Genomic DNA, 57,671 nt, shown 5'->3' on the forward strand with positions numbered 1-57,671 from the left:
CGATGGCGCCGTTGTCCCAGGCCTTGCCCTGTGCGGCCACCATTTCCCTCACAAACTGGTCGTAGGGCTGGTTTTTGCGCAGGCTGTCTTTGACGAAGTTTGCGTAGGCCGCCCCTGTGATGCCACCGGTCTGATTGCCATTGGAGGTGACCCGCAGCACGTCCGCCCAATAATTGAAGAAGTGCTGCACATAGGCCTCCGAAGCGAGCAGCTTGTCGATCAGCTTGGCACGCTTGTCGGCCTCCTTGGAATTAAGGAACTCCTCAGTCTCACGCGTGGTGGGAATACGGCCGATGATGTCCAGGTAAATGCGGCGAACAAAGGTGTTGTCGTCCGTCTGTGGGTTGCCCTGAAGTTTGCTGGCCGCCCAGTCTTTGGCCAGAAGCGCATCAATCTGCTTGGCAGCGGCAGTGGTGGTTATTTTGCCCTCTGCCAGTGCAGAAGATTGCAAAACCAACGCGAGTAGGGGGAAGGCGTAGAGTTTCTTCATGTTCGAATAAACGCGCCAAAAAAAGCTACTTTTTCACAATCTCGGCACAATGACTCAGATTCCTTTCTGACATGGCACGATTTAAGCCCTTTTCTGCCTCGGGGTAAAAAACGTAAAAATTGGACTCTGTGAAGTCAGACCTCTCCCCTTCCGCTCCTTGGATCATGAAGCAGGCGCTGCCTCGCTCCATTCTCTCGCAACCACGGGAGGAAGACCCTGGCTAGGCGGCGTCATCACGTCTCTTCAGCGTGATCTGAGCTATCCCTTTCCGCAGGGTGCCAACGTTGAAGTTCACCATCAGCCCGGACTTGAAATGTCCCAGCTTGACCTTGGACTCCAGTTCCTGCTCCTCCAGCTTTGAGATCTCTTTTTGTGCACGGACCAGCAGCAGAAGGGACTCCCCCACCACGAAGTCCAGACGAGTGGCGGTCTGGATGGTGCGTCCGTGGTAGGAAAACTCGAGCGGCACATGGCGTCTGAAATCAAATTCCAGCTCCCGCAGTTCAACGGCCAGACATTCTTCATAGGCATCACGAGTCAGCCCCGGACCGAGGGCGCGATGGACGTTCATGCAGGCGCCAATGACCAGATGAGGCAGATCCGCAGCGTTCATGGCGCAGTGGGCTGCAGCGTGTCTTCCCCCAGAATGCCGTAAATCTCCGCCGTGGTGCTCTGGTGATGTGTGGTGAGCCAGCGGTCCATTGCGGCGGCCAGACGCGCCTTGACCTCTGGGTAGCGCAGCTTCACATCGTGCTCGCAATGCGGATCTTCACGCAGGTCAAACAGACGCTCGATCGAGTGCTTCACACCGGGCGTGCGGACGTATTTGAAGCGCTCCGTGCGCACGCAGTGCTCCTTGGTCTGCAGCACCGCGTCTTGAAATTTGTCCTTGAGCACAAAGTGGAAGTCAAAGTCGGGATCAATGAACGTGGTTTCATCCATGGGCGGGATGAAGAGCGGCTCCTCCCCGGGAATCGTGCGGCGGAAGAAGAGGTAGCTTGTCTCTCCGAAGTAGGCCAGATCCACACTCTTTTTCTCCCCGCGAATGAGCGGGGCAAGGCTGGTGCCTTCAAAGCGCGGCTGCGCCGGCGCACCGATGAGATCCAGCAGAGTGGGGGCGAAATCGAGCGTGCGTGAAAGCTGCGGATGGCGCTGCGGCTTGCTCAAGCCGGGCACATGCAGGATGGCAGGAACATGATTGGCCTGGTCCCCGCCGTTGAAAGTGGTGCCATGCCCGAAGGTGCAGTTTGGTTCGAAGAGATCATCTCCATGGTCGCCGGTGATGAGAATGATCGTGTCATCCATCAGCCCCTGTTTCTCCAGCTCCGCCACCACGCGGCCGACGGAATCATCAAACATGCGCACGCAGCCGTCATAAAGCGCGGTGATCTGCTCCACTTCATGGCGCGGCATCTTGCTCCACTTTTCATTGATGTCCGTGCCGCCGATGAACTGGTCCACATTCAGCGCCAGCTCGTGCTTGTGCTGTCCGTCATACTTGGGGTCAGTCCACAGCTTGGCGTAGTGGGTGGGCGTCTTGTATGGCAGATGCGTGCAGGAATAGTAGCCGAAAAGCAGAAACGGCTTCCTGTCCGCCGCACGCTGCTTGAGGCGGTCGATCACCTGGTCTGTGACCACCTCAGGAGTCATGTAGTTGGCAAAGGACTTGAGCTTCGGAAAGAGCATGTGCCCCACACGGTTGTCAAAAAACAGCGGCAGGATCTGGTGATGCAGAAACACGACCTCGCTCATGTACACACGGAAGTTGTCGAAATCCGAGACGATGACGTTTTGAAACCCCATCGGCAGTTCATTGAATCCGCACGCGCACCAGTCCCCGATCACTGAGGTGTCATAGCCCAGGCGCTGCAGTTCCGTGCCGAGCGCAGGCGCTTCCTGATTGGCCTGGTTCACCATCGCCCGGCTGGGAAACATGTGCCGCACGCCATGGGTGTGCGGGTACTGCGAGGAATACATGCTCGTGAGCGACTCCAACGTCGAGGCGATCGGCGTGAGGCAGCGCTCAAAATTCACCCCTTTTGCCGCGATGCGGTCGATGTTGGGGGATGTCTGCCGGTGATACCCGTTGCAGGAGAGGTGGTCTGCACGCAGGGAATCCGACCCCAGGATGACGATGTTCTTCGGCCGCTTCCGGCCACCAGCCAGTTCGTCCACATCCGGTGCACGATTCACCCCGTAGCCGCTCACCGCCAGCAGCACCAGCATCGTCACCGCGCCCACGCTGAAGAGCAGCGGCCGTGCCGCGTGAGCAAACCATCGGCGCAGTTCAAACAGATAAAAGCCGGCTGCTGCAACGACAGCCGTCAGCGGAAACACCTGCGTGATCACGGCATGCACCACATCCTGCACTCCGGTGCCACAAACCCTGCCCAGCGCATCATACCAGCCCAGCAGGTAGCTGTAGTCTCCGAAGTAGGGCTTCTCCAGCATGAGCTTGAAAATGAAAAAGCCGTAAAGCAGCCCCGCAAACAGCAGCGTGCGCCATACCACGCCCCAGCGGGCAAAGCTGCGAACCTTGCCCCACAGGCGCACCAGCGGATAGATCAGCACCACATAACCCGCCGCCACCAGCAGGTACCCCTTCAGCACCACCAGATTGCTCCACACCAGGTACCACCAGTGGTGCTGGATGGCCACCGCGGAGAACCGATTGTTAAAGCCCTCGGAACTGCCTGCAAAGCTCAGCAACGCGCTGAGATACCACGCCAGCAGCGTGCCAAAAACGGTCAGCGCGACTATCTTAAGTATGTGGCGGCGTTTCAGAGCGGGTGTTGGCATGAAGTTTGGAGATTAGAGCATACGCTGCATCCGCCGTTACTCCAACCACTTATCTCAATCCCTCCTTCCCCTTGGTCCATCCATCTAACCTGGACGTTCCGCCTTTACGGCGGCAGTTTTTCTGGTGCGGGCAGCTTCCCGGGCAAGATGTCCACCCGCGCACCCACCTTCACCCACCGGCAGAGTTCAATGATATCGGCCGAAGCCATGCGGATGCAGCCATAGGAGGATGCCGTCAGCAGCTTGGACTCCTCCGGAGTGCCGTGGATGTAGATCGCACGCTCCAGAGCATTTTGATTGCGGCGCTCCATGCCGCGAAGGCGCAGCACACGCGTCACAATGGGGTCCCGCCCCGGGGCGTTCACCGGCACAATCTCTCCCGTTGGCAGCCGGGATTTCAGCTTCGCGCCGGCAGGAAGCCCCTGCCCTGCGATCTCCGCAATTTCCAACCTGCCCAGGGGAGTCTTGTGTGTGCCGCGCTTGTCTCCAGTCCCAAATCGAGAAGTGCTCACGTGATACTGCCGGCGGGGTTGGCCGCCATCAAACGTCACCATCAACTGCTGCGCCACGCTGACCACCAGCCGCTGCGTGACCGGGGCGGCTGCTGGCTGAGGCGCGGTAGCCGCCGTTTTGCTGCCATGTCCGCACGCAGTCAGGTCCACCGCCAGCCATGCCAAGGAAAGGACTGCCGCCAATTTTTTCATCCACACTGCCATAAGACACTCTGTGTATACGGCAGTGAGCCCTCGCGCGCTGACAAATTCAGCCGGTCGTCCCCCAGCTTATTGCGCTCCTGGCAGCCGCAGGCCCGTCTTCCGCTCATGAGGGTAATAATGCTCACTGTGAGACCGCCTGTGCCCCAGCGGATCCACTGCCCGCCAGAAATCGTCCATGTTCGTCCGCGACTCAGCGCCGCAGCCCGGCATCAGCAGGCAGGTTCCCAGCGAAAATATCCATTGGCGCATCATGCTCATTTTCATCCACTCTGAGGGTGGGCCACGCGGAGATCAAGCCCTGGCTTCCTCAAGAAGCATCACAATGAAACGCCCCTCTTCCACGGCAAAAAGTCGTCCTGCCCAAGCGCCACCGCCTTGGGCACATACTCTCCGCTCGCTGTCGCAATGACCATCTCAAGCATTTCCTCCCCCATTTGCTCAACGCTCTTTTCGCCGGTGATGATCGGCCCGGTGTCGAAGTCGATGATGTCGGGCATGCGCTTCGCGAGGTCGCTGTTGGTGGAGATTTTCAGCGTGGGGCACACCGGATTGCCGGTAGGGGTGCCGAGGCCGGTGGTGAAGAGCATCATGTTGCAGCCGCCACCCGCCAGGGCGGTGGTGCTTTCCACGTCATTGCCAGGCGTGCAGTAGAGCGTAAGGCCGCCGTGCTGGCGGATGGGTTCTGCGTAGTCGAGGACATCGACGATGGGGCTGGTGCCGCCCTTCTTCGCGGCGCCGGCGGATTTGATGCCGTCGGTCACAAGGCCGTCGCGGATGTTGCCCGGGCTGGGGTTGGCGTCGAAACCGGAGCCGCAGGCCTGAGCGGCGCCTTCATAGGCGCGCATGAGGCCGACGAATTTGTCCGCCAGAGCAGCGGTGACGCAGCGGTCGCTCAGGCTCTGCTCCACTCCGCAGAGTTCGGGAAACTCACTGAGCACGGGCGCACCGCCAAGCGCGGCAAGAAGATCCGCGGTGTGGCCGATCGCGGGATTCGCAGAAATGCCGGAGAAGCCATCGCTGCCGCCGCATTCCACGGCCATGATGAGATTGCTCAGCGCGCAGGGCTCGCGGGTCTGCTCGTTGGCGGCGGCCAGGTGGAGGAATGTATCGCGGATGGCACAGGCCATCATGTCACGCTCGGATTTGCTCTTCTGCTGCTCGTAGACAAGGAGGGGTTTCTCCAGTTTGGGATAGAGCGCGGCCATCTCGCTCTCCAGCAAACTGACCTGGGCATGCTGGCAGCCGAGGCTGAGAATGGTGGCTCCTGCGACGTTGGAGCTGTGGATGTAACCGGCCAGCAAGCGGCAAAGCGCCTGGGCATCCTGCCGGGTGCCGCCACAGCCGAGTCCGTGCTCCAGGAACTTCACGCCATCGATGTTTTTAAACACGCGCGCGGCCGTGGCGGAGGTTTCCGCCTCCAGCAGGGTGGCTTCGATCTCTGCCTTGGACGCGCCAGCACGGTGGAGTTCGACCAGGCGCTGGGCGAAGCGCTCATACGGCGAGGTTTTGCCATAGCCAAGGCTGCGGGTCAGCGCCTCGCGCATGAAGGCCAGATTGCGGTTCTCACAGAAAACGAGGGGGATGACGAGCCAGTAGTTGGCCGTGCCTGCGGGCCCCTGCGCACGTTTGAATCCTTGGAAAGTGCGGCTTTGCCATTTGGAAACATCCGGTGGTGTCCAGGTGTACTCCCGCTGCTTGCCGCTGAAGGCGGAGGTGGCGTGGACGATGTTGTGCGTGTGAATCAGCGCGCCCTCGGCAATAGGCTGTGTGGCCCGGCCCACGGTGACGCCATACATCGTTACGAGGTCTCCTACAGCAAATGTATGCGCGGCAAATTTCTGCTTGGCCGGGATTTTTTCCCGCAGGGTCCAGGAATGACCGTTCAAGGAAAGAGCGGTGCCTGCTGGGAGGTCTGCCAGGGCGACGATGGCGTCGTCAGCAGGATGTACTTGGAGGATGGAGGCCATGGGTGGGCAGGGATAAAGCGGACACGAAGGAAAGGAAGGCGGAATTTTGAACTTTGCTCTTTCCTTCAGACCGGGTTAGATCGGAAATATGCTCGAAATCAACAATCTCTCCCACGTCGTTCCCGGAAAAGGCAAGGAACCTCTGCGCGTGCTGGAACAAGTCAGCTTCATGGCGCCCGGTGGTCATGTGCTGGCGGTGATCGGGCCGTCCGGCAGTGGCAAGACCACACTGCTGCGCATCCTCGCCGGCCTCACCGAGCCGGAGGCAGGCACGATCACTCTGGGCAAGCGGGACCTCATCAAACAGCCGCTGTATGCCAATCAGCTCGGCTGGGTGCCTGCGGGAGACGACAATTTAATCGAGCACCTCACCGTGCGCGAAAACCTCATCAGCGCCGCCATGCTGCGCGGTGCCGGGCGCACTCGGGATGAAGTGCTCTCCCGCGTCTCCCACGTGCTGGTGACCGTGGGTTTGGAAAACATTGCCACAGAACGCACCTCCGCCCTGGCGCTGCCGCAGCGCCGCCGCTTGAAACTGGGACTCGCTCTCGTGGCAGATCCCGTGGTCGTTTTGTGCGACGATTTTACCGTCGGCCTCGATGTCCGAAGCGAACGCGAATTCGAGGCTCTGCTCAAAATGGTGTCCACAGACAGGCCGGACCGCATCGTGATCCACGCCACTGACTCCCTGGCCAATCTGGGAGCCTATGACACCGTGGTGGTCATGCATGAAGGCTACGTGACCTTCCACGGTCCCGCCCGCGCCGTGCCTCACTACTTCACCGTGCCGACTTATGATGAAGTCTATGCCCGGCTGGCCAAACGCCCCGCACAGCGCTGGGGGGACTCATGGATGAAGCACCGGGACGCCTACTACGCCGCCTTCAAGCTCGGCGGTGGCTCTGCGGAAAAACTTTCCGCCGCGGAAGAAGACCCTGGCGATGAAGACCGCACCATCATCATGAAGCAAAAAGGCGGCGATGAAGAGGAGGACAAACCGGTGGTGGACACTGAAGTGCGCCCCATCATCCCTCTTCCGGGCGCTTTCAGCCAGGCGCAGCACCTGGTAAAGCGTCGCTGGTCCCTGCTGCGCCGCACTCCGCGCGAATGGATCGTGCATGCCTCGCTGCTTGTGGGCGGCCCTGGGGTGACCGCGCTCCTGCTGCTGCCCAATTTGAAAACGCTGAAGGAAACGAAAACCGCCAGCGTCGCCGCTGATGTCCTCTGGCCGGCGTCCTACACCGTCTCGATGATCGTGCTGATCCAGATCCTGCTGGTGATGTTCATGGCACTGCGCCTCGGCGCACGAGAGATCGCCGCATGGCGCGCTGTGTATGAGCGCGAGCGCATCGGTGGTGTAAGCCCGTCCGCATGGTTGATCGGCACGCTGCTGTTCATGCTGCCCATCATTTTGGTGCAGAGCATTTCCATGGAGATGTTCCTCGACATCGTCTCCGGCGGCCTGCCCGGCTCCGGAGTGGCCAAGCTGCTGCTGCCCGCCCTCTCGGGCGCCGCCTTTGCCTCGCTTTGCCTGGGCATCTCTGCAAATTCCTGCAGCAAGGAGCGCGCCCACAGCCTCTCTCTCACCCTTCTCTGCGCCAATATCCTGCTCTGTGGCGCCCTGCTTGGATTTCCAAAACTCCTTGGGCAGGTCGTCCATCCATTCATCACCGCATACTACGGCTGGTCCGGCATCATTGACTCGATGGAAAAGACCGCCTTCTTCACTCCTATTGACAAACTGGTGAAGACTTGGTTTGCCGCGCCGGACCTGGCCATGATCATGCTCGGAGTGCATTTCCTCGTCGGCGTGGTGATGGCCTTTGTGGGGCTGCGCAGACGGGCATAGAATTGCGGACGCTTCGTGCGTTCAAGATGCCTTCATCTTTCTCTCTCATGCTCAATTTCGTCCGCTTCAAGCACGCCCGCTTCTCCGCCCGTTTTCCAGACACCTTCCGCTACTCACGCTCGCACTATTGGATGGCACCCGTGGAAGGTGAAACCAACCTGTGGCGTGTTGGCTTCACCAAATTCGCCACCCGCATGCTCGGCGAACTCGTTGACTGCGAATGGAAGCCCGGAGACGGCGCCAAGGTGACCCCCGGGGACAACATCGGCTGGGTGGAAGGCTTCAAGGCAGCGTCTGATGTTTACTGCGTGATGAACGGCGCCTTTGCCGGCGGCAATCCCGAACTCAAAGTCGATGCCTGCATTGTGCGCAGCGATCCCTATGAACAGGGCTGGCTCTATGCCGTCCGCGGCGAACCCGAACCGGAAAGCATGGACGTCCACGGCTACATCGAACTCCTCAGCGGAACGATCCAGCGCATGGCCGAGGAAGGCCATGGAGAAGAAGGGGCGTCCGAAGAGTAGGCGAATCGGGCAAGGAGTTGCGTGCCCCTCCGCTCTCTTGCCTCGGCGCGCCAGATTTGGAAATCGAGAGACTCGATGGGGGAATGATGTTCATCCGACACGGGTGCGTGCGCCGTGCGCACACCAAGACGGCACTCTGGATACCTTGACAAATCCTTAATCTCTTCCTTGATCTTTGGCTCATGAAAATCCGTCACTTTTTATGCATCGCAGCCATCTTGCTGACAGTGATTGCTCTGGGCTGGCTTGTTTCATCGGAAGCGATTTCCAAAAGGCACACCACAACCTCACTCCACGCTGAAAAGGTTCCGGCCCGTCAAAAGTCCCAACATGCCTCATCGGTGCCGGAAACTTCCCCGGCACTGCCAGTCCAGCCCTTTCCTGCAGACCGTAAGGAGTCCAATGATATGGTGGAGCGGACACTGGCCAACGGTCAGGTGCTGCAGGAGCGTGTGTTTCCAGGCAGCGTTCCTGGGCGCTGGTCTCGGGAGCGCCTGCTGCGCTCCAGCGTGCAGGAGAGGCTGCTGCACGTCAAAGAGCAGTGGGACAACGACGCCGCCACCGGTCGATGGCTGAACCGTGGCAGGGAGATTTTTCTGGCTGACCAGCTCATCATTAAAGCCAGATCGGGAGCAAACGTGTCTCACCTGACCTCCATGCTTGCCGAGAAGGGCATTTCGATTTTGCAGCCTATCTCCTCCGAACTCTTCACCGTACGTCTGCCGGCGAGTGATTTGGACGCGTTGCAGAAGGGCATCAACACCCTGACCGAAATGCCTGCCCTGGTGGAAACAGCCGAACCCGACGGCGTGGGATTTGGGTCAGGCGTTCCTAATGACCCCAGTTTTTCCACCCAGTGGGGCCATCACAACACCGGCCAGTCTGGCGGAACGGTGGACGCCGACGTGGATGCCCCGGAGTTCTGGGACATTCTCGAGGGCACTCCGGGCCTGGTCATCGCCGTGCTGGACTCAGGGCTTAACATGACCCACCCCGACCTCCTTAATCTGGCCTGGACGAATCCAGGAGAAATCGCCGGCGACGGCCAGGACAATGATTCCAGCGGGCGGATCGACGACGTCACCGGCTGGGATTTCGTGAACAGCGACAACGATCCGACGGATGACCACGGGCACGGCTCCAACGTCTCCGGCATCATCGCTGCAAACCGCAACAACTCGGTCGGAATTGCGGGCATGATCAGCGGCGTCAAAATCGTCGTGTGCAAGATTCTTAATTCGAGCAACAGCGGCCTGACCTCCAATTTGATCGCCGCCACCACGTACGCCCGGCAGCGCGGAGTTCCCGTGATGAACATGTCGCTGCAAAACTACCCGTTTAGCTCGACCTTGAGCACGGAGTTCACCGCATGCCAGACGGCCGGCATCCTGCTGAGCATCTGCGCAGGCAATCAAGGCGTGAACAATGACACCACGCCCAACTATCCAAGCGGTTACACCCACGCGAACATCATTGCCGTGGGCAACCATGACCGGACAGACGCCCGCTGGTCCGGCACCTCCAATCCGTCCAACTATGGCGCCGTCAGCGTGGATCTTTTCGCGCCTGGACGCGAGATCAATGGTCCCATTCTCGGCACGTCCTACTCGCTCTACACCGGCACGTCGCAGGCCACGCCGTATGTCACCGCCCTTGCCACGGCGGTCAAATACCTGAACCCCTCCTGGAATGCCCCTGAAATCAAAAACTGCATTCTCTCGTCCGTCGTCACAGTTCCGGCGTACAACGGGATTTGTACCACGGGAGGACGGTTGAATGCCGTAACAACCATCTCTTACGCAGTGCGGCAGCTGCCCTTGGCGGACGCGGACCGCGACGGCTTTTCCAATTTAATCGAATATGCCGCAGGCACGCGAATGGACTCCGCGGCCGTTCGTCCGCAGATTTCGGTGACATCGGCGGGAGGCTATTTCAAAGCGGGGATCGCCTTCACCCAGCGGCCGGATGTTTCCTTTGAGATTCAGCGGTCCACGGACCTCAGTTCCTGGCTGACAAGCGGCATCTCCAGCTTCAGTACAAGCACCATCATATCTGGCGGCGTCCCAGCAGATGGCTCACTCGGAACCTTTCTCCGAGTGAGAGCGGTGCCCTCTCCGTGAACGCAGGCTCATCTACTTCCCAAGGAGGAAGGCCAGGAGGTCGGCCATCTGCTCTTTATTGATCGCAGCTTCAAGTCCCACCGGCATCAGGGTATGGTCCAGGGACTTCATCTCCTTGATGGCGCTGCGCTGGATTGTCTCCTTCGCTCCGCCCATCATGGCGAGCACGACAGCATCTCCGGTTTCGCTTTGGACCAGCCCGGAAAGAGTGCGGCCGTCTTTCGTCTCGATCGTATAGGCGCTCCATCGGGCTTCAAACATGCGGTTGGGATCAAGAATGTCGGAGAGCAGGCCTTCCGGAGGCTTCACCTTCACGTCGGAAAGCGGCGGGCCGACATCGACGCCAAGGCTGCCGTGCTTGTGGCAGGTGACGCAGATGGTAGCGAAGACCTGCTGACCTTTCTTGGCATTCCCCTTCATCGTGGTGGCCACCATGTAGTCCTGCACGACCTTCGCGCGGTCGCTGCTGGCCTCGCCAAAGAGTTTCTTGGCAAGCGCAGGCATCTCGCCCGTGCCGCGCTGATAGCGCCAGCGCGTCTCCACATCCACCCAAGCGGTTGGAAACTCACCCTTCTCCATGCGCTTGAAAAGCTCCAGCGCGCTGGCCGCATTGCCGGTAAGGATAGGCACGAGGTCGCGCTTCAACGCAGGACCTGCTTTGGGCAGCAGTTCATAGATAAACGGCGCTGTGGTGGCCACGGGATATTTTCTCAGCAGCGCCAGCGCAGAGAGTGCCAGCTCCGGAGGCTGGCTGGTGGTGAGCAGAGACTTGATGACAGGCTGCACGGCATCCCATTTGCGGCTGGCCAGCAAAGGCATCACTGAAAGGCGCTGCTCCAGCGGAGCCTTCGCGTCGGCGATGATTTCATCGATCTCCGACTGCAGCGTGGCGATTTCTTTGGCGGCGTCTTCATGGCCTTTCGGCAGCTTCGCCAGGCCTTGCAGCAAGGCGGGCTTCCACCACAGCAGTTTGCCCGGCTCTTTCTTCAGCAACGAGAGCAGAGCATCCACATCCTGCGCATCAGCATCGGCCACAGCCCCCAGGGTGAAGCTGCGGATGGTCGCGACACGCGTCTCAGAGAAGGTTTGGAAATAGTCGTCCCCGAGAGCACTGAAGTGATCGCCAAGAGACATGAGAATGCGCCCCATCTGTTGGCTCGCCGATGAAGCGACCATCTTCGCCATCCATGGATCTTCCGGATACTTCGCGATGAGAGCAGTGAGTTCCTTGGCACTGGTGATGTCCTGCGCTTTGAGGAAGGCCACGCGCTCGGCATGCTCCGCCGGCACCTCGCCCCAGCCCACCTCGGGAATGGCGTGATATTTTCCTGGAGTCTTAGTGACGAGCTTCTTCGTCCCCTTGGGCACCACCCGCCAGATACGTCCTTCATTTTCGCCCTGCCGCATGTCATGCGTCTTCACGAACTCCTCGGGAAAGAAACGAGCGTGGTCGATCCAGCGGCGGTAGATATCGCAGACGTAGATCGCGCCATCGGGCCCCGTGGTAAAGTTCACCGGGCGGCTCCATTCGTCGCTGCTCCGGAAGAATTCGGTGCGGTCGCCAACACGGGTGGCTTTAAGTGAAGCGCCATTGGGGGCGATCTTGTAGCGGGTGACGAGCTGCCCCGTGGGATCGGGCACGAAGACATTGTTCTTCAGTTCGGGCATGAGATCGCCACGATAGACACCCAGGCCGGAACAAGCGGTGTTTGTGCCGGCGTGAGCGTCTGCGGTGGTATGGGTGATCTGCAGCGGGAAGACGCGCGTGTCCGCACCAAAGGGGGCGATATCCTCGTAATTCTGCGTGATGCCGGCGTGCGGATTGCGCAGCATGGCCTCGTGCGGCATGACGGTAAACATGAGCGGATTGCGGTTGGAGCAGTAGAAGTGGTGCCCCCAGTCATCAAAGGCGCCGCCATACTGCCCCTTGCCGCCCGTGGGCGTGATCTTGTCCGTCTTTGGGTCCCATTTGAAATTGCTGCCCGGGATGTTCACCACATCCGTGGGTTTGTCCGCAGGGTAGATTTCACGCGCATCGAGACCGTTGTTGAAATGCACGCATCCGTCGAGGCCCCAGCGCGGGGCGCTCACCTGGAGCTGGGCATGCTTCGGATTAAATCCTTTGATGAGGGACTTGATCTCGTCCGCCTTGCCATCGCCATCCGTGTCTTTCAGAAAGAGAATCTGCGAGCGCGTGGTGGCGATGAGGCCGCCATTGTAAGGCAGCAGCCCCTGCACGTTGTCCATGTGATCGGCAAAGGTCACTGCCTTGTCCATGCGGCCGTCGCCGTCTTCATCCGTGAGCAGTTGAATGCGGGAGAGCCAGGGATCGCCGGCCACCGGAGGGCCGAGCGGATAGTCGCGCATGTCCGCCACATACATGCGGCCCTTGGAGTCCCAGGTGCATTCCACAGGATCGAGCACGAGAGGCTCTGCCGCGACGAGCTGGACTTCATAGTTCCCATCCAGCTGGATTCGCTTCAATGATTCTTCCGGGGGAAGCGCTTTGTCCTGCCCATCACGCACGGCACCGATATCGCTTCCGCCGCTCGCCTGAATGGCGCTCCACTTCTCCTTGAAGTCACCGAGGGGATACAATTCATAGCGGCGCACCAGCATTTCCGCGCCTTCGGTCTGCAGGAGAATTTTTCCTTCGGCAGGTTTGCAGTCGAAAGCTTCGTTCACCATCGCTCCGTTCACGAAATACTGCAGCGTATCGCCTTTAGCGATGACTTCGAGCCGGTTCCACTCGCCGGAAGGAGACTCCACATCTTCGCGGCCGCGGAAGCCGACTTTGTCCGCCCAGTCCACATCACGGTGCTTCCAGTTGATGCGGCCTTTGGTCACAGTCTGGCGTGGCTCTCCCTTTTTCCAGATCTTCTCTTTGTCGCGGTCCAGGGTGTATTCGGAGGAGAGCGAGGTGGTCAGTTCCGTGCCATCGGCCAGCTTGGGCGAAAGCACGAGAATGTCTCCCACACCACCCTCGATGATCTGAGCTTCGATGCTCGCCATCCACGTATCTGCATAGGCGCCATGCGGGCCGTAGGCATGAAGGAGGATGCCGTTGTCCTTGGCGGCTTTCTCACGCTTGCCCCAGGTCTTGGTGCCCCATTTGAATTCCAGCACCAGATGGTAGTCCCGGAAGTTTTCCTTCGTGGCCACATAGCCGTAACCGCGGCCGCTGATGTGGAAGGTGCCGTCCTTGTCAAAGGTCCAGATGTCCTTCGGGTCATCATGAAAATCCGCCTTGGGATTGACGTGATACTCAACGTTGCCGGACTTGATCACGTCCAGCAGGTTGATCTTCGCTTTGACGGGTTCGGCCGCCGGAAGCAGGCCGGCGGAGCAGATCGAGAGCACGGACAGTAGAGACAGGATGCGCATAAAAGGGATACGGCGAAAGTGAGCCAACCATTACGGCACCGCCGAGCTCGATGCAGACACGAATGAGCCCAAACGTGGTGCTTTTGTGACGCACCTATCTCCGCCCTCCCCTCAGGAGAGCTTGTTGCGGAAATCCGCATACCCAAACCGCCGCACCACACGGTACTCCTTCGTCGCCGGATCGTAGATGGCGATGTCCGGGTGCGGCACACCGTTAAACGTGGTCGTCTTCACCATGGTGTAGTGCGCCATGTCGGCAAACACCAGCCGTTGTCCCACACGCAGCGGCTCAGGGAAGGAGAAGCCCTGAAGCACATCGCCCGCGAGGCACGAGGTGCCGCCCATCTTGTACTCATACGGATGCTCGCCCGGCAGGCCGGCTCCGAAGATGTAGGGACGGTACGGCATCTCCAGCGTGTCCGGCATGTGCGCCGTGGCGGAGATGTCCAGGATGGCCGTGGGCACCGGAGCCTCGATGATGTCCTGCACCTCAGCGATAAGGTAGCCCGTGTTCAGGCCAGCAGCCTCGCCGGGTTCAATGTACACATCCTTGCCCCATTTCTCACGGAAAGTGCGAAGCACGCGGATGAGGCGTTCCACATCATAATCCTTGCGTGTGATGTGGTGTCCTCCACCCATGTTCACCCACTGCACCTGCTTGAGCAGTTTGGGGAAACGACGCTCCACAGCCGCCACGGTGCGCTCCAGCACATCGCTGTCCTGCTCACACAATGCATGGAAATGCAGCCCCTCGATACCCGTGAGATCTTCGTCATCGAGCAAATCGGAGCGAATGCCCAGACGGCAGCCCGGCGAGCAGGGATCATACAAAGACACCTCCACCTCCGAATGCTCCGGATTCACGCGAATGCCCGGGCTCGGCGCATGCCCCGTGGCGGCCTTCGCCGCATCCAGCATGGGCTTGAACTTCCGAAACTGCGCCAGCGAGTTAAAGCTCAGATGATGCGAGATCGGGATGATCTGCTCCATCTCATGCGCCTTGAAGGCCGGAGAGTACACATGCACCTCCTTGCCAAATTCCTGCGCCAGCAGCGCCTCATTCAGCCCGCTCGCGCAGCAGCCGCTGAGGTACTCCTTCATGATCGGAAACACACTGAACATCGAAAAACCCTTCAGCGCGAGCAGCACGCGCGCGCCGGACTCTTTCTGCACGTGCGCCAGCTTTTCCATGTTCCTCCGCAGCAGCGCCACATCCACCACATAGGCAGGCGTCTCGATGGCGTTGATGTCGAACGCCGGAAACGGCTGCTCGTAAACGTGAGGAGGAGTGAAGTCAGTGGATGCCATGTAGGACGGAAAAAAGAGGTCAAAAACTCAGCGCTGCACCTTGGCATCTCCGCCCTCAGCCAGCTTCTGCACTTCAGGGAAAGTCGCCATGCTCGTGTCTCCCGGCGTCGTCATCGCCAACGCCCCATGCGCCGCGCCGTAGTCCACGGCTTTCTGCGCATCGTTTTCCACCAGGAGGCCATGAATCAGGCCGGCCACAAAGCTGTCGCCAGCGCCGATGCGGTCCATGATGTCAAAGCGCGGGTAGTTGCGGCTGCGGTGGTAGGCACCCTTGTGCCAGCACAGCGCGCCCCAGTCATTGACATTGGCGGTATGCACACGGCGCAGCGTCGCGGCAATGGTGTGCAGATTCGGGTACTCCGCCGCCAGCTTTTCCATCATCGGCCGCAGCTTGGCGTCCTCCGCGGCAAAGATGTCGTTCGGGTCCGTGGGAGTGGAGGAGGAGACGGGCGGGTCATCACTTAGCACACCGATCATCACATTCACATACGGCGCCAGTTGGCGGTTCAGCGCCTGAGATCCCGCAAAGCCTCCGCGCTCCTGCCACAGCGAGGGCCGGTAGTTCAGGTCATAGCTCACCGTCACTCCATGCTTCTTCGCCGCCTCGCAGGCCTGGATGGTGACCTCCGCAGTCGATTCCGAGAGCCCCGCAAAGATGCCGCCCGTATGCAGCCATTTGCAGCCCAGCGTGCCGAAGAGGTGATCGAAATCAAAATCCCCCGGCTTGATTTGCGAGGCCGCGCTGTGGCCGCGGTCCACGCTGCCCTTCGCACCGCGCACGCCAAAGCCGCGCTCCGTGAAGTTGATGGGATTGCGCACGCGCTTGCCCATGCCGTCATACGGCACCCACTTGATGAGGGAGCTGTCCACCCCGCCCTGCAGAATGAGGTCCTCAATGAGACGGCCGATTTCATTGTCGGCAAACGCCGTGAGAATGCCCGCCTTCAGCCCAAAGCAGCGCCGCGCACCGCGTGCCACATTGTACTCCCCGCCGCCCTCCCAGGCGGTGAACTGGCGGGAGGTGCGCACGCGTCCCTCACCGGGATCAAGGCGCAGGAGGACTTCACCGAGGGACAGCAGATCGTAGGCAGGTTGGGCGGGCATGGGGCCGTAGATATGAAGCGCAGCGGGGCAGTGGCAAACAACTCCTTGGTGGAAAATGAAGCTCGCCAGATGCGGCGGCCCCTTTCATGGTGGCGCACGCACCACCATGAGCCTCCGCATCCTGACCACCCTCGCTCTCCTCTCTGCCTACCTCCACGCCGCAGACACCTACTTCCCGCCACCAGACAGCGCAGGCGGCTGGCGCGAGGCCAAAACGGAAAAGGAATGCCGCGACCTCGCCGGCATGGACCTCAGCAAGATCGAGCCCGCCTACATCCTCTCCGAGCGCGCCACCGCCCACGGCGGCCTCCTCGTCGTGCACAAGGGCTACCTCGTCTTCGAAAAGTACTTCGGCCGCGCCAGCCGCAACTGCAATCCCGACATGGCCTCCACCGGCAAGGCCTTCTGCAGCATCGCCTGCGGCATCATGCTGCATGAGTTCAAAGACAAGATCCCCCAGGGCCTCGACACCAAGGTCTTCACCGAGCAGTTCCTGCCCGAGGCCTTTCCGCTGAATGATCCGCGCAAGGCGGACATCACCCTCGGCCAGCTCCTCTGCATGACCGGCGGCTACTGGGGCGAAGGCCAGACACCCAGCGGCTATGTGAAGGGCGATCCCAAAACCCGCCCGCTCAAGCCCGTCCCCGGCCAGAACATCAAGGACCTCGACAAGTCCTCGCTCAATGTCCCGCTGTGGATCGAGCCCGGTGGAGGCTACTCCTACTCCTCCCCTTCCCCGCACATCGCCAGCATCGTGCTGCGCCACGTCACCGGCATGGAGCTGAAGGACTACATCGACGCCCGTCTCGCCAAGCCCCAGGGCTGGGGTGCCTGGGACTACTGCCTGCACCGCGGCGACTACGTGATGCCCCACGCCAACGGCGCCGGCAGCACCGCCCTGCATGCCACCGATGCCCTGCGCATGGGCTACTGCCTTGTCCACGGCGGCAAGTGGAAGGACCAGCAGATCGTCCCGCCCGACTACATCAAAAAATGCCAGACCTGGAGCCCCTACAATCCGCACACGCCCTTCTCCCTCCAGTTTGAGCACAACGAAGACGGCCACGTGGCCGGCGTGCCCAAGGACGCCTTCTGGAAATCCGGTGCAGGCGGCTTCTGCCTCTACATCATCCCCTCCCTCGATCTCGTCATCTACAAGCTCGGCGGCAAAGACGGCCAGTACGATCCCAAGCTCACCCTGATCCCCCAGCCCGAGCAAAACCACGACCGCGACACCTGGCAGCCAAACCTCGGCAATGGCTTCGACGAACCCGGCGGCGTCGCCTCCCTCAGCCGCGTGCTGTCCACCGTCTGCTCGGCCGTGCGCTTGGAATAACCCAGCGCGGCGTGGTCCGCACTCTCCGAGTGCGGTTCCGGCCACAACCCCCAAGCCGCACATTCCATGCGCGGACCACTTTGCCTTCGCCGAAGGCAGGTCCCCATAGTGGTCCGTACAGCCCCCCTGTGCGGCTCGTGCCGCCCATCGTCTCCTTTTTCACCCAAACCTCCCGCGCGTGCACACTCCAGCGTGCATCCCGGAAATGAGCACAGGGTTTCTGCGCAGTCCTATCATAGCCCGCAGCTCAGTGCCCTCCCAAGCCGCACTCGGAGAGTGCGGACCACTTCACCCTCGGCACTCGGCACTACATCATTGACAGAACGCCCCCGCCAAGCCTGTTCTCTCCCACCCATGAAGCCCCGCCTGCTCCTCGCGCTCCTGCTGACTTTCGCCACCTGCTCGCTCTCGCTCGCCGCTGACAAGCCCTCCAAGCCCAAGGCACCCGAGGCCCCCGCCACGCCCTCACCCTGGGGCGATTTCGTGGAAACAGACTTCCCTTTCTTCAGCAGCGTCCTCGATGCCCGCGAAGCCGGTGAAGGCTTTCCCAAGGACAACCTGACGCCCCGCGGCATCATCCTCAATCTCGGCCACAATCTCTGGGCCTGCTTTGACACCGACCTCCTACGCATCGCATGCATCTGGGAAGGCGAAGCCGGCAAGCCTCCGGTCACGCCCGAGGCGCTCGCTCCGGGTTCGTACCATGTGGCAGGACAGAAGACAAAGGACGGGCAAGATTTCCTGCCGAAGCCAGTGGGCAAGGTGTGGCTGGCCAATGGCATCTATCCCGGCTGGCAAGTCGGCGAGAAGCCGAGCTTCACAGATCCACGCGAAGCAACGCCGAGTCCGGAGGAAGTGGGGCGCGGGCCGGTCCAGTCTGGTGCCGGCACACATTTCGATGCTCTGGACTACGGAAAGCAGTCGCCCCTCGAAGGTGTGAAGCTGAACTATACCATTGATGGAGTCGGAATTACCGAGTCGTTCATGACTGGCGGCGAAACGGAGTTGTCTTGGTTAAGATCATTTGAAGTGTCTCCTCATTCCAAGCCATTGGTTTTTCTACTGGGTTACGGCCAAAACAGTCACCAAAGACTGACGGCGTCCGGGCTTCAAAACACTGTCACGCTGGAGAAGACGGAGATTATTCGTGACAAAAACGGCTGTCTATACCTGTCAGTACCAGCCTCATCGACCAAGACAAGTTTCCAAGTGGCGACTTCTGTAAAGCTCCCACGCAAGTCTAGTCTTCCGACTCCCTTGGGCGGCCCCGGCATGAAGCCAGTCCTCACCACCTCCGCCACCCTCTCCACCAAGCCCGACGCCTACGTCATCGACGAAATCCCCCTGCCTCTCGACAATCCCTGGAAGCGCAACGTCCGCCTCGCGGACCTCGCTTTCTTCAATGACCAGGGCGATGCCGCAGGCGTCACCTTCGATGGCGATGTCTGGCTCATCTCCGGCCTGAAGGGCGATCTGGAAAAGGTCACCTGGAAGCGCTTTGCCAGCGGCCTGCATGAGCCGATGAACATCGTCGTGCGTGGCAGCGACATCCTCGTCTTTGACCGCAACGGCATCTGGAAGCTGGTGGACACCAACAACGACAAGGAGTGCGACCGCTATGAGATGTTCTGCAATCTCTTCGCGCAAACCGCCGAGACGCGTGAGTTCCCCAACTCCATGAAGCTCGGCCCCAAGGGCGAGCTCTACATCTCCAAAGGCGGCCAGGAAGGCACCACCTATGGCAAGCACAACGGCACCGTCATCAAGGTGGCGCCCGATGGCAAATCGATCGAGGTCATCGGCTACGGCCTGCGCCAGCCCTTCATCGGCGTGAATCCGAAAACCGGCCTCGTCACCGCCAGCGACCAGCAGGGCAACTACGTCCCCTCCACCCCGCTGCACATCATCTCTGACCATCACTTCTACGGCCACCTGCCCACCATCGCGCCGAAGGAGAAGTATCCCGAGACCATCACCGAGCCCCTCACCTGGCTGCCGCATCCGGTCAATCCCAGCGGCGTCACCCAGACCTGGCTCATCGGCGCCAAGATGGGCCCCGTTAACGACGAGCTCATCCACATCGGTTACAACCGCCCCGAGCTCTTCCGCGTGCTCATGAACTCCCACTTTGAAAAGCCGCAAGCCGCCGTGGTCAGCTTCAGCCGCAACTTCGACTTCCCCACGCTCAATGCCGTCGTCAATCCCGCCGACGGCCAGCTCTACGTGGTCGGCTTCCAGGTCTGGGGCACCGTCGTCAAAAAAATCAGCGGTCTCGCCCGCCTGCGCTACACCGACAAGCCCCGCGTCCTCATCAAAGAAATCACCCCGACAGACAAAGGCCTGCTCCTTCGCTTCAATGTCAAGCTGGACCCCGCACTGGCCACCAACCCCGACAGCTTCAACGGCGAGCGCTGGAACTACAAACGCACCTTCGACTACGGCTCGCCCCATTTGAAGCTCGACGGCAGCAGCGGCCAGGAATGGATGACACCCAGCAGCGCTTACCTCAGCAAGGATGGCATGACTGTGCTCGTGAGCTTCCCCGAGATGAAAGCCGGCGTGCACCAGATGCGCATCGGCTGGGGCCTGAAAAGCGCCGACGGCCTCAAGGCTGAAAACACCGCCTACTTCACTCCCTGGGAGCTCATGACCTTCGATGCCAAAAAAGAAGGCTTCGACGAAAACCTCAAGGTGGACCTTACACCGCGCAAAGCCGCCGCCGTGGCCACCACCAAAGCCACCGCCGAAGAAGGCGAGCGCCTCTACCAGATGTTCGGCTGCATGGCCTGCCACAGCATCGATGGCACCCTCGTCGGCAAAGTCGGCCCCAGTTGGAAAGGTCTGTACGGCAGCGAGCGCGAAATCGCCAAAGGCGAGAAAGGCAAATTCAATGCGGACGAGGCCTACCTGCGCGAGTCCATCACCAATCCGAGCGCCAAAGTGGTGAAGGGCTTTGAGAAATTCGACACCGGCATGCCGATCTACTCCGGCATCCTCAACGACTCCCAGATCGAGAGCCTGATCTTGTACATCAAGAGCTTGAAGTAATACCACGCACCGTTGAAAACAGGTCTATAGGTAACCCCACGAACGTCAAACAGGCGGCGCATGCCGGATCGTAGGATGGGTGTGGCGACAGCCCGCCCGTCTGCGAGCGTGCCGCAAGCACTGTGGCGTGCGAACATCCTCGCAGTCTGCCGGTTTGGCGAATGGATCGTTGAAGCTCGGAAGCGCTCTCGACGCCAAACACAGCCGGAGCGCCTGATCACAACAACAGACCCGTTTTCAAGGGCTCGTGGCATGAGCCACTTAGTGCGAGCGTCCTGTTTGCTCCCCCCTCTCACTTCGGCCGCTTCATCTCAAACATGTCCCGCGTGCGGCAGTACCAGTTCGGACTCTGCATGCGGCCAATCGGATGATAGTTCCCCGGCTTCACCAGCCACGTCTCAGGGTCCAGAATGCCATCGCGCACATGCACGCGCAGCACTTCACCGATGATCAGCCGATTGTCGCCGATCTCGATGATGCTGTGGCTGCGACACTCAAAGCTGGCAGGCGCTTCCGCAATCCGCGGCGGCTTCACCACACTGCTCGTCACCGCCGTGAGTCCGGCATGCAGCAGTTCGTTTTCGCCCGGCGGCAGCGTGGCAGCGCAGAGGTTCATCCTTTCGGCCAGCGCTTCATCCACCAGGTTCACCACAAACTCATGAGTCAGGCGAATGTTACGCGCCGTGTCCTTCGGCACACCGGGCGCACGATCTCCCGGACAAAGTCCGACAATCGGCGGTGAATCTCCGAGCACATTGAAAAAGCTGAATGGCGCCGCATTCACACGCCCTTCAGGATCAACAGTGGTTGTCAATGCAATCGGACGCGGCGTCACGAGTCCGGCGAGAATCATGTAGGCGTCTTCACGCAGCGGGCCAGTGAGGTCGAGTTCCATAGAAAAAATCAGTCCGCAGTGCCGCCCTGCTCCGCACGATACGCCTGCGCCAGCAGCGTCACCGGCTGTGTCACGTCCTGGCAGGGATGATCACCACAGGCACGCAGCCCGTTCGCAATCTGCAAATGACAGCCCGGATTGCTCGTCGCCACGACCGGCGTCTTCGTCTGCCGCAGGTTCGCCACTTTGCGATCCAGCAGCTTCTTGCTCTGCTCCGGCTGCGTGATGTTGTAGATGCCCGCACTGCCGCAGCACCAGTTTGACTCCGGCAGCTCCTTGAACTTAAGCCCCGGGATGCTGGCCAAGATCTGACGCGGTTGCGACACAACCTTCTGGCCGTGACACAGATGGCAGCTTTCGTGGTACGTCACCTCCTCCACGCCAGCACCCGCCATGGGTTTGCGGAAGCGGATCTGCACCAGCCATTCGTGAATGTCCTTCACCTTCCGGTCCCACATCTCCGCCTTGGCTGCGTAGAATGGATCATCATGCAGCAGATGCCCGTAAGTCTTCAAATGCGAGCCGCAGCCACCGGCGTTGGTGATGATGGCATCCAGTGCCTCAAGATCAAAGCTGTCGATCTGCCGCCGCGCCAGTTCACGCGCCAGTTCCAGTTCCCCATTGTGCGCATGCAGAGACCCGCAGCAACTCTGTGAACGCGGCGTGATGACCTCACAGCCATTCGCCAGCAGCACATCCACGGTATCGCGATTAATGTTTGAGAAGGCGAGATCCTGAATGCAACCCGTGAGCAAACCAACACGGTAGCCCCTGCTCGCCGTCGGCGACTCTTCCGGCAAAATCAGATCATCCGAAAACTCCGCCGCGATCTGCGGCGTCTGCGGTTCCAACGCCGCCAGAGAGCGCGGCATGAGGCCGAAGAAACGCACCTTGCGCATCAGCTTCTCAAGCCCGGTGCTTTGATACACACGCAACACCCGCCCCACCAGCCGCAGCAACCAGGGATGCATAAAGATGACGTTCAGCGAGAGCCAGCGCCAGAAGCCACGCTGCATGCCATCATTCACCTGTGCCTGCTCCACTTCAGCACGTGCTGTTTCAAACAGCTCCGCATAGTTCACGCCTGCCGGACAGGCGGTCTGGCAGGCCAGACAGCCAAGGCAGTAGTACATCTCGTCTGAGAGCGCCTTGGAGACTTCCAGCTCACCATCCGCCACCGCCCGCATGAGCGAGATGCGGCCACGCGGGCTGTTGCGCTCCAGCTTGGTCTCCACGTAGGTCGGACAAGTGGGCAGGCACATGCCGCAGTGCATGCACTGCTGCAGCACGGAGTAGTCGAGGGATTGAAGAAGATTGGCAGATGACATGATCAGTTCCTCGCGTCAAAAATCTTCCCCGGATTCAGCAGTCCCTGCGGATCCAGCGCTTTCTTGATGCTGCGCATCAGTTCGTAGCTGCCCTCGCCAAGCTGGCGCTTCAAGAACGCCTTTTTCGCCAGCCCCACGCCATGCTCTCCAGTGACGGTGCCGCCAAGGCGGATGGTCTCATCCACAATCTCCTCCAGCGCCACCTCAATGCGGTGCATCTCCTCATGATCGCGTTCATTCGTCAAAAACGTCGGATGCAGATTGCCATCACCCAAATGGCCAAAGGTGCCGATCTGCAGCTTGTGCTTTTTTGCCACGTTGTCGATGAAAGCCACCATCGCCGCGAGTTCGCTGCGCGGCACGGTCACGTCTTCGAGAATCGTGGTCGGGCGCACCCGGGCCAGCGCGGAGAAGGCATTGCGACGTGCTGCAGCCAGCTTGGCGCCTTCGGCTTCATCCGCTGCGGCGCGCACATCGCGCGCGCCATTGGCCTTCGCCAGCGCCATCATCTGCGCGGCTTCTTCCTCGACCACCACGGGGTGCCCGTCCGTCTCCATCAGCACCAGCGCCTCCACATCGGTCGGCAGGCCGATCTTCGCGTAATCCTCCACGCACTGCACCGTCACACGGTCCAGGAACTCCAGCGTGCAGGGAATGATCTTCGCAGCGATGATCGCGGAGATCGTTTTCGCCGCAGCGTCCATCGAATCATACAGCGCCAGCATCGTCTTGCGTGCCTTGGGCCGCGGCAGCACCTTCAGGATGACCTCCGTGATGATGCCCAGCGTGCCTTCGCTGCCGATGAAAAGGTCCTTCATCGAATAGCCGGCCACGTCTTTGACGCACTTGTTGCCGAGGAAGGTCAGCGTGCCGTCAGGCAGCACCACCTCGAAGCCCATCACATAGTCACGCGTGACGCCATACTTCAGCCCGCGAAGCCCGCCTGAGTTTTCCGCCACATTGCCACCGATGGTGGAGATCTTCATGGAGCCAGGATCCGGCGGATAAAACAAGCCCACTTTGGCGCAGGCATCGTCGATTTCCTTCGTGATGACGCCGCTCTGCGCACGCAGCGTGAGGTTTTTCTCATCCACCTCCACGAGCTTGTCCATCTTCACCAGGCAGATCACCAGGCAGCCATCCAGCGGCACGCTGCCGCCGCTCAGGCCGGTGCCGGAACCGCGGGTCACCACGGGGATGTTGTTCATGCGTGCAAGCTTCACACATTCAGACACCTCCTCGGCCGTCAGAGGAAAAACGACCGCGCCGGGACGCTGTTTGAGGGCGGCCGTCCCATCGAAACTGTACGGCACAATGTCCTCCGCTGCGGTAAGCACCCTATCAGGCGATAAGATTTGGTTCAGGGACTGAATAAGACTGGCTTCAATTTTGTTCACAGAGGGCATTCTGGCGAGTTCGTGCTAGAGCGTCAACGCAGGCTGTGGTTCATTATCATCTCATGAAATTCAATCAGCTCATTCGTTTCACCCCCATTTACCAAAGCCGCGTCTGGGGCGGCCGTCGTATGGAGTCGCTGCTGGGGGCCACACTGCCGGATGCCACCACCCCTTTTGGTGAAGCCTGGGCCGTGTCTGACCGCCCCGAGGCGCAGAGCGTGACCGCAGACGGCCTATCCCTGCATGATCTGTGGACGAATCACCGCGAAGAGGTCTTTGGCAAGGCTCTCGCCTCATCCACCAGCCCCACCTTCCCGCTGCTGATGAAGATTCTCGATGCCTGCGATGATCTCTCCATCCAGGTGCATCCGCCGGCGAGCATGGCCGAGGAGCTGAAAGGCGAGCCCAAAACCGAAATGTGGTTCATCGCCCACGCCGATCCGGGGGCAAAAATCTATGCCGGTTTGAAGGAAGGCAAGACGGAGGCGGATTTCGAAGCCGCACTGCAGAACGGCACCGTGGCGGATGTGGTCCACGTCATCGAAGCACGCACCGGCGACTGCCTTTTCATTCCCAGCGGCCGTGTGCATGCCATCGGCGCAGGCCTCTTAATCTATGAGATCCAGCAGAACAGCGACACCACCTACCGCGTCTTTGACTGGAACCGCGTGGGTCTGGATGGCAAACCGCGCGCGCTGCATGTGCAGGAGTCCATGCAGAGCATCGACTTTACCGACTTCACTCCAGGCGTGCAGAAGATCGAAAGCAACGGCACCCTGGTGAAATGCGACTACTTTGACGTCAGGCTGCTCAGTGGCTCAAAGCAGGCAGGCGTTCCGGGCGAGAGCCTCACGATCGCAGTCGTCAGCGGCAAGATCACCCTCGGCGGCACCACCCTCAAAGCAGGCGACTTCGCCCTTGTGCCCGCTTGCCTGGGCTCTGCAGCACGGCTCGTAAAGCCAGCCGACGCCACCTGCCAGTGGCTGGAGGTCCGCGTGCCTGCCTTGAAACCCGCAGGCGCTTCCGCCTCCGCCCGGCCTCTGGCTACTGCTGTACTGCAGGCGCAGCTGCTTTGACCTCTGTCGCGGGGGCTTGCGCCTTTTGGACTTCCGTTGCCGTTGCCTCCGGCTTTTTGACTTCAGTCTCAGGCTTCTTCACTTCGGTCGGCACAGCAGGCTTCTTCACCTCGGGCGTAGTCGTCTCCGGTTTCGGCGCAGGCTTGTCCACCTTCTTCACCTCAGGATCTTTCGGCGTGTTCGGAATGGCGATGTACTTGGCCTTCTCCGGGTCCATTCGCTGAAGCTCACCCTGTGGGGCGACCGGCAGTTTTTTCTCCGGAACCACGGGCTTTGGACTCGTCTCAGCCGCTTTGGACACGACGGGCGGTGCCTCTGTTTTCGGTTCTTCTTTACCACAGGCGACGAGCAGCAGGACGATGAGGCAGAGGGATTTTTTCATACGCAGCGAATGGACACCGAACGCGCGTGCGCATCAAGCCCCTCAACTGCGCTGATTGCGCTGACGACGGGGTCGGACTTGGCGCAGCTTTCGCGGTCCAGCCGGATGATGCTGGTACGGCGCTGAAACATGTCCGCCGTGATGCCAGGGAAAGATTTGCCAGATCCCCCCGTGGGCAGCGTGTGGCTCGGGCCCGCGAGGAAATCGCCCACGGCCACCGGGGAGTGATTGCCCAGGAAGATGGCACCCGCCGTGCGGATCAGCGGCAGAATGGCCTCCTCACGGGTGGTGATCAGTGTTAGATGCTCCGGCGCAAAATCATTGGCCAGCCGCGCCCCCTCCTCCAGGCTCGGCACCTGCATGAGGAAGACGCCCTTTTCCAGCACCGGCGCAAGCTGCGCCTGACGGCTGAGCGTGGCGGACTGTTCTTTGACCTGTGCCACCACGGCATCCAGCAGCGCTGCGTCATCAGTAACGAATCCCGCCATGCTGTCCTTCCCGTGCTCCGCCTGCGCCAAAATATCGGCGGCGATGTAGGCCGGATTCCCCGACTTGTCGGCGAGAATCAGCACCTCGCTCGGCCCGGGCAGCAGATCAATCGACACCACGCCAAAGCTCTGGCGCTTCGCTTCCACCACGTAGCTGTTGCCAGGGCCAAAAATCTTCACCACCGGACGGATCGTCTCCGTTCCAAAAGCCAGCGCCGCAATCGCCTGCGATCCGCCGATTTTATACACCTCCGTCGCACCCGCCAGCTTCAGCGCCGCCAGCAGCCCCGGATTGACCGTGCCATCTCGACCGCACGGAGTACATACAACGATCTCCGGCACCCCCGCCGCAGCCGCGATGGCCACGGTCATGATGGAGGTGGACACGAGTGGCGCGGTGCCTCCCGGCACATAGCAGCCCACGCGCTCGAAAGGATGATACACCTCCCCGACCTCAGCTCCCTGCTCATTTTTAAAACTCCACCCCTGCCTCATGCTGCGCTGCGCAAAGGCCGTCACATTCCGGTGAGAAGCCTCCAGGGCGCTCTTAAAGGTGGCATCGGCAGCCTCCCACGCGGCATCCAGCTCCGCCTGCGGCACGCGCATCTGCGCCGCGGTGATTTTGGCCCCGTCAAATTTCTCCGTGAGCTCCAGCACTGCCGCATCCCCACGCTCACGCACGGCTTTGATCACGCCCGCCACGACCTCGCGGACGGCATCACTGGCCTCGGCACGGCGGTTCAGGGCGGCAGATGCGGCAGCGTAGTCGGAGTCAGTGGGGCGGATGATCTTCATTGAATGGGTTTACGTGGCAAGAGAGGCGGCGGAGTCAAGGGATGGTCCATGAATCCAGCACTGCCGCTGCGACGAGTTCCTGCACGCCCGGATGCCTTCACTCCCCGTCACCATCGCCATCGAATTCACTCTCACTCTCAGATCCCCAGCCATCCTCCGGGATTGCTGGCTCATTGCTGCGACTGGACCGCGAACTCCCATTTCGCCTCTCATAGAAATACGAGGCCACAGCGATGGCCGCCATAGTCGCAATGATGGCGGCAAGATACGTCATCGGTCACTCCCGCATTACGGCACTACTTCGCCTGAGCCAGTGTACACCCACTTCGCCACGCGGCCGTTTTTGATGCGGGCCTGGGCTTCGGTTTCAAATTTTCCGAACATCGTCTGGGTCTCGTACTTCACGTTCACGGTCCAGTATTCAGTGCCGTCGATCTTTTCCTGCGCAGGATCTCCCCAGGACTTGATGTTGTCCGGCTTGATTTCAGTGACTTCGCCGGCCTTCATGCTGGCCAGCAGCATGGGGTAGGTGCCATCGGCATCCTTCACGGGCTTGTCATTGCTGCTGCCTCCACCGCCACCACCTGCACCGGCCGGGGAGTTTTTCTGGCGCTCGGCCGCAGCCAGACGGTATTCATGCGCTTTGCGCGCGTTTTCCGTCTGCACGACCTTGACCTGCTCATAGGCAGCAGAAAAGACCTCCTTGAAGTCAGTGTCGTCCATCGCGACCTGTCCACGCATCGGCGAGCCCGCCGAGGCACCCACCACCAGATTCGGCCCTTCCTGGCCCATGACGAAGACTTTGGCCCCTGACTTGAAGGTGGAAGCCGCAGTCGCCTTGCCCATCTGCATTTTGATCTCGAGGTCCTTCTTGATGGTCACCTGCTTCGGGGTGTTGAAGAAGCCCTTCGGCACTACCGCCCAGTTCTGGGTAAGTTCGTCCACAGGGGGGAAAACCGGAGCCACAAAGGCGTTAGGGTCCACCGGCGGGGGCTCTGGAACCTTGGGCATCTCAGGTTTCGGCTCCTCGGGCTTCATTTCCGGCTTGGGCTCGGGCTTTGGCTCCGCCATCACCACAACGGGCTCTTTTTTCGGTGCCGGTTTCGGCTTCGGCGGCGGGGCGACCACCACCTCCGGCTTCGGTTCCTCCACCTTCGGCACATGCTTGGTAAACTTCATGGCATCGGCGAGTGGCGGGTACACATACTCGTAGGAGATGTAACCGACGGCGAGAGCCAGGACGATGACGATGAGGGGTTTCATGGTGGGGGAGTCTAAAAGAGAGGGCGGCGATAATCAACCACCCTCATTCACCATTCTAAAACGCCCCAGCCGGGGATTTCTTGGGCTTGATCTACCCCTTCTCACGCGGCTTTGGTAGCCCCATGCCTGAAGACGTGATCCGCGTGCGTGGCGCACGGCAGCACAACCTCCAAAACATCGACGTGGACATCCCGCGCCACCGCCTCGTCGTACTCACCGGCGTCAGCGGCAGCGGCAAGTCCTCCCTCGCCTTCGACACCCTTTTTGCCGAGGGCCAGCGCCGCTACGTGCAGAGCCTTTCCGCCTACGCCCGGCAGTTCCTCGGCCAGATGGAAAAGCCGGACGTCGATTTCATCGAAGGCCTCTCCCCGGCGGTGGCAATTGAACAGGTTCATTCGAACCCCAACCCGCGCAGCACCATTGCCACCGTCACGGAAATTTACGACTACCTCCGCGTCCTCTACGCCGTGGCTGGTCAGCCCTACGACCCCGGCACCGGCGAAAAACTCCACCGCAGCACCCCGCCCGAGATTGCAGACAAGGTCCTCGCTCTCGGCGAAGGCACCCGCGTCGTCGTCCTCTCCCCCCAGCCCCCCGCCAGCGCGGCCGACACCCGCACCCTCTTTGAAAAACTCAAGCGCCAGGGCTTCGTCCGCGTCCGCCTGAACGGCACCGTCGTGGAACTCGAAGACTCCCCTGCCCTCGACGATGCGGAAACGCAAACCGTGCAGATCGTCATCGACCGCCTCGTCGTCCGCCCGGACTCTCGCCAGCGCCTCATGGAGGCCATCGAAAGCTCCCTGCACTGGAACGACCGCGAGGTTCAGTTCCTCGTCAATCTCGACGGCAGCGAGGAGGTCCTCAGCTACACCACCGCCTTTGCCAATCCGCGCACCGGCTACACCATCGAACGCCTCACCCCGCAGCACTTCTCCTTTAATACTCATCTCGGCGCCTGCCCCGCCTGCGAAGGCACTGGCACCACCCCCACGCCAGACGCCACCCTGCTCGTCCCGGACGAAACCAAGTCCCTCAACGACGGCGCCATCAAGGCCTGGTGGGCACGCCACCCGAAGGTGAAGATGATCTTCAATCAAAGCGTCGAGGCCCTGGCCAAACATTTTGGCGCAGCGATGGACGCCCCGTTTCAGGACCTCCCGCAGGACTTCAAGCACGCCCTCTTCCACGGCACCGGCAGCGAAGCCATCAGCACCGGCTGGCAAAAAGCCGGCAACAAACGCAGCCTCGCCAAGCCCTTCGAAGGCCTTCTCCCCGAAATCGCCCGCCTCTACCAGAGCGCCGAGAGCGACGCCCTCCGCGCCGCCCTCTCCCGCCTCATGAACCCCCAGCCCTGCGCCGTCTGCGCAGGCATGCGGCTCAAGCCCGAATCACTCGCCGTAAAACTCAGTTCCAACTTTAAACTTCAAACTTTAAACTTGGAACTTGGCTCAGATTTAAACATCCACGCCTTCACCGCCCTCCAAGTCCGCGACGCCCTGCATTGGATCCGCGAACTCGAAGTCACTGAGCAGCAAAAAGTCTATGTCGGCGAACTCCAGCGCGAGATCGGCAAACGCATCGAATTCCTCGAGCAAGTCGGCCTCGGCTACCTCGCTTTGAACCGCGAGAGCGGCACCCTCTCCGGTGGCGAAATGCAGCGCATCCGCCTCGCTTCACAAATCGGTGCCGGATTGGCAGGCGTGCTCTACGTGCTGGACGAGCCCAGCATCGGCCTCCACCCCCGCGACAACGAGCGCCTCATCCAGACCCTCCTCCGCCTGCGCGATTTGGGCAATACCGTCCTCGTCGTCGAGCACGACGAAGCCACCATGCGTGCCGCCGATCACATCATCGAGCTCGGCCCCGGCGCAGGCACCCACGGCGGAAAAATCACCGCCCAAGGCAGCCCCGCCCAAATCGCCGCAAACCCAAACTCCATCACCGGCGGCTACCTGAGCGGCAAGACCAGCATCGAAGCCAAAGCCCTTCCGCAAACACTGCTCACCGAGAACCGCGAACCGACCACCGGCCACTCCTTGACCATCCACGGCGCCACCGAGCACAACCTGCGCAACGTCACCGCCGCCTTCCCCCTCGGTGCCTTCACCTGCGTTACCGGCCCCTCCGGCAGCGGCAAATCCACGCTCGTCGATGACATCCTCATGCGTGCCCTGCGCCGCCATTTTTACGATGCCAAGGAAATCCCCGGCGCTCACGAAAAAATCACCGGCCTTGAGCACCTCGACAAAGTCGTCGTCATCGATCAATCCCCCATCGGCCGCAGCCCGCGCTCCAATCCCGCCACCTACACCGGCGCATTTGGTCCCATCCGCGATCTCTTCGCCCAGCTCCCGCTCGCCCGCATGCGCGGCTACGACTCCGGCCGATTCAGCTTCAACACCCCCGGTGGCCGCTGCGAAAAATGCGAAGGCGACGGCCTCATCAAGATCGACATGCACTTCCTCGCCGATGTCTATGTCACCTGCGAATCCTGCAAAGGCCGACGCTACGGTGCCGAGACGCTGGAGATCACTTTCAAAGGCAAAAACATCGCCGACGTCCTAGACATGACCGTCAGCGAAGCCCTCCGCTTTTTCGACCGCAGCACCACCATCTCGCCAAAACTTCGCACCCTCGAAGAAACCGGCCTCGGCTACATCAAGCTCGGCCAGAGCGGCGCCTCCCTTTCCGGCGGCGAAGCCCAGCGCATCAAGCTCAGCGCCGAACTCGCCAAGCGCAGCACCGGCCGCACCCTCTACGTCCTCGACGAGCCCACCACCGGCCTCCACAGCGCCGACATCCAAACCCTTCTCGGCGTCCTCCTCCGCCTCCGCGATGCCGGCAACACCCTCATCGTCATCGAGCACCACACCGACGTCATCCGCTGCGCCGACTGGATCATCGACCTCGGCCCCGGCGGCGGCACCGAAGGCGGCCACATTTTAGCAACAGGAACGCCCAAGCAGATCGCGGCGAATGAGAAAAGCGTGACGGGGAGGTTTTTACGTAAATGACGAATACCGCGCAATGTATCTTCGACAAGATCACACTCATCCCATTTTAAATTCCTCAGTTAATCATGAAAACTCGATGGATTATTAGTCTAGTTCTTGCCACGGCATTTTGTGCAGGTATCGCGTTTTGGTGGTGGTATAATCCTCCATACATAGTCGAAATTCGACATGTGGCCTTGAATGGCGCAGTGACTTATGAAATGCAGAGATACGAGGACTGGAACCACGTGGCCAACATCAGAGGTCTTCGTAAACATACGCGCGACAGGATATACCACTCAATCTATGCAGATGGCCTTCAATACTGCTTTTCAAAATCTGGCCATGTTTATGCAATGGTGGGCACTGAATTCGGCCTGCCATCTTTGTTTGATCGCGAGTGGAACTGGTCTGGGGAGCCTCATGATTTTCCATACTTCGACTATTCGAAAACATCACCTCATGTTGGCCCTTGATTGAACGAATTATTTGCTGCCGACACTCTTTGTCCCCCTCTACTTCAGCACCCTCACCAGCGGCTTACCCATGCACATCGGCGGCTCCTGAATCCCCAGTCCTGCTGACAGCGTCGGTGCAAGATCGGTGATGCTGAACTCATCGGCATACCGCCCCGCCTTGAACGGCGCGCCATAAAAAATCACCGGCACATGCGTGTCATACGAAAACGGCGAGCCATGCGTCGTCCCTGTCGCAGGCTTGCCTGTTCCGGCGATCATCCACGGCTTCAAAATCATCACCACATCGCCGCTGCGCTCGCCATTGAACCCGTTCGTGATGCGCTGGCCGATCACGCCGGGTGCCCGGCCTTCCAGCAGTTGGTCACGACCATACACCGCATGAAACACGCCGGTGGAGAGCGCCCATTCGCGGATGAAGGCGGTCAGCGCATCCGGCTGCACCTTGTTCGTCTCCAGAACTGCGTGGTCATAGTAGAGGTTCCCATCCACCAGTTTCGGCTTCAGGCTGCCCTTCGGAAGCATAAAATAGCGGCCAGGGCCAAAACGCTCCGCCACCTTCCCCTGCAGTTCCACCAGCAGATCCACCACCGGCGGCCGTTCACCGTCCAGCCCCTGCTCCTTGGCATTTTCAGGCGTCGGTGCCACCGCATGGTCCGCCGTCAGCACCATCACCACATTGGCCATGCCCACCTTCTTGTCCAGATAGGCAAACAGCTCCTTGAGCTGCCGGTCCAGGCGCAGCGTGATGTCCTGCACCTCCTGCGAATACGGCCCAAACTTGTGTCCGCAGTAGTCGATGGATGAAAACGACACACACAGCAGATCCGGCTTCTCTCCCTGCCCCAGTCCTTCTCCTTCGATCGCCGCCTTCGCAAACTCCGCCAGCAGTTGATTCCCAAACGGCGTGGAAAGGATCGGCTCGTATCCCTCCGCCTCTTCCTTGATCACCTTGTGCGGAAAGGTGCTGCCTTTCTCACCCGCAAGGTGGCCCTCTCCCGCCGCTTCGTCCGGCACCGGATACTGCTTTTCATCCAGCAGCCGCTCCCACGTCTGGCCCACAAACGCATCGGGCCGCTTGCTGTCATTGAAAGCCTTCACCCACGCCGGCAGCTCCGTCTTGTAATAGCTGCTCGTGATGAAGTTCCCCGAAGCCGCCTCAAACCAGTACGCCCCCGTCGGCTTTTTCCCCGCTGGCAAAATCGCCCCGCGATCCTTCACCGAAATGCCCACCACCTTGCTGCCCCAGTGCAGCCGCATCTGATCCGCCACCGTGGCCCCAATAAAGTTGCGCGGCGACCTCTGCCCTTCCTTCGCATCCGTTCCCACGCCTTTCACGCCATCATCCTCCACGCAATACATCATCTCCCCGCTGCGCTTGTCGAACCAGTCATTAGAGATCACCCCATGCATCATCGGCGGGCTGCCGCTGAAAAAGCTCGCATGCCCCGGTGCTGTGATCGTCGGGTAATAATTGTACTGCGCAAAGGTCATGAAGGCCCCCTTGTCAGTCAGCTCACGAAATCCACCATCCACAAACTGCGAATGAAAGCGCTCCAGGTAATCATAGCGCAGCTGATCCACCAAAATCGCCACCACCAGCTTCGGAGCCTTCGGAGGAACGGCCTGCGCAACCGTCGTGCACGTGAAAAGAGCGATGAGAGAAAGGAGGGTCTTGGGCTTCATGGAAAAAAGAGAATCAAGTTAACGCCCCTCCTGCCAGCACAGTTTCAGCGACATCACTTCAAGGTTGCGGCGTTCTGCGTTCTCCATCCAGCATCCAGCCCTCACTCCCCGCTTGAACTCCCGGGCAACCGCAGGCATCGGGACCACGTAAATCACTCACGAATGTCTTCCCCTGCATCCACCCAGCTCGCAGCCCATGTTCGCGGCATCTCCAAGAGCTTTGGTGATGGCGGTTCAAAGCTCCAGGTGCTCAAGGAGATCGAACTCGAAGTCCGCCCCGGCGACATCACCATGCTTGTCGGCCCCTCGGGCTGCGGCAAGACCACCCTCATCAGCATCATCGCCGGCACTCTGCTGGCGGATGCAGGCGAACTGCACGTCTTCGGCCATGACCTGCGCAAGATGTCCACCGCCGCCATCACGCGCTTTCGCGCAAAGCACATCGGCTTCATCTTCCAGTCCTTCAATCTCATCCCCACCCTCACCTGCGCGGAAAACGTCAGCGTGCCCCTCCTCATCCAGGGCGTCTCCGCCTCCAGGGCCGAAAAACGCGCCAAAGAAGTGCTCGCCCAGGTCGGCCTCGGCGATCGCTTCAAGCACCGCCCCTCCCAGCTTTCCGGCGGCCAGCAGCAGCGCGTCGCCATCGCCCGCGCGCTCGTTCACGAGCCCCAGCTCATCATCTGCGACGAACCCACCGCCGCACTCGATGCCAAGAACGGCCACGTCGTCATGGAACTCTTCGAAAACGTCGCCCGTGGCAAGGACCGCGCCGTCCTCATCGTCACCCACGACAACCGCATCTTCCACCACGCCAACCGCATCGCCAGCATGGACGACGGCCGTGTCGTCGAAATCCACGATGTGGATGCCGACCATCCTCCCCCCGAGCATTTGAAGCATGTGGAGAAGCTGTGAGGCGAAACCGCCGGTCAGCCATTAAAGCGTGTCGTGCAGGGTCAAGCGTCGAGCCTCGACCTCCGGAGTACGACAGGCACTCTTGCCTGTCGATCAGCGCTCCGCCATCCCCCCAGCTCCGCTCATCCCATTGCGGCGCGGTCCCGGTTCCGGTGCCCGCACCCGCAGAGTGCGGACCACGCCACGCTGCCGCCTGCATCATGCCACGGGCTCTGTTCCCGCATCTTCCTGCAGCCCACTTCCTTCCGGCGCCTCCTTCGCCGCCTTCATGTCCGGCATCGAGTCCAAATAAAGCGCCTCCACCTTCGCCCGCGCCCAAGGTGTCTTTCTCAAAAACGTCAGGCTCGACTTGATGCTCGGTTGCCAGTTGAAGCAGTTGATTGGAATCATCCGCCCCAGCATCTCCCACCCGTAGTGTTCGACGAGCTGCGTCACCATCATCTGCAGAGTGATGCCATGGAGCGGATTCTTGGGACCTGCGGCGTGCATGAAATGTTTGTCGTTGGAGTTTATTTAGTCGGCTTCGGGCCTTGGATGATTTCGGCCTGCTCTTTGGCGCTCAGCGCTTTCACTTTAACATAGCTGCCATCAAAATAAGCGCGCGCTCCATGGTAATAGCTGGTGTTCGCACCCGTGATTTCCAGCTTCCTGTCCCGCCAAATGAAGCTGAGATTGGTCTCGTCCGTTTTCTCCTTGTCCAGCCCCTTGTCGCTATACCACCCGATGGGGCTGTTCCACATGGCCACACCCGAAATATCGCCGCCGTGCGAGGTCGGTCCGCGCACCACCGAAATGGAAAAATAGAGATGCCCGTCCTTCTCCACGACCTCGACGCTGCCACCGCGGCTGTCGCTCCACTTTCCGGTCAGATTTTCGTCCTTCCATTCATGGATCAAGCCCTTCAGCCACTCCGTCCTTTCATCTTCCAACCCCGCTGCAGCCTGAAGATATTCAGGCGCGTCCAGCGGCAGATCATCTTGTCCGCCCACCCCCGTGAACATGGGTGAGCGCGCCAGATAATCGCGATATTCCACCCACGCCCGCTGGTCATCCTTCAGCTTGTTAAACTCCGCCTCCGGCAGCTTCTGCTTCGCCGCTGCCCAGGCTTCATTCAGCGCGCGATCCGCCTTCTCATACAGCGCCTTCGCCTCCTTCGCGCTGAGCTGCTTTTCCTGCGCGTGGCCCGTGCTGGCACAGGCCGCCGCCAGCAGCAGGCAGGTGAGAAGTAAAATCACATTTCGCATGTGGCACCAGATTACCTGCGCGCACCGGCATGTCCACGGTTTGCCTCGGGTTCTTTAGATTTCTTGGACCGTCCTCAAAAACCCGGCCTTGAACTCAACGCCGCGAGTTCATGATCCGCCACAGACCCAAAGCCAGCACCGCGAGCAGCCCCAGCCCGCCGCCCCAATACAAACGAGACTTGTCAGCTACTGGCTCCGGCGTCGGCTCCGCTCCGATTTTCACGGTCTGTGGCAAAAGATCCGCGATCTGGCTCAGCTCCGGCAGTTGCTGGCCCGGCATTGCCTGGGCCTTCACCATCTGTTTCCAGTCCACCGCCATCACAAGGTCCACGCCGGGATTCTGCTCCTTCACCTGGCAGGAGCAGGAGCCGATGAGGAACTGCGCCGCACGGTCCACCGTCTCCACCTTGATGCCCTTCCCCACCAGCGCATAGAGCACACGCCCCTGCCCAAAGATCGGAAACGCGATCGGCTCCTTCAGGCTGCGCAGGTCCGGCTCGCTCGCCAGCAGCATGGCAATAAAGGCGCTCTCAGCCGCATCATCGCGTTTCAGCCGCAGCGTGGAAAAAGCCAGGCGCAGCCCATCACCTGGGATCGAGACGAGCCCGTTCTTTACATCCTGCTGGTCCAGTTTCGGCAGTTCCATCACACTGCTCAGATATTCCAGACGTTCGTCCAGAAACCGCGCCGCCTCGGCATCCTTTGCCTGGTCTCCGCACTCCAGCAGCACCCACACGGCGCTTTCGCCATTGCCCAGCCGCTCCGCGATCTGCTGCCGCGCCGGTGAGTCCACCAGCAGCTTCACATTCGCCTCAGTGTAGTCCGCGGACCAGATCACCTCGTCGTTCCGCATCATCACCGGCTGCCGCAGTTCGATCCGCTGCGCAGCGCCGACGGTGACTTTGAAATTTCCCTCCAGCTTCACCCCGTGCGGCACGCTGACGCGATAGGGGTCTGCCACCCAGTGCTCCAGCGCATAACGAAACACCGGCACGGAGCATGCCAGCGCAGAGGTGGCGCACAGGAGGAGAATGAGGGCAGTACGGCGCAGCATGGGCACCCGCACAATACGCGGCGGTTTGGATGAATTCACATCCATAGCGCGTTTTAGTTCGACCATGCGCTCGCTCCTGCTCCTGCTCGCTCTTTCCACCGCCAGTGCCAATGCCGACTGGCCCACCTACCTGCACGATGCCTCGCGTGTGGGCGCGACCACGGAGGGCCTTCAGCTCCCGCTGCAGTCCGCGTGGATGTTTGAGTCCGCCTCCGCACCACAGATGGCCTGGGCAGGTGAAGACGGCCGCGTCTTTGAAAATCACGTGATGCTCAATCGCATCCACTTTGACGAGGTCTTCCACGTGGCCATCAGCGCAGGGAAGATCTTCTTTGGCTCCTCCGTGGATGGCCGCGTCATCTGCCGGGACCTCTCCTCCGGGCAGGACGAGTGGTCTTTCTTCACCAACGGGCCCGTGCGCCTGGCGCCTGCCATCTCGGAGGGAAAAGTCTATGTGGGCTCCGATGACGGCTATGCCTACTGCCTGGATGCCAAAACGGGCAAGCTCGTATGGAAGCTGCGCGCCGGCCCGCATGACGAGCGCATCCTGGCACGCGGTCGCATGATCTCGCGCTGGCCCGTGCGCACCGGTTTGCTGGTGGACGGCGGCATCGCCTACTTCGGCGCGGGCGTGTTTCCGCATGAGAAGGTCTTCCTCTACGCCGTCGAGGCCGCCACTGGAAAGATCATCTGGAAGAACGATGCGATCAGCGAGAAGGACGCCGGCCGCAATGACCTCTCACCGCAGGGCTACCTGCTGGCCACGAAGGACATTCTGTTTGTGCCCTCGGGCCGCTCACTTGCAGTCTCCATTGATCGCAAGACCGGCGAGCTCCTCGTCAAACCCGAACCCGGCTGGCGCGGCGATGCCGGCGGCCCCATCGGCGGCACGCAGGCCTTTCTGGCCGATGATCAAATCTATGCCGTGGGCGAGCACCACATCCTGGCGCTGGATCAGGAGAAGCAGAAGTCCGGCTATGCGTGGTTTGCCGGGACGCAGATGACTCTGGCCGGAGACATGGGCTACATGGCGGATGGCACCAAAATCATCGCGGTGGACCGCCCCAAGCATGCGGAAGGCACACGCATCCGCCATGGCCATGAAGCGGCCATCTCCAAGATCTCTTCCACATTAAAGAAGGATCCCGCGCTGGCCGCGGCGAAAAAGCTCCAGGCGGCCGAGTCGGCAGCGCGCAAGGTGAAGGACGATCCCAAGGCCTTTGCCAAGGCCCAGGCCGAGCTTGCCGCAGTTGCCGAAAAATACGAGCCTCTTCGCATCGCCTACAAGGCCAAGCAGGATGAGGTCGCGAAGCTCAAGGCCGAGCTGGCCACCCTCACCGATGCTGGCGTGAAATGGACGCTCGAGACGCCGCATCAGTCCGCGCTCATCATCGCGGGCAAAACGGTCGTCGCAGGCGGCAAGGGTGAAGTGATTGCCATCGATGCCGAAACCGGCAAACAGGTCTGGAAAGCCGCCGTCGATGGCGAGGCGCGCGGCCTGGCTGCTTCAGACGGCCATCTCGTCGTCAGCACCACCACTGGCCGCGTGTACGTGTTTGGTCAGAAGCCGGCCGAGGTGATCGCTGAGAAGAAGCCGAATGATTTCCCCTCGGACAAGGCGCATGCGGAGGCGGCGGAGGCCATCCTGAAGCAAACCGGCATCACCAAGGGCTTCTGCATCGTGCTGGGAAGCGACCAGGGGCGCCTCGCCTATGAACTCGCCAGGCGCAGCGATCTCGTCATTTTCGGTGTCGATGCCGATGAGAAAAAAGTCGCCGCCGCACGTCAGGCGCTTCTTCCCACCGGCCTCTACGGGCCACGTATCACGGTGGACCACCTTGACCTGGCAGTGATGCCGTTTTCAAACTACTGCGCCAATCTCATCGTCAGCGACAGCTCGGAGCCCCTGGGCGTCCCGGCGGATGTGGCGATGCATCTCAAACCCATCGGCGGCAAGTTTTGCTTCAAGGCCTCGCCAAAAGCCGAAGCCTGGCTGGCTGAAACAAAACTGAAGGAAGAAAAGGCCACCCTCTCGAATGCCGATGGCTGGAGCGTGCTGACTCGTACCGCACTGCCGGGCGCCAGTTCCTGGTCCCACCAGTACGGCAATGCCGCGAACACTTCCAGCACAGACGACCACCGCATCAAAGGCGGCCTCAGCGTGCTCTGGTATGGCGATCCCGGCCCGGGCAAGGTCGTCAACCGGCATGATGGAGCCGTGGGGCCCCTTTCGGTCAATGGCCGCCTGTTTGTGCAAGGAGAAGACAGCGTAATGGCCTATGACGCCTACAACGGCCAGTTCCTCTGGGAGACCAAGAACCCCGGTGCCATGCGCATCGGCGTATACAATGCCCGCGAACCCGGCAACATGGCAGCGAGCGATGACTACCTCTTCATGCTTATGGAGGACGAGTGCATCCAGTTTGATGCAGCCACGGGCAAGATCGTGCGCACTTTGAAAATCCCCGGCGCGGGCACCAAGAAAGACCTGCAGTGGGGCTACATTGCCGTGCAGGACGGCCTGCTCTACGGCACCGAAACCGAGCGCGTGGAGAAGGCCGCGGAAGTCGCCCGCCGCGGCAAGACCGGCTCCATTTCCACGGACCGCATCTTTGCCTTTGATGTGAAAACCGGTGCGCTGAAGTGGACGCACCAGGGCAAGCACATCTCCCACGTCAGCATCGCCCTCGGAGACGGGCGGCTGTTCTTCATTGATGCCTCCCTCACGCCCGAGCAGCGCGCCCTCATGCTGGCGCAGGACAAGACCGACCTCGCCAAGCTGACGGGCAAGGAGCGTGAGCTGGCCGAGGACCGCATCAAAAATCACGACCTGCGCATGGCCGTGGCGCTGGATGCCGCCACAGGCAGGCAGCAGTGGGCAAACCCGGTGGATGTGACGGATTGCAGCGAGATCGGCATCGGTGGCGGAGCACTGACCCTCATGTATCACAACGGCCATCTCGTGCTCGGCGGCGCCAATGCCAACGGCCACTACTGGGAGCAGTTCCTCAGCGGTGAATTCAAACGCCGCCGCCTCGTCGTGCTGGATGCCAACAAGGGTGACAAGCTCTGGGCCAAGGACGCCAACTACCGCCACCGCCCCGTGGTGATCGACAACGAAATCATCGCCGAACCCTGGAGCTACGATCTCTACACCGGCGCTCAAAAAACCCGCAAGCATCCCCTCACCGGCGAGGAGTCCGCCTGGATGTTTGCCCGCCCCGGCCACCACTGTGGCGCCATCTCCGCCACGCCAAACATGATGTTCTTCCGCTCCAAGTTCACCGCCTTCTATGATCGCGATACCGACAGCGGCACCGAACATTTCGCCGGCCATCGCCTTGGCTGCTGGATCAACACCATCCCCGCCAACGGTCTCGTCATGATCCCCGAGGCCAGCGCGGGCTGCGTCTGCCTCTTCTCCATCGCCAGCACCGTGGTGTTCGAGCCGCGTGAAGACCGCATGAACTGGGGCGTGTACAGCGCCGAGGGTCCATCGCTCCCCGTGCAGCACATGGCCCTGAACATGGGAGCCCCTGGCGACCGCCGCGATGCTCACGGCAAGCTCTGGCTCGGCTACCCCCGCCCAAGCAGCCGCGCGGGCATTGATCTGCCGCTCGATCTCAAACCCCAGTACACCAGCAAGGCCGGCGGGGCCTACGCCTTCAGCTCCGAGAGCCAGGCCATCTCAGGCCATGACACGCCATGGATCTTCACCAGCGGCCTGCGCGGCCTGACCACTCTCGAAATCCCCGTCCTCGCCAAAGGCCAGCCGCCCGCGACCTATACCGTGAAGCTTATGTTTGCCGCCATGGCGGATGATCAGCCCGGCCAGCGTGTGTTCGACATCAAGCTCGGTGGCAAAACCGTGCTCAAGGCCTTCGACCCCGCCACGCGCAAAGGCGCCATCGTCGAGCAGTTTGAAAACATTCCCGCCACCGACAAGATCCTGGTGGAGTTCATTCCCGTCTCTCCCGATTGCGCCCCCATTTTGAATGGCATCGAAATCCTGCGCACCAATGCCACGGAGATCACTGCGGGTGTCGTGCAGCGTTGAAAGTTGCATTAACGGATCCACGCTCATTTTTCGCACACTCGTTTAGTTTCTCTTTGCCATGAAATACCTTGCCCTGCTTGCACTCATTTCCACCGGCTACGCTGCAGAAACCCGCGACGCCCTTTTCCAGAAAAGCATCGAGGAAATGTTCCCCCGCCTCGTCGAAACCCGCCGCGACATCCACAGCCACCCGGAACTTCCGAATGAAGAGGTCCGCACATCGAAGCTCGTCGCCGACCGCCTCAAGGAACTCGGATTCACCGACATCAAAACCGGCGTTGCCAAGCACGGCATCGTCGCCCTGCTCAAAGGCACGCAGGACGGCCCCTGCGTCGCCGTTCGCGCAGACATGGACGCCCTTCCCATCAAGGAACTGCGCAGCGTCCCATACCGCTCGCAAAATCCCGGTGTCATGCACGCCTGCGGCCATGATGTCCACGTCACCTGCGCCCTCGGCGTTGCGGAGCTTCTCTCCCAGCATCGCGATCAAATCAAAGGCAGCGTGAAGTTTCTCTTCCAACCCGCCGAGGAGGCCATGCCCGCCACCTTCGCCGGCGACTGGGGTGCCAAGCTCATGGTCGCGGAAGGTGCCATGGAAAACCCCAGGCCCGCCGCCGTCTTCGGCCTGCATACCACAGCAGTTGTGCAGCCTGCGGGCACCACGGATGATGCCACGCATTATCTGAAAGCAGGCCAGATCGGCTACACACCCGGCATCGACAATGCGAACAGCGACCGCTTCCACATCACCATCCGCGGCAAGATGGCGCACGGCTCCTCCCCTCACAAGGGTGTGGACGCCATCGCCGTCGCTGCGGAGGCCATCATGGCCCTGCAGATGATCAAAAGCCGCCAGACCAACACACGCCAGCCCCTCGTCATCAGCATTGGCACCATCAGCGGCGGCGACCGCGAAAACATCATCGCCGAAAAAGTTGAGCTCGGCGGCACCGTCCGCACCTACGACGCCGCCTTTCGTGATGGTGTCATCGTGCAGATGGAGCGCATCCTCAAAGGCATCACCGAAGCCCATGGTGCGACCTATGAAATGGAGTACCGCAAAACCTACCCCAGCATCCTCAACGACCGCAAACTCATCGAGGCCACCCTTCCCGCCTTCCGCCGCATCGTCGGTGTGAAGAACGTCATCGAACTCATCCCCGGCATGGGCGGTGAAGACTTCAGCTTCTTCGCCCAGGTCGTCCCCGGCTTCTACTTCCGCCTCGGCGTCGCCAACGAAGAAAAAGGCTTCACCTACGGTGGCCACACCCCCATGTACGACTGCGATGAAGCCAGCATCAAAACCGGCGTCGCCGTGATGGCCGCCGCCCTTTGCGATTTCCTCGACGCCTCAGCGAAGTAAGACGCGTCAGGAAAAGTACTCGTGAGCTTTAGCTCACTCTGGAATCCCCAGCGCCCCCGTTTCCCAAACATCGCCCAAGGGCAACTGACGCCCTTCTCCGTCAATTTTCAGTTCTCACCTTTCAGTTCCCAATTTTCAGTCCTCCGCTTTTCTACCGCGCTTCGCTCTCAGCACCTCCTCAATCTCCCCCAGCGGCAGACAGTTCACCACATCCTGCCGCGTCAGCCATCCCTTCCGCGCAGCTTTTATCCCATAGATCACCGCCTGCAGCCCGTGCGTGCTGTGCGCATCCGGATTGATGCTGCACTTCACGCCCTTCTCCTTCGCCAGCTTCCACCAGCGCCAGTCCATGTCCAGCCGCCACGCGCTCGCATTCAGCTCAATGATCGTCCCCGTCTCCGCCGCCGCATCGATCACCGCCGCGATGTTCACGTTGTAAGCCGGACGTTGCAGCAGCAGCCGCCCCGTCACATGCCCCAGCATCGTCACATGCGGATTTTCAATCGCGCGGATGATGCGCTTCGTCATCTCCGCCTCCGGCAGATTGAAAACGTTGTGCACAGACGCCACCACGTAGTCGAGCTGCGCCATCACTTCATCGCTAAAGTCCAGGCTGCCATCTTTGAGGATGTCCACCTCACTGCCAGCAAAAATGCGGAACCCCTCTTCCTTCATCTCCTCATTCAGCACTTTGATCTCCTGCACCTGTGCCAGCAGCCGCTTCTCGTCCAGCCCGTTCGCCTGGAACGAAGACTTGCTGTGATCCGCAATGCCCAGGTACTGCAGCCCAAGGTCATGCGCAGCATCCGCCATCTCGCGCAGCGTCGCACCACCATCGCTCGCCGTCGTATGGTTATGAAAAACACCCCGCAGATTCTCCAGCTGAATCAGCCGCGGCAGCCCGCCATGCTCCGCCGCATCGATCTCCCCTTTGTTCTCCCGCAGCTCAGGATCGATGAAATCAAGATCCAGCGCACGATACAGCTCCGCCTCATCATGGATCGGCGGAATCACCGGCGCATCTCCACGCTCCGCAGTAAAGCCATACTCATTGAGCGACCACCCACGCGCCAGCGCCCGCTGCCGTATCGCCACATTGTGCTCCTTGCTTCCGGTGAAATACGCCAGCGCAAAGGGGAACTCCTTGTTTGAAACCGCTCTCAGATCGCACTGCACACCGTGAGTCACATGCACGCTCGCTTTCGTCGGCCCTTTGGCGATCACATCCACCACCAGCGGCAGCTTCACAAAGTCTTCGATCACCTCCTCAGGCTTTCGCGTGGACACCAGGAAATCCAGATCATGCACCGTCTCCTTGCCACGGCGGTAGCTGCCGCACACCTCCGCATGCGAGACGTCCGGATGCCGCCGCAGCGCCTCCAGGATGTCCAGCACCAGCGGATGCACCGTGTCCATGCGAAACTCCGACGCATGCTTCTCACGGAAGGCGATGCTCTCCAGAATCTTTTCCACCGTCTTCCCACCAAAACCCGCCAGCTTCGCCGCCTCTCCGCTTTCACAAGCCCGCTTCAAATCCGCGAGCGATGAAACACCCAGCTCCGCATGCAGTGCCGCCACCTTCTTGGGTCCCAGCCCCTGCACATCAAACAGCTCAAACAGCGTGTCCGGAAACTCCGCCTTCAGCTTCTCATAAAACTCCAGCCTCCCCGTGGTCGCCATCTCATGCAGCTTGTCCCGCAGCGCCTCGCCCAGGCCCTTGATGCCCGCCAGCTTGTTCTCCGCCGCCATCTGCATGATGTCCCCGCTGTAGCTCTCCACAATCTCCGCGCCCGTCCGGTACGCCCGCACCTTGAAGGTGTTTTCCCCCTTCAGCTCAAGCAGCAGGGCGATGCGTTCAAAGAGGGTGGCGGCGTCTTCACGGGTCATGCGCGCACCATGGCGTGAGTTGCCGCGAGGTGAAGCACGAAATCATCCCCCGCCCTTCTTTATGCCTGCCTTCCCCTCATTCACTCACGCGCGCCGTTGCAGCCGGAAGCTCAGCGCGGCAAAGACGAACGTGCTGGCGATGAGCAGGGTGCTGAGCGCATTGATCACCGGCAGGCTCCGGCTGGTCCTCATCATGCTGGCCACCCGCAGCGGCAGCGTCGTCGTACCCGGCCCGGACACAAAAAAGGTGATGACGTAATCATCGATCGAAAGCGTGAAGGCCAGCAGCCCTCCCGCCAGCACCCCGGGCAGCAGCAGCGGCAGCAGCACCTTCTGGATCGCCTGCCTCCGCGTGGCCCCCAGATCCCGCGCGGCATCCAGCAGCGTGAAATCAAAGTCCTGCAGCCTTCCCAGCACCACCATCGTCACAAAGCTCAGGCAAAAGGTCACATGTGCAATCCAGATGGTCATCAGCCCCGTTTCCACCCCCGTGAGCACAAACAGCGCCAGCAGCGACATGCCCATCAGGATGTCTGGCATCACCAGCGGCAGCGTGACCAGCATGTGATGCACATCCTGCAGCCATGACCGGAACCGATGCAGGGCATACGCCGCGAGAGTTCCCAGCGCCATCGCTGCCAGCGAGGCCGAGATCGCGATTTTCAGCGTGATCCATAGCGACTCCCAGACCTCCCCCGCCGCCCACAGCTTTTCATACCACTGCGTGGTAAATCCCTCCCACTCACCACCAAACCGCGAGGTATTGAAGGAGTTCACCACCAGCACCACCAGTGGCGCAAACAAAAACAGGATCACGCAGCCCGTGATAAATCCTGGCAGCCTGGAGCGCTTCACGCCTGCTCCTTTCTCCCAAACTGCTGCCACAGGGCGATCACGAGCATCGGCACCAGCACCGCCAGCATCAGCCCTCCCGCCAGCGCGCTCGCATGGGGCAGGTTGCGGTCTGAAAACACCCGCTGCGCGATCTTGCTGCCCAGCATTTCATCCGACGTTCCACCCACCATCTGCGGGATCACATACTGCCCCAGGCAGCACACAAACACCATCACGCCCGCCGAGATCATGCCCCGCCGAACCCCGGGAATAAACACCTTGGAAAAAGCCCGCCACGGTCCCGCGCCGAGATCTCGCGCCGCATCCAGCAGGCCAAAATCAAACTTCTCCGCCGCGGCATACAGCGGCAGGATCGCAAACGGCAACTGCGTGTAAATGAGCACCAGCAGCACCGTCCCCGCATGGTTCAGCAGCATCGCATTTTCAGGAGCCAGATGCAGCGCCACCAGCATCTTCGTCAGCGGCCCTTCCGGGTGCAGCAGAGACTTCCACGCAAAAATGCGGATCAGGAAATTCGAGAGAAACGGGATCACCACCATCAGCAGCAGAACCTGCCGCATGCGCTGCCCGCACCGCGCCATCTGAAAGGCCATCGGCAGCGCCAGTGCCAGACACACAATCGTCGTCGCCGCGCTCAGCCACACGGTCCTCCACAGAATGGGCAGATAAGCCGGATCGTTCACTTCCTCCAGCGTGGCCAGTGTCCACCCTTCCCCCACCCCGCCCTGCAGGTCCGCCGGTCGGAATGCCGTCACCACCACCAGAACCGCCGGCACCACAAAGAACACCGCCAGCCACGCAAGAGACGGCAGCGTGATCAGCCATTGCTTGGACGCTTTCCGTGCCGCGCTCATGCGTCCGCCTCCAGTCGCACCACGCGGCCTTCATCCGGGTGAAAACTCATCCACACCTCAGTGCCCCGCACAGGATCGATCCCCCCGCCGCTGAATCGGCTGCGCTGCATCTGCGCCAAAACGCTGTGCTCGCCTGAGCGCACACGATATCGCGTGTGCGAGCCGAAATACGCCACGTCCTCCACCACCCCGGGGAAGGCATTCACTCGTTCTCCGCTTTGCGGCCGGCTCAGAGTCAGACTGATCTTCTCAGGCCGGACCATGATGCGCATCGCCCGGTTTGAAGACACCGCCCCGTTGCTCTGCACCAGCGGACTGCCCAGCCCTTCCACCATCACCCGCACATAGCCCTCATGCTGCAGTTCCACCGCCACGCCGTTGAAAAAATTCGCATCGCCAATGAAGGAGGCCACAAAGCTGCTGCGCGGCGTCTCATACAGATTCTCCGGTGAGTCCACCTGCTCCACCCTCCCCGCATTCATCACCGCAATCCGGCTGCTCAGGCTCATCGCCTCGCCTTGGTCATGCGTCACATAGATGAAGGTCGTCCCCACCTGCTCGTGGATCGTGTTCAGCTCCATCAGCATGTGCTGGCGCAGTTTCAGGTCCAGCGCCGCCAGCGGCTCGTCCAGCAGCAGCACCTGGGGCCGGTTCACCAGCGCACGGGCTATCGCCACCCGCTGCCGCTGCCCGCCGCTGAGCTGCGCCGGGCGCTTCCGGGCATGCTCTTTCAGCCGCACCAGTTCCAGCATGCGATCCACCCCGCTGCGGATTTCCTCCTTGGGGCGGCGGCTCATTCGCAGCCCGAATGCCACATTCTCCCACACACTCAGATGCGGAAAGAGCGCATAGTTTTGAAACACCGTGTTCACCGGCCGCTGCTCCGGTGGCAGCGCCGCAATGTCCTGCCCCCCCAGCAGAATCCGCCCCCGGTCAGGACTTTCAAATCCCGCGATCATCCGCAGCAGTGTCGTCTTCCCGCAGCCGCTCGGGCCCAGCAGGGAAAAGGCCTCCCCCTGCCCCACCGTCAATGTCACATCATCCACGGCGCGCTGGGTGCCGAAGGATTTGGTAATGCGGTCGATAACGAGAAAATCGTCCATGCTGGGGTCAGGGCTGGTACTCTAAACTGCAAACATTGCATGTGGCAAGAAGCTTGCGGGATTCGATGGAACGGGCCAAGCTTCCCGGAATGTCCTCCCGTTTTGAAATCCTGCGTCCTCTCGAAGAAGACACCGCCAGCAAGCTCCTGCTCGTCCGCGACAACAAGCGCGGTGACGAACTTCGCCTCCGGCGCTTCAAAACCAAAAAGCAGGAGGAGATCGATGGCCTGCAGGAGCTCTTTCGCCAGCTTGCCCCTCTTCAGGATCCGCATCTGGACCGTTTGATCGACTTCGGCGCGGACAAGGACGGCTTCTATTCCATCGTTGCAGGTCCTCTCCCCGGGAAAACCCTGACTGAAGTGCTCGAAGGCGGCCCTCTCACGGAAAAGGAGTTTGAAGCCGTGGCCACTCAGCTCCTGGACGTCCTCTCCGTTCTGCATGAGGAAGCCATCGTTCACGGCAGCATCCGCCCGGATTACGTCCGCATTTCTGGCAAGTCTGCTGCCGAATGGAATATCACCCTCCATGGATTCGGCCAGGGCTTCGCCGGTCGGGATGACAGCAAGGAGGAGCAGATCCGCTCCTACCGCTGCACCGCTCCGGAGCAGTGGCAGGACGGCACCACCCGCCGCCGCACCGACGTTTATGCCCTCGGCTGCGTCCTCTATGAGGCCCTCACCGCCAGACCTCCGTTCGATGCCCGCGTTCTGAAAGAACTCCGCGGCAAACATATCGGCCACGATCTTGCCCCCCTGCAAAAACTTGCCTCCCACGTCCCCGGCTGGATGTGCTCCTGGGTCATGTATCTCATGGCTGTCGATCCCGAGCAGCGCCCGCGCAAAGCCGCTGCAGCCCGTGATCTGTTTCAGCGCCGCGAAGCCCCATCGTTGTCAGAACCCTCCGCCCCCCGTGCGGACTCCGCACCACCCGCTGCCCCACCCGGCCCTGTTGCCACGCCTCCGCAGACCAATCTCATCCAGCCTCAGATGTCCGCCCCCGTCATGCTGCCCAATCCGCAGCTCGGCGCGCGCAATGCGACCTCCAGCACCATTCCCATCAATCCCGGCCCGCACGTAGGCGCCAGCAAACCCAAGCGCCCCAGCTCCGTCATCACTCCCGCACCTCGTAAATCCGCCGCTCCTCCCGCCGCGGCTGCCCAGCCAGCCGCGAAGAATCTCAAGCCCATGATCATCGCCGGAGCGTCCATCGTCCTGCTCCTCGTTTCTTTCATGGTCACCCGCTGCGGCAAGGAACCCTCTGCCACCAAGTCCGCGCCCGCACAAAAGAAGCGCTGAGCCGGACGTTCGTTCTTCGGACCTCCTGCCTTCAAACAAATGAAGCAGGCATTTCTGCCTGCTTCATTCAACCCACCTTCCTCACACTTCTCCTCAAATGGAATTCAGGAAGTCGATCAGCTGCTGCACCTGCTGCTTGGTCAGTTTCAGGTAGCGATCCTTGGCCACCTTCCCCTCGCCATCGTGCGCCTTGATCGCTTCATCGATCGTCGCCGCACGTCCGTCGTGCAGATACGGTGCGCTGGCACGCAGCCCCCACAGCGGCGCTGTCTTGATGTCCCGCACATCCGCCGTGCCTTGCGCAATGCCATCTCCCAGCGTGCCCATGTCATGCAGCAGCAGGTCGGAGAACAGCCACACCTCCTGCCGGTCGAGCGCCAGAATCTTGTTCGGTCCGGTCATCATCAGCGGCACATGGCAGACCGCGCAGCCGGTGTTTTGAAACACGTTTCTTCCCATCGCGGCTGAACTGGTCAGCGGCAGCCGTGGCGGTGCCCCCAGGTAGCGCATAAAGTCGGCCACCCGGTCGATGTCTCCCCGGCCCGTTGCAGGATCCACCACATCCTCCGGATCCACCACCGTGTCATACTGCGCCAGCAGCTGCTGGTTTCCGTTCGGTGCGTTCTCCACCGGGAAGAGACGGCTCGTGATGCCCATCTCATTCAGATACGCATCCCCGGCAAAGCTCAGCAGCGTCGCCTGCTGTGCCTTCCACCCAAACCGCCCGATCAGTGTTTTCCCCGTCGCCGCGTCCGCCACCTTGGAGACCTTACCGATCGCCCCGTCCAAAGGCGTCCGCTTCACATTGCGCAGGATTTCATCATCCGGAATCGCCTCGATCAGTCCCAGCCCAAACAGCGGCGTTGAGTTGCGATGCGCCACCACATTCGCCTCAGGTGGCACCACCTCGTGCAGCACAGAATTGATCTCCATCTCCTGCTGCAGCGATCCCCCCAGCGAGGCCAGCGGATCAAACACCCCGTTCGTCGTCCTGCCAAAGCGCGTCACATTGATCGGCCCCGCACCGCCTGTGGCAGGTGCGCTATGGCACGTCACACACGAGTTACGGTTAAAGATCGGCCCCAGTCCGCCTGCCTCGTTCTCCGGACTTTCAAAGTCATCTTTGCCGTCCAGGAATGCCGCCATCTGCGCCTTCGTCAGCCCGGGCAAAGCATCGCCAAACTGCGGCGGCTTCATTGCATTGGGCGGCGCAGTTGGTGCATGGGGCGGATGCGGAGGGCGGTGCGATGGATGTTTCGGCGGCTGCTGCCCCATGGCATAACCCCCGAAGGACCATGCCGCTGCAAACGTTAGATAGGTGGTGAGACGGATCGCTTTCATGACAAGATTGGGTTGCCTGCAATCACGCTCGTGCGTGATCTCGTTGACCCAAAAAATCCCGCCGCACGGAAATCGTTACCCGTTTGTTTCATCTATTTTCATTTTTTCATCATGACCTTCAAACTCATCCTCAAGTACCTCCTCAGTGCAGGCATCATCACCCTCGTCAGCGAACTGGTGAAGCGCAGCGACAGGCTCGGTGCCCTCCTCGCCGCCCTGCCCTTTGTCAGCATCATCACCCTCCTCTGGGTGCACCACGAAAGCGCCCCCGAAGTCCGTGCGCAAAAAACTGCGGACCACATGTATTACATCTTCTGGTATGTCCTGCCAACCCTCCCCATGTTCCTTCTCTTCCCTTCCTTCCAGCGCTGGTGGGGTTTCTACGGCGCCCTCGGCGGCAGCGCCGTCCTCACCCTCATCCTCTTCGCTCTCCTCCGCACCATCACCGCCCGCTTCGGCATCATGCTATGATCTGCTACATCTTCATAAATTCGCCGCACTGCTCCGCTTCTGGAATCCGAAATCATAAATCATCAATCGTAAATCATAAATGAACACCACCCCTCACTGCCGCTGGGGCATCCTCGGCGCCGCCTTCATCGCTCGTAAAAACTGGCAGGCCATCCGCGATGCCGGAAACGCCACCCTCGTCGCCGTCGCCAGCCGCGATCTCTCCCGCGCCCAGGCCTTCATCGACGAATGCCAGTCCAGCGCCCCGCATCCCGTCCTGCCACAGGCCATGGACAACTACGATGCCCTTCTTGCCCGCACCGACATCGACGCCGTTTACATCCCTCTTCCCACCGGCCTTCGCAAAGAATGGGTCATCCGCGCCGCCCAGGCCGGCAAACACGTCCTGGTGGAAAAACCCGTCGGCATCCATGCCGACGATGTCGCCGAAATCATCGCCGCCTGTGAAAAGCACCACGTCCAGTTCATGGACGGCGTCATGTTCATGCACGGCCAGCGCCTGCAGCGTCTGCGCACAGTCATCGATCAAGACGTCGGCCAGGTCCGCCACATCGCCACCCAGTTCAGCTTCAAAGGCGATGCCGAATTCCAGCGCAGTAACATCCGCGCCCACGGACATCTGGAACCTCTCGGCGCCCTTGGCGATCTCGGCTGGTACTGCCTCCGCTTCACTCTCTGGGCCATGAACTACGCCACGCCCACTCACGTCACCGGTCGCATCCATTCCGAAACCCAGCAGACCGCTGACTCACCACCCGTGCCCCTCGAGTTCTCCGGCACCCTCACCTTCGCCGATGGCGCCAGCGCCTCTTTCTACTGCTCCTTCACCACCAGCAATGCCCAGTGGGCCATCGTCAGTGGAGACAAAGGCCTGCTCCAAGTCTCCGACTTCGTCCTCCCCTTCTCAGGCCCCCAGACCAAGTTCAGCCTCACCCGCTCCCAGTTCGTCCTCGACCGCTGCCAGGCCAACATGCACGAAGGCCGCGAAGTCACCACCCTCGACGAACCCAGCAACAACGCCCCCGGCTCCCAGGAGTCCGGCCTCTTCCGCACTTTCTCCACCCTCGTCCTCTCCGGCAAAACCGACCCCCATTGGCCCCAAATCAGCCTCCTCACCCAACGCGTCCTCGACGCCTGCCTCACCTCAGCCAGAGCCAATTCCCAAGTCGTTTCCACGAACGACTGAGCACTTTTGAGCGGCTCCTCCCGCAGTAGAAATGTTGCATGTTGCACCGCCTAAGCACGGCAACATGGCAACATTTATCCAAACAACCCCTCACACATGCGCTTGAAGTGACATGAAGCAGCATTTCATGGCATTGGAGCGAAAAAAGCTCCGGTCCCGGAGACCAAAGATGGCAACATTTCAGTGCTTAAAATGTTGCCATGAATACCGGGAGGAAGGTCAGTCCTCTGCCACTTCCCACACTTTAAACCGCCTCGAAAGCGGCGTTGCAACGAGGCTTTCTGCAGTTTCACAGGGCAGGTAGGGAACCGCTGCGCCGGGTCCGAAGTTTCGGGTCTGTGGCGTCTCGGGCGCCAGGAAAGGTGCGCCGTTCTTGGCATGCGGAAAGGCAGGGGATGTCGAGTGCTGGGCAGGCCATGCGCAAAGGGCAGCATTCATTGCTACATATATAGATGGATTCACAGACATTCATTCCTCTGCCCCCCTTCGCATGCCCACCGCCTCCGGCAGGAGTGGGATCATCTTGATCCCACACACTCCCGTGTTCACCCACCGCTCCCAAACCAGGGGACCAGGATGGTCCCCGTCCTGCCAGAACCTCCGCCTCTACCGGTTAAAATGTTGCCATGTTGCCGTGCTTAGGCGGTGCAACATGCAACATTTTCCTTTTCGCCCATCGGCAGATGACATGTAGGCGCACTAGGACGCACCACAGCGCAACGAAGAGCAGTCCATCAGCGAAAAAGGCAAAAAAGACGGCAACATTTTGCGCATGAAATGTTGCCACGATTTCGCTCTTCTGGGCGCCCGAACACACCCCACTCACAAATCCAGCACCTTGTCCATCCTCTTCGCCACGTCCGCCAGATACTCCCAGTCCCCCGCCTTCACCTCCGCCGCCGCCCATCCGGTGTAGTTGATTTTCGCCAGCTCCGCACGCACCGCCGCCCAGTTGATGCTTCCCTCCCCCAAGGGCTTGTCAAAGCCCTTGCGCATCCCTTCGTTCATCGCGCGCTCCAGATCATACTCTTTCACATCCAGCTTCACGCTGCGCTTCCCCAGCACTTGCGCCCAGTGCTCCGCCACGCCCCAGCGCATCATGTTTCCGATGTCAAAATGCACCTGCACCCACGGGCTGCCCACCTCGTCAATAAAACGCGCCATGTCGTAGGCGCTGATGAGAAACGTGTTCCAGACATTTTCGATCAGCACCTTCACCCCCTGCTTGTCCGCATGCCGTGCAGCCTCCTTCATCCGCGCCACCGCGTCATCCCAGGTCTTTTGCAGCGGCTGCTCCTGCGGATACGCCAGCACCACCAGCATCGAATCCCCGCCGATCTTCTTCGTGAGATCGATCCCCGCCTCCAGCCCCTCGCTGCGCCCACCCACCGTGCCGTCAATGATCAGCCCGCTCTCCTTGCTCGCCGCCACCCACTCCTCCGCATTCTTCACCGTCACATGCCCAGCGAGCAGGCTCGGCTCCACGCCCTCATAGCCGCAGGCCCGCAGCTTCTTGAATGCCTCCACCAGCGTCATGTCCTTCGCCGCCTTCTGCGCCATGCTCCACTTCAGCGACTTGCGAATCTTTCCCGTGAACTGCCCGGCGCTCACACTCGTGCTTGGCGCTAGCAGTGCGGCACTCAGTGCCGTGGTGTGTTGCAGAAAATGGCGGCGGTTCATGCCACCACGCTGCCAGAAAAGCCCCCTCGTTGTCGAGAGTTAAATAGGCGCTCCTCCACCTCGCTAAACCACCACTCCCAGCGCCGCCAGCGTCTTCAGCACGATGGGCTCCCCCGGCTGCAGCTTGTCCCGCTCCTCAAACAGCAGCCGCGTCACTTTCTCATACCCCGGCAGCCTCCCCGTGCGGCGTTGCGCCAGCAGGCGCACATAGCGCACCGCACGGTCAATGAGCTTGTTGTTGCTCGGCTTCACATACGTCATGAGGTTGTCCAGATACCTCCCCAGCCTTCCCATCACGAGCGTCGAGTGCATGTTGATCAGCATCTTCAGCATCAGGTGCGCCTGAAACTCGTGAATGCCAGTCAGGTCGATGCGCTCCTTCAGCCCGTCAAACTCCCACACCATCTCCCCGGCTCCGCCGCCGATGTTGAACAGCAGATGTTCCGCCCCATTCGTGCGAAGGCGACGACGGGCGGTGAGTTGCGCTGAGAAATCATAGGACGCCAGCACCTCTCCCCCGGCCACATGGCGCACGTCCGGCCACTCCAGCGTGCGCGGCTCGCGGTGCAGCAGCGCATTCCACGCCGCATGCGCTCCTGGCTGCTCCGGCATGAGAAAATGGCACCACGAGGCCTGCGCCGTCGGGTCGTCCTGCTTTTCAAACGGCACAAGACTGAACGTCGGCGCTCGCTCCGTGGTGTCCGTCACTACCGTGATCCCAAAGCTCGGGCTTGTGTAAAACACATACGCTCCGCGCTCATAAGCCGCCGCCTCGTGCTCGACAAAGGGCACCAGAAACTGCCCGTCGCAATGCGCCGCATGCCGCAGCATCTGCAGTACCTCTCCAGGTGCGTTTTCGGGATCATGCTGGTGCATGAACGCAAAGCCAATGGCAGCCATCAGCACCGTGCTCGCCTGCATCCGCGTGCTGCCTGAGACCGCCATCGCACCCACGGAGAGGTTCAGCTTGCGGATTGCCGGGTTTTCAATCACGCGCTTGGATCGCGCCGCCACCCTGATCAGCTGTTCGTCAGGATTGCAGTAGAGCAACCAGGGACGATTGCGGGAAATTTCCGCCGCACGTTCCGCCGCGCCAATCACAAACGGTGTCTCGCCGCCTTCCGTCGTGGCCAGAAGCAGATCCCCGTCTCCAAACCCCAGCTCTTCAAGCTGCCGCGCTCCGTACTCCGGATGATCCTCAAAGGTCTCGATCGCCTTGATCAGCGCCAGATCACCACCCGCCATGAACGCCACCACCCGCTCAGGATCGGCCACCGGCAGAACTCCCATTCGGCAGAAAACCTCGATGCTCAGAGACAGCCTACCCGTGGCCCCGCACCCGCAAAGAAACACCCGCCTTCCCGCCGCCATCGTGGCCGCGATCGCCCGCGCCAGATCCGCCAGCGGCGCCGCCTTCGCCGCAAATTCACGCAGCGCCATCACATCCACCTGATGCATCAGCTTGATCGCCTCCCCCACATCCGTTTTCGCCATCTGCGACAATGATGTGGTAAACGGATGCTGCGCCTCCGTATCCAGCGCCCCGAGCTGATAGTCGGTCGCCACCTTCAGAAATTCGTCCGCGGCATTCATGCGATAAGGATTCGACTGAAGTAAGCCTCTGGATGTTCACATGTGACACTTTCTCTCATCTCCCGCCCCCATGGGCACCTTCCGTTGGGTCGCCAAAACAGCCCAGTTTTCAAAAAAATTGCAACCTTGCAGCACACGCTTTCACACTCCTCACCACTTTCCCATCTTGCACCCTGCGCCCTGCGTTTCACTATGCATGCAAACTCGCATGATGGATTTCGCATTGTTCAGGCTGCCCGATGGGCGGGCATGGCTGGGAGAAGGCCCCTTCACCGCGCTGGCCTCCGCGCCGGCAGCGGGAGGAGCGTTCTATATCAATGACTTTGATCTGAAAGACCCCGCCCCTTGGAAAGTGCCCGCGCGGCTGCACGAAATCACCGCCGAAAACCTCGCTTCCACCATCCACCTCAATGGGGCTCAGAAGCCCCAGATCCAGTGGGCCAAGCCTGCCACCGAGTGGTTCAAGATGGCCTTCCGTCGCATCCGCCGCGAGGTCCTGGCCAAGCGCATCGAGAAAATGGTCCCCGTCCTTACCGAAGTCGGCACCCTGACCGCCGGCGATCCCAAACGCCTGCTCGACTCCGTCATGCGCGCCCCTGCGAACATGTGGGGTTACGCCCACGTGCAGGACGGCGGCGGCTTCCTTGGTGCCACCCCCGAACTGCTTTTCAAAGTAAACGGCCGGCACCTCGAAACCATGGCCCTGGCAGGCACCGCCAAGCCCGGCAATCAGGACGCCTTTCTAACCGATGTGAAAGAGATCGAGGAGCACGAAATCGTCGTACGCTACCTCACCCAGCAGTTGCAGTCGCTCGGCACCGTCACCCGCGATCCCCGCACCCTCTGCCAGACCTCCGGCCTCGTGCACTTCCAGTCCAAATTGAGCGTCGAACTGCAAGCTGCCGCCGATCCCGCCCAGCTCGTCCCCCTGCTCCATCCCACTCCCGCCGTCGGCTGCCTGCCACGCGATGACGAAGCCTTGGAAAAGCTGCGCGAATACCGCCAGCAGCTCAAGGTCCCCGGCTTCTTCGGCGCCCCCTTTGGCTTCGCCGAAGCCGGCGGCACCACCCACATCATCGTCGCCATTCGCGGCATCTGCTGGCAGGGAGATCAGATCAGCCTCCCCTCCGGCTGCGGCATTGTCGGTGGCAGCGCTTTCGACCATGAATGGCGCGAGCTGCGCCTCAAGCGCGAAGCCGTGCTCCGCCTTCTGGCTCTTCAATCATGACGCAGGCCCAGCTCATCCATCAAACCCTCCACACCCTCGCCTACCTGGGAGTGCGTGAAGTCTGTGTCGCCGCCGGCGCTCGCAATGCCCCCCTGGTGTCCTCCCTGCTCGCCAGCACCAACGTCAAGATTTGGAACTTCTTTGAGGAACGCAGCGCCGCCTTTTTCGCCCTCGGCCGCATCATGGCAGACCGCCAGCCCGTCGCCGTCGTCACCACTTCTGGCACCGCTGCGGCGGAACTCCTCCCCGCCGCCATCGAAGCGCATTATCAAAACCTGCCGCTTATCCTCGTCACTGCGGACCGCCCCAAAACCTACCGTGGCAGCGGCGCGCCTCAGGCCATCGAGCAGTCCGGCTTGTTCGGCGTTTATGCCACCATTGTCGGCGATTGGGATGCCAGGGACGAAGCCCCCCACGAAGGCCACTGCTCAGACGGGCCGATGCATCTCAATCTATGCCTCGATGAACCGCTGGACACCAACGTCCCGGGCATTGATTTCTCCTGCACCACCATGCAGTCCTCTCCCGAGGTGGGAGCCACCGGCCAGCTGCAGTGCGACCTCGTTCTAGCCGCAGGCATGCACCCTGCGGATGCCGCCCTTGCTGCACCCGTCCTTGCAGCCCTTGGCGCTCCCATCATCGCCGAGGCGACGGCCAATCTCCATGGCTTTCCCGAATTGCAGTCCCTGCTGATTCCCGGCGGCGAGCGTGCGCTTCAGTCCGCGCGTCCCAGCCACGTCCTGCGCATCGGCGCCGTGCCATCCTGGCGCTGGTGGCGGGATTTGGAGTCCATGCCAAAGGTCCAGGTCACCCACATCTCCCGGACGGGCTTCAGCGGACTCGCGCGCACCGAAAACGTTCGGACTCTGCCTTGGGCCTCCATTCACAGTGTACAGCTCAATCGCCTCGACACTTCCTGCGGCATCCTGCGGTTTGAGCCGGAACTGGACAAGTTTCCGGAATCCGAACCTTCCTGGGTGGGCAAGATCGCCAGCATCATTCCGGCAGGCTCCCGCGTCTTTCTCGGCAACAGCCTCCCCATCCGAGAATTCAATCTCGTACAGCAATCCGCAAAACCCGGCGTCGAGTTCTTTTCCAATCGTGGTGCCAACGGCATTGACGGCCTCACCTCCACCTTTCTCGGCACCAGCGCCATGCACAAAGGCGAGTCCTGGCTCATCCTCGGAGACCTCAGCGCCCTCTACGATCTCGCCGCGCCATGGATCATATCGCAGATGGATCACCCGCGCCTTCGCATCGTCGTCATCAACAACGGCGGCGGCAAAATCTTCTCTCGCGTAGCCGGCATGCGCTCCTTGCCGGAAGCCGCGCGCAGCGTCATCGAAAACCGCCACTCCTTGAGCTTTGAACCCTGGGCTCAGCTCTGGGGCATCGAATATTTGCAGACCGATGACGTCAGCGATCTCGAAGACCTCCTGCCCATGCCCATCGTCATCGAAATCCGTCCCGATGCTTTGGAAACAGAAGCCTTCTGGAAAGACTGGCAGCGCCCTGTGATCAGGCCACGATGAAATCGCGGAATGCCGTGATGATCACCACCACCGAGCACGCGCCGGCATCAGGAAATCCGATGCACGCCTCGCCCAGCGTTTTCGCCCGGCCAAACTTCGCCACCATCGCCTTGCTGGCATCCTTGCCCGCCACCGCCGCGGCCGCCACCGCCGTGACCGCCTCGCTCAGAGACTGACCCGCCACCTCAGCCGCTTTCACTGCGGCAGGCTCCATCGCATCCACACACGTCTTGTCGCCGATTGCAGCGCCACCGCGCTGCTTCACGCCATCCACACCGGCTTGCAGAAAAGCCGCCAACCCGGCGGCATCGAAAGCTTCTTTGCCATTGAGCGCCTTGCCGCCATTGCGGAAAAAGGTGCCAAAAATCGCGCCGCTCGCGCCGCCCATGCTGCTCATCATCGCCATGCCCACGGTGGAGAAAGCCTTCTCGATGCTCTCCGGCTCCGCCGCATTCAGCTTCTCCATGGCCGCGCGCATCCCGCGCTCCATCCCCATGCCATGGTCCCCGTCCCCCAGATCACGGTCCGCCTGGGACAGCATCGGCTCCGCAGCGATGACTCGCTCGCACGCAAGAATGAGCATGGCTTT

At 61.0% G+C, this 57,671-nt stretch carries 42 protein-coding genes (2 of these 42 only partly in view); 16 read left to right on the forward strand and 26 right to left on the reverse strand.

Annotation, left to right across the window (positions count from 1 at the left end; all coding sequences use genetic code 11):
- The 5 genes from ACILSO_RS08410 to ACILSO_RS08430 form a co-directional block, all read right to left on the reverse strand.
- A protein-coding gene (locus ACILSO_RS08410; protein WP_395736937.1) for a DUF1549 domain-containing protein crosses the window boundary here: on the reverse strand, nt 1-490 show its 5' portion. It extends 2,006 nt beyond the left edge of the window; the window shows 490 of its 2,496 coding nt (coding positions 1-490); its start codon is at nt 488-490; its stop codon lies off the left edge, out of view.
- 220 nt (nt 491-710) lie between these two features.
- The gene (locus ACILSO_RS08415) at nt 711-1,103 is read right to left on the reverse strand and encodes a GxxExxY protein (protein WP_395736938.1); all 393 of its coding nucleotides are present in this window, start codon (nt 1,101-1,103) and stop codon (nt 711-713) included.
- Entirely contained in the window at nt 1,100-3,289 is a 2,190-nt protein-coding gene (locus ACILSO_RS08420) for a sulfatase-like hydrolase/transferase (RefSeq protein ID WP_395736939.1), read from the reverse strand. Before ACILSO_RS08420 ends, ACILSO_RS08415 begins: the two co-directional genes overlap by 4 nt.
- Nucleotides 3,290-3,393: 104 nt before the next feature.
- A complete protein-coding gene (locus ACILSO_RS08425; RefSeq protein WP_395736940.1) occupies nt 3,394-3,993 on the reverse strand; it encodes a L,D-transpeptidase family protein in 600 nt (199 codons plus the stop codon).
- 329 nt (nt 3,994-4,322) lie between these two features.
- Entirely contained in the window at nt 4,323-5,972 is a 1,650-nt protein-coding gene (locus tag ACILSO_RS08430) for a UxaA family hydrolase (protein ID WP_395736941.1), read from the reverse strand.
- Between the two features lie 88 nt (nt 5,973-6,060).
- Between ACILSO_RS08430 and ACILSO_RS08435 the strand changes: the two genes are divergently transcribed.
- The 3 genes from ACILSO_RS08435 to ACILSO_RS08445 all read left to right on the forward strand — a co-directional run bounded on the left by ACILSO_RS08435 (nt 6,061) and on the right by ACILSO_RS08445 (nt 10,465).
- Nucleotides 6,061-7,821: an ATP-binding cassette domain-containing protein gene (locus ACILSO_RS08435; protein ID WP_395736942.1), complete on the forward strand. Its 1,761-nt coding sequence runs from the start codon at nt 6,061-6,063 to the stop codon at nt 7,819-7,821.
- A gap of 47 nt (nt 7,822-7,868) precedes the next feature.
- On the forward strand, nt 7,869-8,345 hold the full coding sequence (locus ACILSO_RS08440) for a glycine cleavage system protein H (RefSeq protein WP_395736943.1): 477 nt from the start codon (nt 7,869-7,871) through the stop codon (nt 8,343-8,345).
- Between the two features lie 407 nt (nt 8,346-8,752).
- Nucleotides 8,753-10,465, forward strand: coding sequence for a S8 family peptidase (locus ACILSO_RS08445; protein WP_395736944.1), 1,713 nt, complete (start codon nt 8,753-8,755; stop codon nt 10,463-10,465).
- Between the two features lie 12 nt (nt 10,466-10,477).
- Here the strand turns inward: ACILSO_RS08445 and ACILSO_RS08450 are convergent, their stop codons facing one another.
- The 3 genes from ACILSO_RS08450 to ACILSO_RS08460 all read right to left on the reverse strand — a co-directional run bounded on the left by ACILSO_RS08450 (nt 10,478) and on the right by ACILSO_RS08460 (nt 16,261).
- A complete protein-coding gene (locus ACILSO_RS08450) occupies nt 10,478-13,849 on the reverse strand; it encodes a PVC-type heme-binding CxxCH protein (protein WP_395736945.1) in 3,372 nt (1,123 codons plus the stop codon).
- Between the two features lie 111 nt (nt 13,850-13,960).
- On the reverse strand, nt 13,961-15,157 hold the full coding sequence (nspC, locus tag ACILSO_RS08455; RefSeq protein WP_395736946.1) for a carboxynorspermidine decarboxylase: 1,197 nt from the start codon (nt 15,155-15,157) through the stop codon (nt 13,961-13,963).
- Between the two features lie 27 nt (nt 15,158-15,184).
- Nucleotides 15,185-16,261 (reverse strand): sugar kinase, encoded by a 1,077-nt coding sequence (locus ACILSO_RS08460; RefSeq protein WP_395736947.1) that lies wholly within the window; start codon nt 16,259-16,261, stop codon nt 15,185-15,187.
- 106 nt (nt 16,262-16,367) lie between these two features.
- Between ACILSO_RS08460 and ACILSO_RS08465 the strand changes: the two genes are divergently transcribed.
- Nucleotides 16,368-17,597 carry a serine hydrolase domain-containing protein gene (locus ACILSO_RS08465; RefSeq protein WP_395736948.1) on the forward strand — a complete coding sequence of 410 codons (1,230 nt, stop codon included), beginning with the start codon at nt 16,368-16,370 and terminating at the stop codon, nt 17,595-17,597.
- Nucleotides 17,598-17,951: 354 nt separating this feature from the next.
- Complete coding sequence (locus ACILSO_RS08470; protein WP_395736949.1) at nt 17,952-20,645, forward strand: DUF6797 domain-containing protein; 2,694 nt, start codon at nt 17,952-17,954, stop codon at nt 20,643-20,645.
- Between the two features lie 292 nt (nt 20,646-20,937).
- On the opposite strand, the gene ACILSO_RS08475 is transcribed toward ACILSO_RS08470, so the two are convergent.
- The 3 genes from ACILSO_RS08475 to ACILSO_RS08485 are packed head-to-tail and all read right to left on the reverse strand — an operon-like array spanning nt 20,938 to nt 24,274.
- A complete protein-coding gene (locus ACILSO_RS08475) occupies nt 20,938-21,540 on the reverse strand; it encodes a flavin reductase family protein (RefSeq protein ID WP_395736950.1) in 603 nt (200 codons plus the stop codon).
- A gap of 8 nt (nt 21,541-21,548) precedes the next feature.
- Nucleotides 21,549-22,868, reverse strand: coding sequence for a (Fe-S)-binding protein (locus ACILSO_RS08480; RefSeq protein WP_395736951.1), 1,320 nt, complete (start codon nt 22,866-22,868; stop codon nt 21,549-21,551).
- A 2-nt stretch (nt 22,869-22,870) separates the two neighbouring features.
- On the reverse strand, nt 22,871-24,274 hold the full coding sequence (locus ACILSO_RS08485; RefSeq protein ID WP_395736952.1) for an FAD-binding oxidoreductase: 1,404 nt from the start codon (nt 24,272-24,274) through the stop codon (nt 22,871-22,873).
- 53 nt (nt 24,275-24,327) lie between these two features.
- Between ACILSO_RS08485 and ACILSO_RS08490 the strand changes: the two genes are divergently transcribed.
- A complete protein-coding gene (locus tag ACILSO_RS08490) occupies nt 24,328-25,341 on the forward strand; it encodes a type I phosphomannose isomerase catalytic subunit (RefSeq protein ID WP_395736953.1) in 1,014 nt (337 codons plus the stop codon).
- Here ACILSO_RS08490 and ACILSO_RS08495 read toward each other — a convergent pair.
- The 3 genes from ACILSO_RS08495 to ACILSO_RS08505 form a co-directional block, all read right to left on the reverse strand.
- Complete coding sequence (locus tag ACILSO_RS08495; RefSeq protein WP_395736954.1) at nt 25,310-25,723, reverse strand: hypothetical protein; 414 nt, start codon at nt 25,721-25,723, stop codon at nt 25,310-25,312. The two genes, ACILSO_RS08490 and ACILSO_RS08495, sit on opposite strands and share 32 nt — an antisense overlap.
- Entirely contained in the window at nt 25,720-27,006 is a 1,287-nt protein-coding gene (gene hisD, locus ACILSO_RS08500; RefSeq protein WP_395736955.1) for a histidinol dehydrogenase, read from the reverse strand. Before hisD ends, ACILSO_RS08495 begins: the two co-directional genes overlap by 4 nt.
- Before the next feature lie 288 nt (nt 27,007-27,294).
- Complete coding sequence (locus ACILSO_RS08505) at nt 27,295-28,269, reverse strand: hypothetical protein (protein ID WP_395736956.1); 975 nt, start codon at nt 28,267-28,269, stop codon at nt 27,295-27,297.
- Nucleotides 28,270-28,391: 122 nt separating this feature from the next.
- On the opposite strand from ACILSO_RS08505, the gene uvrA reads away from it, so the two are divergent.
- Complete coding sequence (gene uvrA, locus ACILSO_RS08510) at nt 28,392-31,283, forward strand: excinuclease ABC subunit UvrA (protein ID WP_395736957.1); 2,892 nt, start codon at nt 28,392-28,394, stop codon at nt 31,281-31,283.
- Between the two features lie 65 nt (nt 31,284-31,348).
- Nucleotides 31,349-31,738, forward strand: coding sequence for a hypothetical protein (locus tag ACILSO_RS08515; RefSeq protein ID WP_395736958.1), 390 nt, complete (start codon nt 31,349-31,351; stop codon nt 31,736-31,738).
- A gap of 39 nt (nt 31,739-31,777) precedes the next feature.
- On the opposite strand, the gene ACILSO_RS08520 is transcribed toward ACILSO_RS08515, so the two are convergent.
- Nucleotides 31,778-33,424, reverse strand: coding sequence for an alkaline phosphatase family protein (locus ACILSO_RS08520; RefSeq protein ID WP_395736959.1), 1,647 nt, complete (start codon nt 33,422-33,424; stop codon nt 31,778-31,780).
- A gap of 162 nt (nt 33,425-33,586) precedes the next feature.
- Between ACILSO_RS08520 and ACILSO_RS08525 the strand changes: the two genes are divergently transcribed.
- On the forward strand, nt 33,587-34,339 hold the full coding sequence (locus tag ACILSO_RS08525; RefSeq protein WP_395736960.1) for an ABC transporter ATP-binding protein: 753 nt from the start codon (nt 33,587-33,589) through the stop codon (nt 34,337-34,339).
- Nucleotides 34,340-34,537: 198 nt separating this feature from the next.
- On the opposite strand, the gene ACILSO_RS08530 is transcribed toward ACILSO_RS08525, so the two are convergent.
- From ACILSO_RS08530 to ACILSO_RS08540, 3 genes are all read right to left on the reverse strand, one after another.
- Nucleotides 34,538-34,828 carry a VF530 family DNA-binding protein gene (locus tag ACILSO_RS08530; RefSeq protein ID WP_395736961.1) on the reverse strand — a complete coding sequence of 97 codons (291 nt, stop codon included), beginning with the start codon at nt 34,826-34,828 and terminating at the stop codon, nt 34,538-34,540.
- Between the two features lie 20 nt (nt 34,829-34,848).
- Nucleotides 34,849-35,574, reverse strand: coding sequence for a lysozyme inhibitor LprI family protein (locus ACILSO_RS08535; protein WP_395736962.1), 726 nt, complete (start codon nt 35,572-35,574; stop codon nt 34,849-34,851).
- 103 nt (nt 35,575-35,677) lie between these two features.
- Nucleotides 35,678-36,637, reverse strand: a complete 960-nt coding sequence (locus ACILSO_RS08540) for a hypothetical protein (RefSeq protein WP_395736963.1) — start codon at nt 36,635-36,637, stop codon at nt 35,678-35,680.
- 64 nt (nt 36,638-36,701) lie between these two features.
- Here ACILSO_RS08540 and ACILSO_RS08545 point away from each other — a divergent pair, with 64 nt between their 5' ends.
- Nucleotides 36,702-40,694: a PQQ-binding-like beta-propeller repeat protein gene (locus ACILSO_RS08545; protein ID WP_395736964.1), complete on the forward strand. Its 3,993-nt coding sequence runs from the start codon at nt 36,702-36,704 to the stop codon at nt 40,692-40,694.
- A 58-nt stretch (nt 40,695-40,752) separates the two neighbouring features.
- Nucleotides 40,753-42,057: a M20 family metallopeptidase gene (locus tag ACILSO_RS08550; protein ID WP_395736965.1), complete on the forward strand. Its 1,305-nt coding sequence runs from the start codon at nt 40,753-40,755 to the stop codon at nt 42,055-42,057.
- A gap of 135 nt (nt 42,058-42,192) precedes the next feature.
- Here ACILSO_RS08550 and polX read toward each other — a convergent pair whose 3' ends face one another.
- The 4 genes from polX to ACILSO_RS08570 form a co-directional block, all read right to left on the reverse strand.
- On the reverse strand, nt 42,193-43,944 hold the full coding sequence (gene polX, locus ACILSO_RS08555; RefSeq protein ID WP_395736966.1) for a DNA polymerase/3'-5' exonuclease PolX: 1,752 nt from the start codon (nt 43,942-43,944) through the stop codon (nt 42,193-42,195).
- 84 nt (nt 43,945-44,028) lie between these two features.
- Nucleotides 44,029-44,799, reverse strand: coding sequence for an ABC transporter permease (locus ACILSO_RS08560; RefSeq protein WP_395736967.1), 771 nt, complete (start codon nt 44,797-44,799; stop codon nt 44,029-44,031).
- A complete protein-coding gene (locus ACILSO_RS08565) occupies nt 44,796-45,653 on the reverse strand; it encodes an ABC transporter permease (RefSeq protein ID WP_395736968.1) in 858 nt (285 codons plus the stop codon). Before ACILSO_RS08565 ends, ACILSO_RS08560 begins: the two co-directional genes overlap by 4 nt.
- Nucleotides 45,650-46,756: an ABC transporter ATP-binding protein gene (locus tag ACILSO_RS08570; protein ID WP_395736969.1), complete on the reverse strand. Its 1,107-nt coding sequence runs from the start codon at nt 46,754-46,756 to the stop codon at nt 45,650-45,652. The genes ACILSO_RS08565 and ACILSO_RS08570 overlap by 4 nt, the downstream gene beginning before the upstream one ends.
- An 89-nt stretch (nt 46,757-46,845) precedes the next feature.
- Here ACILSO_RS08570 and ACILSO_RS08575 point away from each other — a divergent pair, with 89 nt between their 5' ends.
- Nucleotides 46,846-48,051, forward strand: a complete 1,206-nt coding sequence (locus ACILSO_RS08575; RefSeq protein ID WP_395736970.1) for a serine/threonine protein kinase — start codon at nt 46,846-46,848, stop codon at nt 48,049-48,051.
- 93 nt (nt 48,052-48,144) lie between these two features.
- Here ACILSO_RS08575 and ACILSO_RS08580 read toward each other — a convergent pair whose 3' ends face one another.
- Nucleotides 48,145-49,392: a di-heme oxidoredictase family protein gene (locus ACILSO_RS08580; RefSeq protein ID WP_395736971.1), complete on the reverse strand. Its 1,248-nt coding sequence runs from the start codon at nt 49,390-49,392 to the stop codon at nt 48,145-48,147.
- Between the two features lie 111 nt (nt 49,393-49,503).
- On the opposite strand from ACILSO_RS08580, the gene ACILSO_RS08585 reads away from it, so the two are divergent.
- Both ACILSO_RS08585 and ACILSO_RS08590 read left to right on the forward strand, forming a co-directional pair.
- Nucleotides 49,504-49,863 carry a DUF3147 family protein gene (locus ACILSO_RS08585; protein ID WP_395736972.1) on the forward strand — a complete coding sequence of 120 codons (360 nt, stop codon included), beginning with the start codon at nt 49,504-49,506 and terminating at the stop codon, nt 49,861-49,863.
- Nucleotides 49,864-49,942: 79 nt separating this feature from the next.
- Nucleotides 49,943-51,049, forward strand: coding sequence for a Gfo/Idh/MocA family protein (locus ACILSO_RS08590; protein WP_395736973.1), 1,107 nt, complete (start codon nt 49,943-49,945; stop codon nt 51,047-51,049).
- Nucleotides 51,050-51,871: 822 nt separating this feature from the next.
- Here ACILSO_RS08590 and ACILSO_RS08595 read toward each other — a convergent pair.
- Together ACILSO_RS08595 and ACILSO_RS08600 are read right to left on the reverse strand one after the other, a co-directional pair.
- Nucleotides 51,872-52,729: a sugar phosphate isomerase/epimerase family protein gene (locus ACILSO_RS08595; protein WP_395736974.1), complete on the reverse strand. Its 858-nt coding sequence runs from the start codon at nt 52,727-52,729 to the stop codon at nt 51,872-51,874.
- Nucleotides 52,730-52,792: 63 nt separating this feature from the next.
- Complete coding sequence (locus tag ACILSO_RS08600) at nt 52,793-54,322, reverse strand: SIS domain-containing protein (RefSeq protein ID WP_395736975.1); 1,530 nt, start codon at nt 54,320-54,322, stop codon at nt 52,793-52,795.
- 208 nt (nt 54,323-54,530) lie between these two features.
- Here ACILSO_RS08600 and ACILSO_RS08605 point away from each other — a divergent pair, with 208 nt between their 5' ends.
- Nucleotides 54,531-55,550, forward strand: a complete 1,020-nt coding sequence (locus tag ACILSO_RS08605; RefSeq protein WP_395736976.1) for a chorismate-binding protein — start codon at nt 54,531-54,533, stop codon at nt 55,548-55,550.
- Nucleotides 55,547-57,082 carry a 2-succinyl-5-enolpyruvyl-6-hydroxy-3-cyclohexene-1-carboxylic-acid synthase gene (gene menD, locus ACILSO_RS08610; RefSeq protein ID WP_395736977.1) on the forward strand — a complete coding sequence of 512 codons (1,536 nt, stop codon included), beginning with the start codon at nt 55,547-55,549 and terminating at the stop codon, nt 57,080-57,082. The genes ACILSO_RS08605 and menD overlap by 4 nt, the downstream gene beginning before the upstream one ends.
- Here the strand turns inward: menD and dhaL are convergent.
- Nucleotides 57,069-57,671: the 3' portion of a dihydroxyacetone kinase subunit DhaL gene (gene dhaL, locus ACILSO_RS08615; protein WP_395736978.1), read on the reverse strand. 33 nt of this gene lie beyond the right edge of the window; 603 of the gene's 636 nt are visible here — the last part of the coding sequence; its start codon lies beyond the right edge, outside the window; its stop codon occupies nt 57,069-57,071. The two genes, menD and dhaL, sit on opposite strands and share 14 nt — an antisense overlap.

Source organism: Prosthecobacter sp. (assembly GCF_044226605.1).
Taxonomy (GTDB): Bacteria; Verrucomicrobiota; Verrucomicrobiia; order Verrucomicrobiales; family Verrucomicrobiaceae; genus Prosthecobacter.

Coding starts and splice junctions, on each gene's coding strand:
- ACILSO_RS08605 (WP_395736976.1), top strand. CDS start 54,531: ATGATGGATTTCGCATTGTTCAGGCTGCCCGATGGGCGGGCATGGCTG.
- ACILSO_RS08580 (WP_395736971.1), bottom strand. CDS start 49,392: ATGAAAGCGATCCGTCTCACCACCTATCTAACGTTTGCAGCGGCATGG.
- ACILSO_RS08545 (WP_395736964.1), top strand. CDS start 36,702: ATGCGCTCGCTCCTGCTCCTGCTCGCTCTTTCCACCGCCAGTGCCAAT.
- ACILSO_RS08450 (WP_395736945.1), bottom strand. CDS start 13,849: ATGCGCATCCTGTCTCTACTGTCCGTGCTCTCGATCTGCTCCGCCGGC.
- polX (WP_395736966.1), bottom strand. CDS start 43,944: ATGACCCGTGAAGACGCCGCCACCCTCTTTGAACGCATCGCCCTGCTG.
- ACILSO_RS08530 (WP_395736961.1), bottom strand. CDS start 34,828: ATGCACGCCGCAGGTCCCAAGAATCCGCTCCATGGCATCACTCTGCAG.
- menD (WP_395736977.1), top strand. CDS start 55,547: ATGACGCAGGCCCAGCTCATCCATCAAACCCTCCACACCCTCGCCTAC.
- ACILSO_RS08600 (WP_395736975.1), bottom strand. CDS start 54,322: ATGAATGCCGCGGACGAATTTCTGAAGGTGGCGACCGACTATCAGCTC.
- ACILSO_RS08430 (WP_395736941.1), bottom strand. CDS start 5,972: ATGGCCTCCATCCTCCAAGTACATCCTGCTGACGACGCCATCGTCGCC.
- uvrA (WP_395736957.1), top strand. CDS start 28,392: ATGCCTGAAGACGTGATCCGCGTGCGTGGCGCACGGCAGCACAACCTC.
- ACILSO_RS08470 (WP_395736949.1), top strand. CDS start 17,952: ATGAAGCCCCGCCTGCTCCTCGCGCTCCTGCTGACTTTCGCCACCTGC.
- ACILSO_RS08505 (WP_395736956.1), bottom strand. CDS start 28,269: ATGAAACCCCTCATCGTCATCGTCCTGGCTCTCGCCGTCGGTTACATC.
- ACILSO_RS08420 (WP_395736939.1), bottom strand. CDS start 3,289: ATGCCAACACCCGCTCTGAAACGCCGCCACATACTTAAGATAGTCGCG.
- ACILSO_RS08520 (WP_395736959.1), bottom strand. CDS start 33,424: ATGAAGCCCAAGACCCTCCTTTCTCTCATCGCTCTTTTCACGTGCACG.
- ACILSO_RS08480 (WP_395736951.1), bottom strand. CDS start 22,868: ATGTCATCTGCCAATCTTCTTCAATCCCTCGACTACTCCGTGCTGCAG.
- ACILSO_RS08475 (WP_395736950.1), bottom strand. CDS start 21,540: ATGGAACTCGACCTCACTGGCCCGCTGCGTGAAGACGCCTACATGATT.
- ACILSO_RS08570 (WP_395736969.1), bottom strand. CDS start 46,756: ATGGACGATTTTCTCGTTATCGACCGCATTACCAAATCCTTCGGCACC.
- ACILSO_RS08495 (WP_395736954.1), bottom strand. CDS start 25,723: ATGAAAAAATCCCTCTGCCTCATCGTCCTGCTGCTCGTCGCCTGTGGT.
- ACILSO_RS08490 (WP_395736953.1), top strand. CDS start 24,328: ATGAAATTCAATCAGCTCATTCGTTTCACCCCCATTTACCAAAGCCGC.
- ACILSO_RS08540 (WP_395736963.1), bottom strand. CDS start 36,637: ATGCTGCGCCGTACTGCCCTCATTCTCCTCCTGTGCGCCACCTCTGCG.
- ACILSO_RS08425 (WP_395736940.1), bottom strand. CDS start 3,993: ATGAAAAAATTGGCGGCAGTCCTTTCCTTGGCATGGCTGGCGGTGGAC.
- ACILSO_RS08415 (WP_395736938.1), bottom strand. CDS start 1,103: ATGAACGCTGCGGATCTGCCTCATCTGGTCATTGGCGCCTGCATGAAC.
- ACILSO_RS08445 (WP_395736944.1), top strand. CDS start 8,753: ATGGTGGAGCGGACACTGGCCAACGGTCAGGTGCTGCAGGAGCGTGTG.
- ACILSO_RS08565 (WP_395736968.1), bottom strand. CDS start 45,653: ATGAGCGCGGCACGGAAAGCGTCCAAGCAATGGCTGATCACGCTGCCG.
- ACILSO_RS08515 (WP_395736958.1), top strand. CDS start 31,349: ATGAAAACTCGATGGATTATTAGTCTAGTTCTTGCCACGGCATTTTGT.
- nspC (WP_395736946.1), bottom strand. CDS start 15,157: ATGGCATCCACTGACTTCACTCCTCCTCACGTTTACGAGCAGCCGTTT.
- ACILSO_RS08440 (WP_395736943.1), top strand. CDS start 7,869: ATGCTCAATTTCGTCCGCTTCAAGCACGCCCGCTTCTCCGCCCGTTTT.
- ACILSO_RS08590 (WP_395736973.1), top strand. CDS start 49,943: ATGAACACCACCCCTCACTGCCGCTGGGGCATCCTCGGCGCCGCCTTC.
- ACILSO_RS08460 (WP_395736947.1), bottom strand. CDS start 16,261: ATGCCCGCCCAACCTGCCTACGATCTGCTGTCCCTCGGTGAAGTCCTC.
- ACILSO_RS08595 (WP_395736974.1), bottom strand. CDS start 52,729: ATGAACCGCCGCCATTTTCTGCAACACACCACGGCACTGAGTGCCGCA.
- ACILSO_RS08585 (WP_395736972.1), top strand. CDS start 49,504: ATGACCTTCAAACTCATCCTCAAGTACCTCCTCAGTGCAGGCATCATC.
- ACILSO_RS08525 (WP_395736960.1), top strand. CDS start 33,587: ATGTCTTCCCCTGCATCCACCCAGCTCGCAGCCCATGTTCGCGGCATC.
- ACILSO_RS08485 (WP_395736952.1), bottom strand. CDS start 24,274: ATGCCCTCTGTGAACAAAATTGAAGCCAGTCTTATTCAGTCCCTGAAC.
- ACILSO_RS08550 (WP_395736965.1), top strand. CDS start 40,753: ATGAAATACCTTGCCCTGCTTGCACTCATTTCCACCGGCTACGCTGCA.
- hisD (WP_395736955.1), bottom strand. CDS start 27,006: ATGAAGATCATCCGCCCCACTGACTCCGACTACGCTGCCGCATCTGCC.
- ACILSO_RS08575 (WP_395736970.1), top strand. CDS start 46,846: ATGTCCTCCCGTTTTGAAATCCTGCGTCCTCTCGAAGAAGACACCGCC.
- ACILSO_RS08435 (WP_395736942.1), top strand. CDS start 6,061: ATGCTCGAAATCAACAATCTCTCCCACGTCGTTCCCGGAAAAGGCAAG.
- ACILSO_RS08465 (WP_395736948.1), top strand. CDS start 16,368: ATGAGCCTCCGCATCCTGACCACCCTCGCTCTCCTCTCTGCCTACCTC.